The organism is Saccharothrix lopnurensis (assembly GCF_042658445.1).
Lineage (GTDB): Bacteria > Actinomycetota > Actinomycetes > Mycobacteriales > Pseudonocardiaceae > Actinosynnema > Actinosynnema lopnurensis.
Map to the genome: position 1 here is coordinate 1 of NZ_JBHSQO010000018.1, position 55,689 is coordinate 55,689.

The window sequence follows — 55,689 nt, forward strand, 5'->3', positions numbered from 1 at the left end:
AAGGCGGGGGTCGTGGTCAGCCACCTCAGGCGTGACGTGCTCGTGCCCGACCTCGCCGGACTGCGCAGGTTCGCGGGTATCTGAAGTGCAGTTCCGCAGGAGTGCGGTATTGGCGCCGGTGCCGTGCTCCACAGTGACCGTGCGCGCCCGACCGGGCCGCCGCGTCGTCCGCACCGCACGAAAGGCCGAGCCATGAGCCTCCAGCGCAGTCTGCTGGTCTGTTGTGACCTGAGGAGCTACGGGTCGGCCGACGACCGGCTCCAGCGCGAGTTGCAGGAACTGCTGGTGCGCAGCCTGGACCGGGCCGGTGAGGTGGCCGGCCTGGACCGGTCGACCTGGGCGCGCCAGCCCAAGGGCGACGAGGAGTGGGCCGTGCTGCCCGTGGGCACGCCGGACCACCTGGTGGTCGACCGGTACGTGCGGGCGCTGGACGCCGAGCTGGCGTCGGTCAACGCCTACCGGGTGCCGCGCGCCCACCTGCGGATGCGCATGGCCGTCCACTTCGGCGCCACCGCCGAGGGCGCCAACGGCTACCCCGGGCAGGACGCGGTGCTGGTCAGCAGGCTGATGGACAGCGCGGCGGCCCGCGCCGCCCTGGAGCAGACCGACGCCCACCTGGCCGTGGTGCTGTCCGAGGTGGTGTACGCGTCGGTGGTGGCGGCCGGGTACACGACGCTGCGGCCCGGGGACTTCCGCGAGGTCGAGGTGCGGGTGAAGGACTTCGTCGGTCGCGGCCGGTTGTGGATCCCCGGCGGTGACGCGCACGCCCTGCGGCTGGAGGACGCGTCGGCGGCCGGGTCCGGGTCCGGGTCCGCCGGGGTCGCCGGGTCCGCCGAGCCCGGTCCGTCGTCGGTGACCCAGCACGCCACGGCCTCCGGCGGCTCCACGGTCGTCCAGGCCGGGCGGGACGCGCACGTGCCCACGCAGCACGCCGAGGTCATCCAGAACTTCGAGCGCAACGACCAGCGCGGGTCGAGCTTCGGTCCGGTCGTCCGCGGGAGGGAGGAGGGGCGGTGACGGTGCGCGAGGAACCGCTGCGGCTGCTCGCGGGGGCGGCGGCGGGCGCGCTGGCCGAGGCCGCGGACACCGAGCTGTGGGCGCAGCTGCGGGTGCGGATGGCGACGGTCCTCGCACCCCAGCTGACCGAGCTGGTCAGCGACCGGATGGACGCGGCGCGGCAGCGGCTGGTGGCCGTGCCCCGGGTGCGGCTGGAGCTGGCGCGGGCCGAGTTCACCACCGAGTGGCGCGGTTCGATCCACGCCATGCTGTGGCAGCGCCCGGAGGCGGCCGGGCCGCTGCGCGCGGTGCTGCACGAGGTCGGCCCCGGCCTGCCGCGCGCGGTGGCCGACGTCGCCGGGGGGTGAACAACGAGGTCAGCGGCGTCGTGTCCGGTCCGGTGGTGCAGGCCGGGCACATCGGTGCCGTGCGCCTGGGATCGGCCGCGCCCGTGGCACTGGCGGGCCTGCCGCCGCCGGAACCGGCGTTCACCGGTCGCGAGGCGGACCTGGCGCGGCTCGCCCTGGCGCTGTCCGACGAGCTTCCGGTGCTGGTCACGGCCGTGGCCGGGTTGGCGGGCGTCGGCAAGACGGCGCTGGCGGTGCGGGCGGCGTCGCGTTTTCCGGGCGGGGTGCTGTTCCTCGACCTCCGGGGTTACTCGGAGACCCCGGTGCGACCCGCGGAGGCGCTGGCGGTGTTCCTGCACGCGCTGGGCGTGCCGGCCGAGCACGTGCCGGCGGACGAGGCGGCGCGGGCCAACCTCTACCGGTCGGTGCTGGCCAACCGGACCGCGCCGGTCCTGGTGCTGGCGGACAACGCCTCGTCGGCGGGCCAGGTCCGACCGCTGCTGCCCGGCGCCGGACCGCACCGGGTGCTGATCACCAGCCGGGACGTGCTGGGCGAGCTGAGCGCCCGGCAGGTGCGGGTGGACGTGCTGCCGCCGGACGAGGCGGCGGAGCTGGTGCGGACGGCCGTGCGGACCCGCGACCCGGGGCGCGAGCTGGACGGGCCGGTCGAGCGGCTGGCGGAGCTGTGCGGGCGGCTGCCGCTGGCGCTGGGCATCGCGGCGGCGCTGCTGGCCGAGGACGAGGACCTGTCGGCGGCCGACCTGGTCGAGCTGCTGCACGACGAGGTGGGACGCCTGGACGGGCTGGACTACGGCGGCGACCACGCCGTGCGGGCCGCCTTCGACCTGTCCTACCGGCGGCTGCCCGAACCGCAGCGGCGGCTGTTCCGGCTGCTGTCGCTCAACCCCGGTCCCAGGGTCGGTGCGGAGGCGGCGGCCGCCCTCGTCGACCTGCCGCTGTCGCGGGTGAAGCCGCTGCTGGCGGCCCTCAAGCGCGGGCACGTGCTGGAACCGGCCGGTCCGGGGCGCGTGCGCTTCCACGACCTGCTGCGCCTCTACGCCGTCGAGTGCCGGGTGCGCGACGAGCCGGACGCGGCGGCGGCGCTGGACCGGCTGCTCGACCACTACGTGGCGGCGGCGCGGGCGGCCACGCCGGAGTGGATCGGCCTGGAGCGGTCCAACCTGGTCGCGGCCGTGGAGGTGGCCGACGACGACCGCGCGGTCGACCTGGCACTGGCGGTGTCGAGGTCCGCCACCCCGCACACGCGCTGGGACGAGTGGGAGTCGACCTACCGGCTCGCCGCCGCCGCCGCCCGCCGCCGCGACCGGCCGCGCGACGAGGGCGTGCTGCTCAACCGGCTGGCGATGCTGGTGCTGGAGCAGCGCCGGTTCGACGAGGCGCGCGAGCTGTGCGACGCGGCGATGGCCCTGCACCGCGCCACCGGCGACGAGCACGGGGTGGCGGTGACCTGCAACAACCTGGGGGACCTGGCGCTCGACCTGCACGACTTCCGCCGCGCCGAACGCAGGTACCTCGCCGCCGCCGACATCTTCCACCGCCTCCGCGACGAGCGCTGGCAGGCCATCGTGTTCAACCACCTGGGCACGCTGCACTCCTGGCAGCGCTCGTTCGACGCCGCGCTGGTCCAATTCCGCGCGGCCCTGGAGACCTACGCGCGGTTGGGCGACCGGCACGGGCAGGCGCGGGCGCTGACCAACATGGGCACCCTGGCCCTCCAGACCGGCGACCTGTCCCGGGCGCGGCGGCTGGCGCTGGGGGCGCTGGAGGTCTTCCGCTCCGTCGGTGACCGGTCGGGGGCGGCGAAGGTGCTGGTCAACCTCGGGATCGTCCACGAACGCGTGGGCATGGCCGACTCGGCGCGGGTCTACTGGGCCGAGGCGCGGGAGCTGTTCCTCGGGTTCGGCGACGAGGAGTCCGCCGGCCGGGTGGCGCGTTGGCTCGCGGAACTCGACGACCCCGGGCCGCCGGCTCACCGGTAGCGGACCTGCCTCGCCTTGCCGGCGCGGGCCCCCTCGTGCGCGGCGGTGATCTCCGGGCGGTGCGCGACCCCGGGCACGCCCACCTCCCACCACGCGCCCGCCTCGGTCCACTTCGCCGGGTGGGTGCGGATCACCACCACGGCCGGGCGGTGTTCGGTCACCGCCGTCCGCCTGGCTTCGCGGTAGGCGCTTTCGAGGTCGGGGACGCTCTCCGCCCGGAACGTCGCGCAGCCCAGCGCGGCGGCGTGCGCGGCGAAGTCCACCCGGGGCGGGGTGGTGTGCCGGGTGGCCACGTCGTCGTAGAGGTTGTTGAAGCCCACGCCGCCGTGGGCGGTCTGGAGGCGGTGGATCACGGCGTAGCCGTCGTTGTCGCAGACGACCGCGACGAAGCCGTGACCGGCGAAGGCCGCCGAGAACAGCTCCGAGTTGAGCATCAGGTACGAGCCGTCACCCAGGAGGGTGGTCACCACCCCGGTCGGCCGGGCGATCGCCGCGCCCCACGCGCCGGCCAGCTCGTAGCCCATGCAGCTGAACCCGTACTCGACGTCCACGGTCGCCTCGCCGACCGCGCGCCAGCCGCCGACCAGCTCGCCGGGCAGGCCGCCGGACGCGGTCAGCACGTAGTCGGCCGGGTCGGACAGGTCGTTCACCACGCCCACCACCTGCGCGTACGTCGGCAGGTCGGCGGTGGGTGCGCGCAGCGCGTCGACGTACGCGTCCCACCTCAGCCGTTCGTGCGACGCCCTGGCCGCCCACGCCCCGTCCGCGCGCCAGTCGCCCAGCGCGTCGGTCAGCTCGCGCAGCCCCTCGTCGGCGTCCGCGACCAGCTCCAGGGCGCCGTGCTTGACCGCGTCGAAGCGGGCGGCGTTGAGCGAGACCAGGCGGGCGCCGGGCGCGAAGGCCGTCCACGAGCAGGTGGTGAAGTCCTGGAGCCGCGTGCCGACGGCCAGCACCACGTCGGCCTCGGCCGCCAGGGCGTTGGCGGAGGCCGAGCCGGTGACGCCGAGCGGACCGGCGTGCAGCGGGTGGTCGTGCGGGACGCAGGTGCGGCCGGCGGTCGTCTCCGCCACCGGGACCGCGTGCCGCTCGGCGAAGCGGAGCGCGCGCCCGGCGGCCCGCGAGTAGCGCACGCCGCCGCCGAGCACCAGCAGCGGCCGGCGGGCGGCGCGCAGGACGTCGGCGGCGTCGGCGAGCGCGCGGGTGTCGGGGCGGGGGCGGCGCGGGCGGTGCACGACCGGCGCGAACAGGGCGTCGGGGAAGTCGAAGGTCTCGGCCTGCACGTCCTGCGGGAGGGCGAGGGTGACCGGGCCGCAGTCGGCGGGGTCGGTGAGGACGCGGGCGACGTGCGGGAGGGTGCCGAGCAGCTGCTCGGGGCGGGTGAGGCGGTCGAACCAGCGGCTGACCGGGCGGAACGCGTCGTTGGCGGTGGTGCCCGGGTCGCCGGGGTGCTCGACCTGCTGGAGCACGGGGTCGGGGGCGCGGGAGGCGAACGCGTCGCCGGGCAGGAGCAGCAGCGGCAGGCGGTTGGCGTGGGCGACGCCGGCGGCGGTGACCATGTTGAGGGCGCCGGGGCCGATCGAGGAGGTGGCGACGCCGACCTGGCGGCGGTGGGTGGCCTTGGCGACGCCGACGGCGGCGAGGGCCATGCCCTGCTCGTGGTGGCCGCGCCAGACCGGGAGGTCGGACTCCTCCAGGGCGTTGCCGAGGCCGAGGACGTTGCCGTGGCCGAAGATCGCGAAGACGCCGGGGAAGAGCGGGGCCCCGGTGCCGTCGGCGAGTTCGGTGCGCTGGGCGGTGAGCCAGCGGACGAGGGCCTGCGCGGTGGTGAGCCTCATCGGACCGTTCCCTCCCGGGCGCTGGTGACGGGACAGCGGGGATCGGGTTCCCGCTCGGCCCAGGTGTCCCGGACCCAGGTGTGCGCGGGGTCGTCGCAGAACGCCATCGAGCGCCGCGCGCCGGACCCCGCCAGCACGTTCAGGTAGTACATCGGGTAGTCGGGCGCGGCCACGCACGGTCCGTGGTAGCCGCGCGGGACGAGGAAGACGTCACCGTCGCGCACCAGGACGTGCTCGTCGACCTCCCCGTCACCGGTGTAGGCGCGGTGGAACCCGAAGCCCTCGCGCGAGGGGGTGATCCCGTCCCGCCCGGCGATGCGGAAGTAGTAGACCTCCTCGTTGGCGACCTCGCAGGTGTGGTCGTGCCGGTGGGGCGGGTAGGAGGACCAGTTGCCGCCGGGCGTGATCAGCTCGCAGGCCATCAGGCGGTCGGCGCGGTCCCAGGCGCCGGGCACGCCGAAGCCGGTCACCTGGCGGGTGGCGTTGCCCGCGCCCCGGACCTCCACCGGGACGTCCTCGGCGGGCCCGTAGCCCGGCGGCAGGCGGCGCTCGCACCGGGCCATCGGCACCGCGACCTCGACCCCGTGCTCCGTGCTCACCCGGACGTGCGAATCCCGGGGCACGTAGGCGAAGTCCGTGACCCGGGTGAAGACCGACTCGCGCCCCACCAGCCCGAACCGCTCACCGCCCACCTCGACCACGCACCCGCCCGACAGGGGGAGCACGAACCCCTCGAACTCCCCCATGCGCAGGACCGCGGACCCGCCGGGGCGCAGGGACAGCACCCGCAACCCGACCCGCTCCCACCCGGCGTCCCCCGGCGTCAGCCGAACCGCGTCCTCCCCGACCGCGAGGGACCCCCGCGGACGGTGCCAACCGCTGCTCATGGCCCCACTCCCGTCACGTCGCCCGCCCGGTCCACAGCAGTGCCTCGATCTCGTCCGCCCCGGGCATCGCGTCCGCGCACGCCAGCCGCCCCGCCACCAGGGCGCCGGCCGCGTTGGCGTAGCGGGCGATCCGCACCGGCTCCCAGCCCGCCAGCAGGCCGTGGGCCAGGGCTCCGCCGAACGCGTCGCCCGCGCCCAGCCCGCACACCACCTCCACCGGGCACGCCGGCACGGTCCACGAGCCCCGGCCGGTCGCCAGGAGGACGCCCTCGCCGCCCATCTTCACCACCGCCAGCCCCACCCCGCGCGCCAGCAGCCGGTCCGCCGCCGCGGCGGGGTCGGCGGTCCCGACGGCCACCTCCACCTCGGTCCGGTTGCCCACCGCGACCGTCACGTGGTCGAGCAGCCGGCCGATCTCGCGCCGCGCCTCCCCGACCCCCGCCCAGAACGCGGGCCGGTAGTCCAGGTCGAGCACCGTGTGCGCGCGCCGGCCCCGCCGCTCCAGCAGCAGCCGCTGCGTGGTGCGCGCCGGCTCCGCGGCCACCCCCGTCCCGGTCACCCACAGCAGCGGCACGGCCTCGACCTCCGCCCACGGCACGTCGTCGGCCTCCAGCGCCAGGTCGGGCGCGAGCGGTTCCCGGTAGAACAGCAGCGGCGGGTCCTCCGGCGGGTCCAGCGCGCAGAACACGACCGGGGTGCGGAGGCCGGGGGCGGTGCCGACGAAGTCCGGCGACACCCCGAACCGCGACAGCGCCGAGCGGACGTAGGCGCCGAACCCGTCGGCCCCGACCTTGGTCAGCACCGCCGACCGCCGGCCGAGGCGGGCGGCGGCGACGGCCACGTTCGTCGCCGAGCCGCCGAGCGACCTGGCGAACGTGCGCACCTCCGCCAGCGGCACGCCGCTCTGCTCCGGGTAGAGGTCGACCCCGACCCGCCCGACGGTCAGCACCTCCGGGATCACCCGGTCACGCCCCGCAGCTCGTGGGCCAGCGCCTCCAGCTCCGTCCCACCCGCCATCTGCCGGGTCAGCTCCGCCGGCGTGATCTCCGCCTTGGCGTGCGCGCCGAGCACCCGGCCGCGCTTGAGCAGCAGGAACCGGTCGCCGACCGGGTAGGCGTGGTGGGGGTTGTGGGTGATGAGCACGACCCCGAGCCCCCGGTCGCGGGCGCGGGCCACGTGCCGCAGCACCACGCCGGCCTGCTTGACGCCGAGGGCGGCGGTCGGCTCGTCGAGGATCAGCACCCTGGCCCCGAAGTGGATGGCCCGCGCGATGGCCACGCACTGCCGCTCGCCGCCGGACAGGGTGCCGACCGGCCGGTCCACGTCGCGCAGCTCGATGCCCAGGTCGGCCAGCGCCGCCCGGGTCACCTCGCGGGCGCGCCGCCGGTCGAGGAACCGGAACGGGCCGGGGCCGACCGTGGGTTCGGCGCCGAGGAAGAAGTTGCGCCACACGCTCATCAGGGGCACGACCGCGAGGTCCTGGTGGACCGTCGCGATGCCGTGGTCCAGCGCTTCCCGCGGGGACGCGAACGCCACCGGCACGCCGTCCACGAGGTACTCGCCGGTGTCGTGCCGGTGCACGCCGGCCAGCACCTTGATCAGGGTCGACTTGCCCGCGCCGTTGTCGCCGAGCACGCAGGTGACCTCGCCGGCACCCACCACCGCCGACACGTCCCGCAGCGCGACCACGCTGCCGTACGCCTTGCCGATCCCGCGGACCTCCAGGAGGGGACTCACCGCCGCGCCCTTTCCGCCCGCCGCCGCAGGGCGTTGTTGACGAGCACGGCCGCGAGCAGCATCACGCCGAGGAACAGCTGGAACCAGTCGGAGTCCCAGTTGGCGTAGACGATGCCCTGCCGCGCCATGCCGAAGATGAGCGCGCCGAGCGCGGCGCCGACGGCGGAGCCGAACCCGCCGGTGAGCAGGCAGCCGCCGATGACCGCGGCGATGATGTACTGGAACTCCAGCCCGATGCCCTGGTTGGCCTGCACGCTGGTGAAGCGCAGGATGTTGATCGACCCGACGAGCCACGCGGCGAACGCGGTCGTCGTGAACAGCAGCACCTTCGTGCGGAGGACGGGCACGCCGACCGCGCGCGCCGCCGCGGCGGACCCGCCGACCGCGAACACCCGGTTGCCGAACCGGGTGCGCAGCAGCACCACCGAGGCGACCGCCGTGACCAGCAGCCACCACAGGATCGACACCGGGAACGCGGCGCCGCCGAGCCGGAACGTGGAGGCGAACAGGAAGCCGGCGGAGGCGTAACCGTCGGCCGAGCGCATCCCGGACACCTGCACGGTGCCGGTGACCAGCCGGGTGACGCCGAGGTTGAGGCCCTGGAGCGCCAGGAGCGTGCCGAGCGTGACGATGAAGCTGGGCAGGCCGGTGCGCGTCACCAGCCACCCGTTGAGCGCGCCGACGGCCAGCGCGAACACCAGCGACGCCAGCAGCGCGAGCCACGTGTGCCACCCGAGGCGGGTGGCGAGGACGGCGGTGACCAGGGCGGTCGACGCGGTGAGCACGCCGGCGGACAGGTCGAACTCGCCGCCGACCATGAGCAGCGCCACCGCGACGGCCATGATGCCGAGGGTGGAGGCGTCGTCCAGCCAGGTCGCCACGCCGGCGGTGCTGAGGAACCGCTCGGTCGCCACCGAGAAGAACGCGAAGACCAGCAGCGCGCCGAGCAGGGCGCCGACCTCGGGCCGCGCGACCACCCGGGCGGCCGGACCGGGCCGGTCGGCGAGGAGGGGTTCCCCGGTCGCGGCGGCCATCAGCGGGTGCCGCGCTCGGCGTACTCGGCGACGCGGTCCACGTTGGCCCCGTCGACGAACCCGGGTCCGGTGAGCACGGGCCGGCCGCCGCCGACGGTGTTGGCGTTGTCGCGGTAGAGCTTGAGCATCACGACCGGCAGGTAGCCCTGCTGGTACTGCTGCTGGTCCACGGCGAACAGCACGTCGCCGGCCTTGATCGCGCCGGTCACGTCGCCGTTGAGGTCGAACGTGGCGACGGCGGCCGTCGACGACGCGCCCCGGACGGCGTTCACCGACGACATGGCGACCTGCGGGTTGAGCGCGAGCACGGCGTCCACGGAGGGGTCGGTCTGGAGCGCGCCCTTGATGCGGGACTCGACGTCGGTGGGGTTGTTGATGTCGACCTGGAGGGTGGCGACGGCGCCGCCGAACCCGGTCCGCGCGCCGTCGCAGCGCTGGTTGAGGCCGATGTTGCCGGCCTCGTGGATCACGCACAGCAGCTTGGACTTCCCGGCCTCGCGCAGCCTGCGGCCCGCCTGCTCGCCCGCCACGTCCTCCTCCTGGCCGACGTGCGCGAGCGCGCCGAACCCGGCCGAGCGGGCGGAACCGGAGTTGATGGTGATGACCGGGATGCCCGCGGCGACCGCCCTCTCCACGGAGGTCTTGAGCGCGTCGGGGTTGGCCAGGGACACGACGATGCCGCCGACCCGCTGGGACACCGCGTTGTCGACGAGCGTGGCCTGCCGGCCGGGGTCGCCGTCGGAGTGGTAGTCGACCGCCACGCCGAGCTGCTCGCCGGCGGCGGTGGCGCCGTTCTTCACGACGTTCCAGAACGCGTCGCCCGCCGTGCCGTGGGAGATGACGGCGACGCGTAAGTCCCCGGTGGTGGGGGGTCGGGCGTCGGTCGGGGTGTCGTCGGTGGACGCGGTGGGGCCGCTGCACGCGGCCAGCAGGGCGAGGCCGGCGAGGGCGAGGGCCGTGCGGGCGGGCGTTCGGGAGGGCGTTCGGGTGGAGATCATCGTGCCTCTTCGGTCGGGGGTGGTTCGGCTGGGGGTGGTTCGGCTGGGGGTGGTCCGGCCGGGGGCGGTTCGGGTGCGGGTCCGGGGACCAGGCGGTCGAGGTGGGCGAGGCTGCGCGCGGTGTCGCGGGTCGGCGCGTCGGCCGGGACGTCGTCGCCGAGCGCGGTGTCCTGCTCCAGGACGCACCAGCCGCGGTAGTCGGCCGCCCGCAGGAGCGCCACCAGGGCCGCCACGTCCACGTCGCCCTCGCCCAGCGGCACGTACATGCCCTGCCGCACGGCGGCCGCGTAGCCCAGGTCGCCGGCGCGCACGGCGGCCGCGAGGTCGGCGCGCACGTCCTTGAGGTGCACGTGCCCGATCCGCCCCGGGAAGCGGCGGGCCAGGTCGACCGGGTCGGCGCCGCCGATGAGCAGGTGGCCGGTGTCCAGGCAGAGCGGCAGGTCCGAGTCGGCGAGGAACCGCTCGACCTCGTCGGCGCGCTCCACGTGCGTGCCGACGTGCGGGTGCAGGGCGGTGCGGACCCCGCGGGCGGCGGCCCGGTCCCGGATCGCGGCGGCGGTGTCGACGAGTTCGCGCCACTGCCCACCGGTGAGGGTCGGGCGTTCGTCGTAGCCGTCGAGGCCGGTGGCGGCGGCCAGCACCAGGACCTCCGCGCCCGCGTCGGCGAGCAGCGCCACCGCGTCGTCGGCGGCGGACCGGTCGCCGGCGTGCAGCGGCACGGCCAGGAACCCGCCCACGAGCGTCATCCCGTGCCCGGCCAGGAGGGCCGCGAGCCGCGCGGGATCGGTGGGCAGGTAGCCGGGCGGGCCGAGTTCGGTGGCGCGCAGGCCGAGCGCGGCCATCTCCGCCAGCACGGTCGCGGGGTCGGTGACGCGGCCCCAGCCGGGGACCTCGCACACCCCCCAGGAGATCGGCGCGCCGGCGATCCTCACCCGGCCACCCCCGTGCCGGCCCGCCGCGGCGCGGGCACCCCGACCCGGACGGGTTCGCCGCTGCGGCGCGACCGCTCGCACGCCTCGGCCAGCGCGAGGCTGACCAGGCTGTCCCGCACCGGCGACGGGTTCTCCGCCGCGCCCGCCACCACCCGCGCGAACACCGCCACCTCGGTCAGGTAGGCGCGGTGGAAGCGCTCCGGGAAGCCGGGGTAGGCGTCGGGCCCGGACCGGGGCCCGTCGGGTTCCAGGGAGGTCAGCGGGGTGCGCGGGTCGAGGCCGACGGCCAGGCAGTCGCGGCTGCCCAGCACCTCGATGCGGTGGTCGTAGCCGACCGGGTCGTGCCGGCCGCCGGCGAGCACGGCGTGCGCGCCGCCCGCGAACCTCAGCACCACCACGGCGTTGTCCACGTCGTCGGCGGCCGCGAACGCCTCGTCGACCAGCACCGAGCCCGACGCGTAGACCTCGTCCACGGGTTGGCCGACCAGCCACGGCACCGCGTCGAGGTCGTGGATGAGCAGGTCGCGGAAGATGCCGCCGGACCGGGGCAGGTAGGCGGGGTCGGGCGGGCGGGCGTCGTTGCCCAGGGCCCGGACCAGGTAGACGTCGCCGACGTCGCCGGAGCGGACGCGCCGGTGCAGCTCCGCGACGGCCGGGTCGAAGCGGCGCTGGAACCCGACCAGCACCTCCACCCCGGACGCCTCGACCTCGGCGACGAGCGCGAGCATCTCGTCCAGGCCGGCGGCGATCGGCTTCTCGCACAGCGCAGGCACGCCCGCCGCGACGGCCGCGCGCAGCAGCGCCGGGTGCGTGCTGGTGGGGGTGGCGATCAGCACACCGTCACCGAGGGTGAGCATCGTGTCGAGGTCGGCCACGCACCTCGTGCCGGGCAGGGCGGCCGACACCCGTTCCGCGCGGCCGGGCAGCGGGTCGAGCAGCAGGACCTCGTCCACCTCGTCGAGGGTGGTCAAGTTGGTGGCGTGCATGGTGCCGATCCGGCCCACTCCCACAACTCCGATGCGCATCCCGGTGCTCTCCGTCCTGGTGGCCGCGGCCCGCCGTTAGAGCGCTCTATTGGATGGAGCGCTCTAACGATGTAACGTGCGTCACACGGGTGTCAAGGCCGCGTCCCGCTCGTGACCGGGCCGAGGGGGGAACCCGTGCTCAGACCCACCATGGAGGACGTCGCCGTGCGGGCCGGCGTGTCCCGCGCGCTGGTGTCGCTGGTCATGCGTGGATCACCCAGGGTGAGCGAGCAGCGGCGCGCGGCCGTGCTGAAGGCGGCCGAGGAGCTGGGGTACTCGCCGCACGCCATGGCGCGGGCGCTGGCCAGCCGCACCTCGCACGTGCTCGGCGTGATGGTGTCGGACCTGCACAACGCGTTCTTCGCGGAGGTCGTGGACGGGCTCGACGAGGTGGCCCGCGACCGGGGCTTCGACCTGATCATCAACACCGGCGGGCGCAGGCCGGCGCGGGAGCGGCGGGCGCTGGCCGGCCTGCTGTCGTTCCGGCCGGCGGGCCTGGCGCTGCTGTCGCCGGTGGTGCCGTCGGCGGACATCGGGCGGGCGGCGGCCCAGGCCCCGGTGGTGCTGGTGGCGCGGTCCTCCCGGCTGGCCGCGGTGGACACGGTGAACGACGACGGGGAGCGCGGGATCACGCTGGCCGTGGAGCACCTGGTGTCGCTGGGGCACCGGCGGATCGCCCACCTCGACGGCGGGGAGGGCACGCAGGCCGCGCCGCGCCGGCGCGGCTACCTGGCCGCGATGGCCGCCTCCGGGCTGGCGCCGCGGGTGGTGGCCAGCGAGTACACCGACGTGGCCGGCGCGCGGGCGGTGCGGGAGCTGCTGGCCGACCCGCCGACCGCGATCGTGTCGTGCAACGACTTCAACGCGGTCGGGGCGATCTCCGCGCTGGAGGAGGCGGGGCTGCGGGTGCCGCGGGACGTGTCGGTGGTCGGCTACGACAACACGTCGCTGGCCGCGCTCCGGCACGTCTCGCTGACCACGGTGGACCAGCCGCGCAACGAGTTCGGCCGGCTCGCCGCCGAGGCCCTGCTCCAGCGGGTGCGCGGCGAGCGGGAGGAGCCGGTGCGGCACCTGCTGCGCCCGTCGCTGGTGGTCAGGAGCACCACCGCGCCGCCGGGGCGGTAGTGGTGGAGCGGCTGGGAGCCGGCCACCGGGAAGCGTCGCCGGGAAGGGCGGGGAGGGACGCGGCCGGGAAAGGGCGGCGAGCGGCAGCCGCCGAACGGTGGCGAGGAGCGGCTGGGAGCCGGCCACCGGGAAGGGGAGCGGCACGCCCGCCGAGCGCGGGCGGCGGGCGTGCCGCGGCAGGGGTTCCCCGGCTCGGTCAGGCGTCCACCTTCGGCCGCTCCGCCTGGGGTGAGGGCCCGGCCGGCGGCGCGGGCTTCCGGATCAGCCGCCGCACCAGCGGCCACGCCAGCAGCAGCGCCACCACCGCGTACACGGCGATCGAGAACGGCGTGTTCACCAGCCCGGTCAGCGAGCCGTCCGACAGCTGGAGCGCCCGCCGCATCTGCTGCTCGGCGGCCGGGCCGAGGATGACCGCGATGATCGCCGGCAGCACCGGCAGCCCGTAGCGGCGCATCACGAAGCCCAGCACGCCGATCACGAACATCACGAGCAGGTCGAAGATGTCGGCGTTGACCGCGTACGCGCCCACGCTGGCGAAGAACAGGATGCCCGCGTACAGGTAGGGCCGCGGGATGCGCAGCAGCTTCGCCCAGACCGGCGCGAGCGGCAGGTTCAGCACCAGCAGCAGGCACAGGCCGACGAACAGCGACGCGATCAGGCCCCACACCAGCGCGGGTTCCCGCTCGAACAGCAGCGGACCGGGCTGGATGCCGTACTGCTGGAACGCCGCCAGCATCACCGCGGCCACCGCCGTGGTGGGCAGGCCCAGCGTCAGCATCGACACCAGCGTGCCCGCCGCGGACGCGCTGGCCGTCGCCTCCGGGCCGGCCACGCCCTCGATCGCGCCCTTGCCGAACTGGTCGCGGTGCTTGGACAGCCGCTTCTCCGCCACGTAGGACAGGAAGGTGGGGATCTCCGCGCCGCCCGCGGGCACCGCGCCGAACGGGAACCCGATCAGCGGGCCCCGCAGCCACGGCTTCCACGAGCGCCGGAAGTCCTCGCGGCCCAGGAACGCGCGGCCGACCGGGATCGGCTGGTGCGGCTTGCGGCGCAGGTGCGCCGCGACCCACAGGGACTCGCCCACCGCGAACAGGGCGACCGCGACGACCACCACGTCCACGCCGTCGGCCAAGTGCAGCGAGCCGAACGTGAGCCGCTGCTGGCCGGTCGCCTCGTCCAGCCCGACCAGGCCGATGGCCAGGCCGATGAGCAGCGAGGCGAACCCGCGCACGCGGGACGCGCCGAGCACCGACGTGACCGCGATGAACGCCAGCACCATGATCGCGAAGAAGTCGGGCGCGCCGATGTCCACGGCCAGCTCGGCCACCGTCGGCGCGAGCAGCACCAGCAGCACCGTGCCGATGACGCCGCCGACGAAGTGGCCGATCGCGGCCGTCGCCAGCGCCTGCGACCCGCGGCCCGCGCGGGCCATCGGGTTGCCGTCGATCGCCGCGACCACCGCCGCGCTCTCGCCCGGCGTGTTGAGCAGGATCGACGTGGTCGAGCCGCCGAACATGCCGCCGTAGTAGATGCCCGCGAACATGATGAACGCGCCGGTCGGCTCCAGGCCGTAGGTCACCGGCAGCAGCAGCGCCACGGCCATGGCCGGGCCGATGCCCGGCAGCACGCCGATCGCGGTGCCCAGCAGCACGCCCAGCGCCGCGAGCAGCAGGTGCGTGGGCGTCAGGGCGGTGGCGAACCCGCCCATGAGGTTGGTGAGCGATTCCACGGCTACAGCACCCCCACCAGCGGCCCGCCGGGCAGGGGAACGCCGAGCAGGTTGTTGAACACCAGGTACGTGCCCACCGACAGCCCGGCGGCGATCAGCGGGTCACGGGTGAAGTGGCGGCTGCCCAGCGCGTAGGCGGCGCCCCAGAACAGGACGGCGCCGGAGATCGGGAAGCCCACCACGCCGATCAGCGCGGCGTTGGCCAGGAACGCCCCGCACAGCAGCAGCACGGTGCGCCAGTCGGCGGGCGCGTCCAGGTCGACGTCCTCGCCGCCCTCCGCCTCGCCGCGACCGCCGCGCAGCACGTCGCGCGCCAGCAGCGCGGCCACCACCAGCAGCCCGACGCCCACCGCGATCGGCACGGCCTTCGGCCCGACCGGTCCGCGCTGGGCGAAGTCGGTGTGGATCCGCGCCGCGTCGACCAGGACCAGCGCGCCCAGGCCCACCAGGACCGCGGACACCCCCAGTTCCGAGCGCTCCCGGAACCACGCCTTGCCCACCCCGACCTCCCTCATGCCAGCCCCAGCTCCTTCAGCACGGACGCCACCCGCTCGTTCTCCTCGCGCAGGAACGCGCCGAACTCCTCGCCGGGCGCGAACGCGTCGGTCCAGCCGTTGCGGGCCACCGCCTCGCGCCACTGCGCCGTGCCGTGCAGGTCGGTGAACAGGTCCACCAGCCGGGCCCGGTCGGTGTCCGCGATCCCCGGCGGCGCGACGACGCCGCGCCAGTTGGTGAACTCGACGTCCACACCGGACTCCCGCAGCGTGGGGGCGTCCACGCCGGGCAGCCGGTCGCCGCTGGTCACCGCCAGCACCCGCAGCTGCCCGGCCTCGATCTGGTCCCGGTACTCGCCGATGCCCGACACGCCGAACGCGACCTTGCCGCCCAGCACGGACGCCAGCAGCTCGCCGCCGCCGTCGAACGCCACGTAGTTGACCGACCGCGGGTCCAGGCCGACGGCCTTGGCCACCAGCATCGGCGCGAGGTGGTCCGGCCCGCCCGGCGACGAGCCGCCGCCGACCGTCACCGCGCCCGGCGCCGCCTTCCACGCCGCGACCAGCTCGGCCAGCGTCCGGTACGGCGAGTCCACGCCGACCACCACGATGTCCGGCTCCTCGATGAGCTTGGCGATCGGCGTGGTGTCCAGCAGCGAGGACGGCGCCTTGTTCGTGTAGACGCTGCCCACCACGCCCAGGCCCATCGACATGACCAGCTTGCCGTTGCCGCGCTCGCCGACCGTGCGGCCCAGGCCGACCGTGCCGCCCGCGCCCGGCAGGTTGAACACCTCGGCGTTGCGGATCAGGTCGGTGTCCTCCAGGGCCTTGGCCGCGGTGCGCGCGGTCACGTCGTAGCCGCCGCCCGGCGCGTTCGGCACCAGCACCCGCAGCCCGCGCAGCGACGCCGTGCCGCTCTCCGCGCCGGAGGTCAGCAGCGGCGGCACCAGGACGACGACCGCCAGGGCGCCGACGACCGCCGGCCAGTTCCTGATCCGCACTGTGATCCCCGCCTCTCTGCCGCGTGGTTGGACATGTTGCACTCGTGTAAACAGGGAAGTCCCGCTTGCGCCCCTAAGGGTTCTTTTGTTCTTTGTGGTCACGGAGGTTGGCGATGGGAGGCCGCGGATCGCTCGCCCGTCAGCTGCTCGTGTGGCAACTGGTGGTCGTCGTGGCGCTGCTGTGCGCGGTCGGTGTGCTGTCCGTCGTCCAGGCGGGGAACAACTTCCGCACGACCGAGGGACGCCGGATGCTCTCCGTAGCCGAGGACGTGGCCGCGACCGCCGGCGTGCGCGCGTCGCTGGCCGACCCGCTGCGGCACTACGCGCTGCCGCCGTTCGCGGAGAGCGCCCGCAGCCTGTCCGGGGCCAGCTACGTGATCATCACCGACCCGGCGCGCGAGGTCCTGACCTCCCCGGACCCCGGCCAGGTCGGCGAACCGCTCGACCTCGGCGGCAGCACCGCCCCCGCCGGCCGGTCGTGGGTGGGCGAGCTGGCCGGCGCGACCGTCGCGCACGTCCCGGTGATCGGCGACGACGGCCGGGTGATCGGGCTGGTCGCCGCCGGGCAGCGGGCGCCCGGGTTCTGGGAGGGTGTGCTGGACTCGCCCGACAACGCGCTGCGGCTGCTCGGCGTCGCGCTGGTCATCGGCGTGGCCGGGTCGCTGCTGCTCGCGCGCCGGGTGAAGAACCAGACGCTCGGGTTGGAACCGCACGAGATCACCGCGCTCGTGGAGTACCGGGAGGCACTGCTGCACGGCATCAAGGAAGGCGTCGTCGCGCTCGACCCGCAGCACCGGGTCACGCTGGTCAACGACCACGCGCGGACCCTGCTGGCGCTGCCCGCCGACGCGGTCGGCCGGGCCGTGGACGCGCTGGAGCTCGACGAGCGGCTGCGCGACGTGCTCACCGGGCGCGCCACCGGCCAGGACCAGCTCGCGCTGGCCGGCGGCCGGGTGCTGACGCTCAACCGGATGCCGCTGGACGTCCACGGCGCCGTCGTCACGCTGCGCGACCGCACCGAGCTGATGACGCTGCGCGACGAGCTCGACGCCACCCGGCACGCCACCGACACGCTGCGGGCACAGGCCCACGAGTTCAGCAACCGCCTGCACACCATCGCCGGCCTGGTCGAGCTGGGCGAGTACGACGAGGTGCGCGGGTTCATCAGCCGCGTCAACACCGCCCGGGGCGCGTGGCGGGCCGAGGTCGCCTCGAAGGTCGCCGACCCCGCCGTGGCGGCGCTGCTGGTCGCCAAGTCCAGCCTGGCCGCCGAACGCGGCACCGGGCTGCGGATGGACCCCGGGAGCGGGCTCGGCGTGGTCGACGAGGCGCTGTCCACGGATTTGGTGACGGTGATCGGCAACCTCGTCGACAACGCGCTGGACGCGCTGGGCGGGCAGGGGTGGGTGGAGGTGCTGGTGCGCTCGTCCGGGGCGGAGGTGCTCGTGGTGGTGCGCGACTCCGGGCCAGGGGTGGCGCCGGAGCTGGCCGAGGAGGTGTTCCGGCACGGGTTCACCACCAAGGCCGCGGCGCAGGGGCAGCGGGGGCTCGGGCTGGCCCTGACGCGGCAGGCGTGCCTGCGGCGCGGCGGGTCCGTGCGGGTGCGCAACGAGGAGGGGCCCGGGAGGAGCGGCGCGGTGTTCACCGCCCGGTTGCCGGTGGCGGTGGGGGCGTGAGCGGTGGGGGCGTGAGCGGTGCCGGGGTGGGCGGTGCCGGGGTGATCAGGGTCGTCGTGGTGGACGACGATTTCATGGTCGCGAAGGTCCACGGCGGGTACGTGGCGCGCACGCCAGGGTTCGAGGTGGTCGGCGTCGCGCACACCGGCGCGGACGCGCTGCGGCTGGTGCGCGAGCTGCGGCCGGACCTGGTGCTGCTGGACGTGTACCTGCCGGACCTCGACGGGCTGACCGTGCTGCGGGAGCTGCGCGGGTTGGCCGACGACGTGGACGTCATCGTGATCACCGCGGCCACGGACGTGGAGACGGTGCGACGCGCCATGCGCGGCGGGGTGCTGCACTACCTGATCAAGCCGTTCGAGTACGCGGCGCTGCGGGACCAGCTCGCGCACTTCGCCGCGCTCGACCGGAGGCTGGGCGGGCTGGCGTCGGCGGGGCAGGCGGACGTGGACGAGGTGTTCGGCGCGCGGCCGCGGCGGGCGCTGCCCAAGGGGTTGAGCACGCAGACCGCGGACCTGGTGGAGGGGGTGCTGCGGGAGCGGCCGGACGGGGTGTCCGCGAGCGAGTGCGCGGCGGTGACCGAGTTGGCGCGGGTGTCCGCCCGGCGCTACCTGGAGCACTTCGTGGGCACGGGGCGTGCGGAGGTGCGGCTGAAGTACGGGGGCGCCGGGCGGCCGGAGCGGCTCTACGTGTGGCGGGGTTGAGCTTCGGGGGTGGACCGGCGGTCCTCTCGGCCGCGCCGGGCGTCGTGGTCGGGCTGGGCGTCATGGTCGGGCCGGTCCTCTCGACCGCGCCGGGCGTCATGGTCGGGCCGGGCATCGTGGTCGGGCCTGGTGGCGGGGTTGGCCTTGCGCACGATCAGGTAGCCCTGCCGCGTCTTCTCCACCCCGACCGGCTCGCGGTCCAGGCGGGTGTGCGGCGCGAACCCGGCGGCGGCGAGCTGCTCCAGCACCTGCTCGGGCCGGAGCCGGTAGGCGTCCAGCTCGATGTCGTGCCCGTAGGCGTGCTCCAACCGCCGCACGGCGTCACCGACGTGGAAGGCGAGCAGCAGCAGACCGCCCGGCGCGAGGACGCGGTGGAACTCCGCGAACACGGCCGGGTGAGAGTCCCAGGGGACGTGGATCACCGAGTACCAGGCCAGCACGCCGCCGAGCGAGGCGTCCGGCAGGTCCAGGTCCAGCATCGAACCCACCTCGAACCGCAGGTCCGGGTGCTCGCGCCGGGCGACGGCCACCATCCCCGGCGACAGGTCCACGCCGAACGCGTCGACGCCGAGCGAGCGCAGGTGCCCGGTGATCCGCCCGGGACCGCAGCCGACGTCCGCCACCGGGCCGTCGACCAGGTCGGCGAACATGCGCAGGACCGCGCGGTCGGCCGTGCCGGCGGGGGTGACGAGGCTGTCGCGCAGGAGGTCGGCGTAGTCGGCGGCGACGGTGTCGTAGGCGGTGCGGGCCATGGTCAGGAAATCCGGCTCGGTCACGGAAGGTGAGGTTAGTGCCCGATCGGGGTCGTCGGATCGGGCCAGTGGAAGGCGATCGGCCCGAGGTGCGATGCCCCCGGGGCCGACCTACCGTGAGTGTTGACACCGGGCCGCCTTCGCCGAACAGGCGCCGAGCACGTGGCGAATCCCGCCCCGGTGGTTCCGCTCCGGGACGACGTGACGCCGTCCGCGCCCGGTGAGGGTGCGGAGCACGGCGCGCGGTCGGTCCCGGCCGGGTGCGGGATGTCGATTCCCGCGCCGAGGTGGCGTGCTCGCGGCACGCCGGCCGGTTTCCCACCTTCGGTGAGCGAGTGGCCGGCGAGGACCACGACACCCGATGTCACAACACCCGACGTTCGGAACCCGACGTTCGGAACCGGAGGACCCTCCGATGACCACCCACTCCACGACCGCCCACACCGCTGACGCCACCGCAGTCGCTCACCCCGTGACCGCTCATCCCGTGACCGCTCATCCCGTGACCGCCTTGCCGAGCCCCCCGGCCGGCACCGCCCACTTCCTCACCGCAGCCCTGCCGGAACCCCGCCTCGGCGGAACGCGACCGGGCCGGTTCTTCGCGGCCACCTACCCGCTGCACGGCATCCTCGGCGAGCACATGTACACGCGGCTCCACCCGGGCGGCGAGGTCGCCACCGAGGTCGCGCTGCTGGTGATGGCGATCCCCGACGACCTGGCCGGGACGGAGCCGACCGAGCTGTCGCTCGAACTGCTCAGGGCCCACTTCCCGGTATCGCCGGCGGGCGTGATCCCGGACGAGTTGATCCTGTACCCGTTGCCGCTCCCGAACCGGGCCGCCCCGCTGGTAGCGCTGGACCACGGCGAGGTGGTGGCACGCCGGTCCGCCGCCGCTTCGCCCCAGGTGCTGCGGGCTTGGCTCACCCCGCTGGCCCCGGCGGGCCCATTCACCCGGGAGGCATAGGCACGGGCCTGCTGCTCCCCTGCGCGATGCTGGCCAGCGCCGACGGCACCGGGTGGGATCAGGCGACACCAGTTGGCGGCGACAGCAGCGGCCAACAGCGGCCAGCACCGGGTGGCATCACGCGGCACCGGTCGGCACCGACAGCGTGGGCCTCAGTCCCACCCGCCGTCGCCGCGACGGCCCTGCTTCGTCCGGGCCCGGCGCTTCTTCTCCGCGATCCGGCGTTCCTGCGACCCCTTGGTCGGCTTGGTCGCGCGGCGAACCGGTGGCGGGGCCGCGGCGGCTTCGCGCAGGATCCGGGCCAGGCGCTCGCGGGCGGCCGCGCGGTTCTGCAACTGGGCCCGGTGCTCGCTCGCGGCGACCGTCAGCACGCCGTCCACCAGGCGCTTCTCCAGGCGCGCGATCATGCGGCCGCGCAACCACCCGGGCACCGACGGCGAGCCGACCAGGTCGAACGACAGCTCGACCCGGCTGTCCGCCGTGTTCACGCCCTGGCCGCCGGGACCCGAGGACCGCGAGAACCGCTCGCTCAACTCGGCCGCCGGCACCACCAGCGTCCGCGTCACGACCAGGTCCTCCGTCACCCTTACAGGTTAGAAGGTCAACCCCGGCAGTGTCGCGATCTTTGCCAGCTGCTCGGCGGTGAGCGGCGGGTTGGCGCCCGTGACGCCGGTCTTGCCGGGGTCGCCGTTCATGGCGGTCGCCTCGACCAGGGTCCCGTCCGACCTGCTCGTGCAGACCGCGACGAACGTGACGGGCCGGACGTCGTTGCTCGTCGTCACCCACACCACGATCGAGCGACCTTCCACCACCCGGTTCTCGCAGGTCGACCTGGGGGTGTTGAACGCGGGGTCGCACTTCGGCGCCTCGCCACCGCCGAGGCTGACCATCACCCGGCCGCGCCCCGCGGCGGTGGTCACGTCGGCGACGGCCTCGTACCCACCCTCGTCGACCGCGAATTCCCACGGCTCCGTCGGGTAACCCGGGTACGGCTGGAACTGCGCGCCCGCCGGGATCGCGCCGGACGAGGCCAGCAGCTGCGTCAGCTCGGACGCGCGCCGCGCGGTCGGTGGCACGGGGGGCACGGGCGCGGTGACCGACGTGCTGGTCGCGGAGCCCGGCGAACTGGTCACCCAGGTCGTGGACGGACCGGTGGACACCGGGGCGCCGGTGACGGTGGTGGCGGGGGACGCGCTCGCGGTCACCGACGTGCTCGGCGCCGTCGGCAGCGGCGCCCCGGAGGGCGGAACGCCCCCGACCTGCGCACTCCCGCCTCCCCCACCGGACCCGAGCACGGCCGGGACGCACACGACCGCGGCGGTGGCCAGCACGGTGACCGCGATGTAGCCGCGGCGGAAGGCCGCCCGGCGGCGACCGGTCCGCAGGATCGCCGCGCGGTCGATGGTCAGCGGCGGCTCCTCGTCGAACGCCGCGGCCAGGGCCTGCTTGATGTCGGTCATCGCTGCTCCTCCAGGACGTCGTGGCCGAGAAGGGTGCGCAGCGCGGCCAAGCCCTTGGCCGCCTGGCTCTTCACGGTGCCTTCGGTGCGCCCGAGGAGGCGGGCGGTCTCGGTGACGCTCAGGTCCTCCCAGTAGCGCAGCACCACGACGGCCCGCCGGCCCGGCGGGAGGGCCGCCAGGGCGCGGCGCACGTCGAGGTCCGCGGACCCGGTGGGCAGGGCGGGCGCGGACCAGGCGGACCCGGACTCGGGGGTCGGGCGGTCCGGGACGGTGTCGACCACCGTTTCACGGCGGCGGAAGGCGAGCCGGGACTCGTCGATCGCCGTGCGCACCAGCACCTTGCGCGCGTAGGCGTCCACCGCGCCGTCGCGCCGGAGCCTGGGCCAGGCGACGTAGAGCTTGGTCAACGCCGTCTGCACCAGGTCTTCGGCGCGGTGCCAGTCGCCGCACAGCAGGTAGGCGGTTCGCCGCATCACCAGTGCGCGGGCGTCGACGTACTCGCCGAACTCACTTTCCCGGTCCACCCGGTACCTCCTCGGTCGCCGCTTGGTACGGCGCGGCGACCTCGGGGGGTTGCTCCGGGACGAGGGTCGGGTTGAGGGGCTCCGATTTATTTTTTCAACCGATGACGGTAACGGTGTTTCCGTACGTCTTCGGGCTGGAGACCACCCGATCGGGTGGTCCGCCCTTTCGTCAGAACCTCGGGTGGTCACCCGCCAGGGTGGCGGTGGCGGTGGCGCCGTCGGCGGGGACGATCTCGCCCAGGACCCACGCCGGGACGTGGCGGGCGGTCAGCACGGCCAGCGACCGGTCGACGTCCTCGGGGGCGACCACGGCGACCATGCCGATGCCCATGTTGAACGTCTTCTCCATCTCCTCGCGCTCGACCCGGCCGCGCTGGGCGATCAGGGCGAACACGGGCGCCGGGGTCCAGGTGCCCCGGTTGAGGTCGGCGCGCACGCCCGGCGGCAGCACGCGGGCCAGGTTGGCGGTCAGGCCGCCGCCGGTGACGTGGGCGAACGTCCGGACCTCCGCTTCGGCCGCGAGGGCCAGGCAGTCCTTGGCGTAGATGCGGGTCGGCTCCAGCAGCTCCTCGCCGAGGGTGCGGCCGAACTCCTCGACGTGGCCCTCCAGCGGCATCCGGGCGATCTCCAGCAGCACGTGCCTGGCCAGCGAGTACCCGTTCGAGTGCAGGCCGGAGGAGCCCATGGCGATGACCACGTCGCCGGTGCGCACCCGGTCCGGCCCGAGCATGGCGGACGCCTCGACCACGCCGACGCCCGTGCCGGAGATGTCGTAGTCGTTCGCGCCCATCAGGCCGGGGTGCTCGGCGGTCTCGCCGCCCAGCAGCGCGCAGCCCGCCTGCACGCAGCCCTCCGAGATGCCCTTGACCAGGGCCGCGACCTTGTCCGGCACGACCTTGCCGATGGCGATGTAGTCCTGCATGAACAGCGGCTCGGCCCCGCACACCACCAGGTCGTCCACGACCATGGCGACCAGGTCGACGCCGATGGTGTCGTGCTTGTCCATCGCCTGCGCGACCGCGATCTTCGTGCCGACGCCGTCGGTCGAGGAGGCGAGCACCGGCTCCTTCCAGCGGTCCAGCTTGAGCTGGAACAGGCCCGCGAAGCCGCCGATGCCGCCGAGCACCTCGGGACGCTGCGCCTTCGCCGCCCACGGCTTGAGCTTCTCCACCGCCTCGTCGCCGGCTTCGATGCTTACCCCAGCTGCGGCGTAGGTCGCCTTGGCGCTGTCCGTCACGTCACTGTGCTCCATGGTCGGCGGGCATCCGGCTTTCTCCGAGGCCCGTGCTCCTGCTCGTCGTCCCCACCGGCCCGCGTGTCAGGGCCGTTGCAGGGCGTCCTCGGCACCGTACCCGTTCGGCAGCACGGGGGTGGCCGAGCCCGAAACGCCCCGGATGCCCTCCAGCAGGTGCTTGCCGATCAGCGCGTCCTCGGGCAGCGGGATCGGGTAGTCGCCGTCGAAGCACGCCGTGCACAGGCGGGTCTTCGGCTGCTCGCTGGCGGCGACGAGCTGCTCCAGCGACACGTAGCCCAGGCTGTCGGCGCCGACCGACCGGCGGATGCCGTCGTTGTCCAGGCCGTTGGCGATCAGCTCGGCGCGGGAGGCGAAGTCGATGCCGTAGAAGCACGGCCACTTCACCGGCGGCGACGCGATCCGCACGTGCACCTCGACCGCGCCGGCCTCGCGCAGCATCCGGACCAGGGCGCGCTGCGTGTTGCCGCGCACGATCGAGTCGTCCACGACCACCAGGCGCTTGCCGCGGATGACGTCGCGCAGCGGGTTCAGCTTCAGCCTGATGCCCAGCTGGCGGATCGTCTGCGACGGCTGGATGAAGGTGCGGCCGACGTAGGCGTTCTTGACCAGGCCCGATCCGTACGGGATGCCGCTGGCCTGGGCGTAGCCGATGGCGGCGGGCGTGCCGGACTCGGGCACGGGGATGACCAGGTCGGCCTCGACCGGGTGCTCCACCGCGAGCCGGCGGCCGATCTCGACGCGGGTGGCGTGCACGGAGCGGCCGGCGATGGTGGTGTCCGGGCGGGCCAGGTAGACGTACTCGAAGATGCAGCCCTTGGGCTCGGGGTTGGCGAACCGGCTGGACCGCAGGCCGTTCTCGTCGATCGCGATCAGCTCGCCCGGCTCGACCTCGCGCACGAACGACGCGCCCACGATGTCCAGCGCCGCCGTCTCGCTCGCCACGACCCAGCCGCGCTCCAGCCGGCCGAGCACCAGCGGGCGCACGCCCTGCGGGTCGCGGGCCGCGTACAGCGTCGACTCGTCGGAGAACACCAGGCAGAACGCGCCGCGCAGCGTCGGCAGCAGCTCCATGGCCGCCTGCTCGATGCCGATGTCGGCGGCGTGGGCGGCCAGCAGGCCGCACACCAGGTCGGAGTCGGTGGTCGCGCCGCGCTTGGTGTCGACGCCCGCGTCCCGGGCCTTCACCAGCAGCTCGGCGGTGTTCACCAGGTTGCCGTTGTGGCCGAGCGACAGGCCGGAGCCGGTGGCCGTGGTGCGGAACGTCGGCTGCGCGTTCTCCCACGTCGTGGAGCCCGTGGTCGAGTAGCGGCAGTGGCCGACGGCGACGTAGCCGTGCAGGCTGGACAGCACCTGCTCGTCGAACACCTGGCTGACCAGGCCGAGGTCCTTGAAGACCACCACCTGGCTGCCGTCGCCGACGGAGATGCCGGCCGCCTCCTGGCCGCGGTGCTGGAGGGCGTACAGGCCGTAGTAGGTCATCTTCGCGACCTCTTCGCCCGGGGCCCAGACACCGAACACACCGCATTCTTCGCGGGGTTCGCGTTCTTCCTGTTCTGCGTGGTCGGTTCGGCCGGTTGCGGACTGGTCGGTGACCACCGAGTGCTCCCTAGCGACGAGGTCGGGCTGCACCAACGAGTGTAAGGCTGTCGGGTGGTGGTACCAGCCCCTGGCAAATCCCGGGACGTGACGAAACGCACCCCTGGTCAGCGCGCTCAGTCGAGCTTCAGCGCGAACCAGACCCGCTCGTCGCCGGTGTGCTCGACCGGCAGCCGCCCCCACAGGCCGTAGTGGACGATCTGCGCCTCGCCGGTCACCAGGAGGTCGGCCTCCTCGCCGGGCCACGCCGCCCGCACCTCGGGGACCTGGCCGGGCGCGAAGGTCACGACCCGGGCCTCCGGCACGTCGGTGAGCTGGACGAGCGCGGTGCCCTCGGTGGTCGGGGGCACGTCGGTGGCGTACTTCGCGGCGAGCAGGGTGGTCAGCGCCTCGTCGATGCCGTCCACCGCGAAGTCGGCGTCGCCGACCACCAGCTCCCGCAGCGCGGCCTGGGCGTCCCAGCGGCGCAGGTCCAACTCGTGGGCGAGGCGGCGGTGCCACACCCACGCCAGGTCCGGCGCGGCGGGCGAGAACGTCCACGCGGCCCGGTTGCCCGGGACGGAGGGCAGGATCTCGGCGGCCTTGGCCAACTGGGTGTCGAGGTACTCGACCGGGGCGACCCCGGTGGGCGGCGGGGGCAGCCGGAGCCGGACGGTGCTGCCGGTGCGCAGGTACTCCAGCGACGTTTCGAGGAACCGCCCGACGTGCAGGGTCAGTTCGGTGAAGGTCCACCCCGGGCAGCTGGGCACCGGGGCCGCGGGATCGGCCTTGCCGACCGCCGCCCGGAACATCGCCGCCTGCTCGGTGAAGACCCCGGTCCACCGCTGGGTGGTCCACCCTCCTGGCACGTGCAGCCTCCCCGCTCGGTTCGCAAGTAGCGGTCATCGTGCCGCACCTGCCCGGGGGTTGGAGTGGGAGGAGCGACCGGAGGTTCCGGCCGGCCGGAGGGGAGGGCGAGGGAGAACGGGGGAGAGGAGAACGCGGGGAGGAGGGAAGAGCTGCGGAAGGCGGACGCGGGGAGCGGAAAGCCGGTGATGAGGTCATGAGCCCATGTTCGAACGCTTGTTCGAATCAGGCAAGATCACGTACGGGTGATCTCGCGGGGGCCGGGCACGCGCCGGGAGGAGACCCGCAGGTACCGCCACCCGACCCGTTCGCAACGCACGGGGAACCGGAGAAGATGACGATGCGTCGCACTCCCAGCGGCCCGGCGGCACGAAGGGTGGACAACCGTGTTCGGTGTGCAACCAGAGCAGTTGCGCGCGGCGTCCAAGCAGTTCCACGAGGGCTCGGACGCGGCGGCGGACGGCGCGGAGCTGATCTCCATGCTCAGGCTGGAGGCCGACGCGCTGGGCCAGGTCCCCGCGGCCGCCGAGTTCGTCGACGCCCTGACCAGGTGGTCCGGCGAGCAGTCCGACGACCTGCGACGCGGCAGCGCCTGGTACCGCGACGCCGGCGACGGGCTCAACGAGAACGCCGACGCCTACCAGCGCGCCGACGACGACTCGCACACCGCCTTCCGCGGCATCGAGGGGGGCCTGGCGTGAGCTACACCGACCCCGAGGCCCTGTACGCCCGGCTGGCCACGGGCGACGCGGGCCGCGTCGCCGCCGCGGCCGACCCCATCACCGGCGCCAGGAGCGCGGTGGGCCGCGCGGGCGAGTCGGTCACGGCCGGCGGCTCCACCGCGACCTCCACCTGGCGGGGCGACGCCGCCGCCGGCTTCCAGGGCCGCGCCGACCTGTCCGCCCGGTCCGCGACCGTCTCCGGTGAGCGCCTGGCCGCCGGCGCGGACGTCGTCCAGGCCGCCTCCCGCGCCTACGGTCGGATGCGCGGCAGCGCCGACCAGCTGATCGACTTCTGGCGCGGCCGCTCCCCCGCGCTGGACGAGGCCCAGACCCGCGACCTGGCCAACCGCGTCAACGAGCAGCTCACCAACGTCAAGAACAGCTACGAGCGCGTCCTGCGCAGCTACGCCCGCGCCCTCGGCCAGGTCCGCCCCGGCTTCGCCGAGACCGCGGCCCAGGACCCCGGCTGGAACGCCACCGCGACGGCCCTGCGCACCACCGCCGCCGTGCCCGCGCCGGGCACCGACCCGCGCCAGGTCGCCGCCTGGTGGAAGTCGCTGGGCAAGGAGCAGCAGGACGAGCTGGTGCGCACCCGGTTCCAGGAGCTGGGCCGGCTGCGCGGCCTGCCCTCGGGCGTCCTCGACCAGGCCAACCGGCTGCGCATCGACGACGACCTCCGGCGCTTCTCCGCCGAGCGCGACCAGCTCGACTCGCGGATGACCGAGCGGGCCCGCGAGCTGGGGCTGGACCCGAAGGACTCCGGCGACCTGACGCGGCTGCTCAACGACCCGCGGTACGCGCAGATGGTGGAGCAGCGGCAGGAGGCCGCGACCAAGGCGGAGAACGCCGCGAAGGTCCGGCAGAGCATCGCCGAGGCCGAGGTGTTCTCGCAGGACCAGGGCTGGCTGAACGCCGAGGGCAAGGCGGACGTCCGCGTGCTGGCGTGGGACCCGTACGGCCCGCGCGGCGACGGCGCGACGGCCCTCGCCTACGGCGACCCGGACACGGCCCGCAACCTCGCCGTGGCCGTCCCCGGCACCGGGTCGACGCTGGACGGCTTCTCGGTCAGCCAGGCGGGCAACCTGCGCCAGGCCATGGGCGCGGAGGGCAACGCCACCATCCAGTGGCTCGGCTACGACGCCCCGGGCTGGGCGATCGGCGAGGTGGACAACCCGGCGCAGGCCCGCGAGGGCGGCGCGAACCTGGTCGCCGACGTCAACGGCTACCGCGCGGCCGCCGAGGCCGCGGGCAACCGCCAGCACCTGACCGTGATCGGCCACTCCTACGGCTCCACGACCGTGGGCTACGCGGGCATGAACGGCCTGGCCGCCGACGACATCGCGTTCGTCGGCTCGCCCGGGGTGGGCGCCTCGCACGTAGGACAGCTGTCGGTGGGCGAGGGCCACGTGTACGTCGGCGCGACCGAGCACGACCCGGTCGTGCAAGGCACCAGCTCGACCTGGTTCACCGAGGACGGCTCGTCGACCGGCCCGTACGACGACGCGTTCGGCGCGCGGACGTTCGGCACCACCGACTCGACGATGATCCACGGCGCGCACTCCGAGTACTACACGCCGAACTCGGAGTCGGTGCGGAACCTGGCCCGCATCGCGACCGGCGAGGGCGCCTCGGTGACCGGGCAGGCGTGGTACGACGATCCGCTGGGTCCCTCGGGCCCGTACTCGAACGTCCCGGTGGTGGGCCCGGCGGTCGACCTCGTCACGGGCACCGCCGCGGGCGTCGCGGACCTGGGCATGGACGTCGGCACCGGCCTCTACGGCGCCGGCCGCGAGGCGTGGAACGGCAACTGGTCCGAGGCCGGCACCGGTCTGCTGAACACCGGCAAGGAGCTGGTCGGCGACACGGCGGACGTGGTGGTCGGCGGGGTCGGCGACGTGGTCGAGTTCGGCCGCGACGTCGTGGAGGGCGCGGGCGACGTGTGGGACCGGACCGTGGGGTCCTGGTTCTAGGCGGCTCGGCAGGGCCCGACGTCGTACTTCGGGTCGACGCCGTCCAGGCCGTTCTCGTCGGTCTTGGTGACGGTGCAGATCACCACGTCCCCGACGGCGACGCCCTCGGGCAGCTCGTCCAGGTCCGCGCCGTAGGTGCCGGTGTGGGGCGCGTCGGGCTGGTCCCCGTCCAGCTCCATGCCGACCCGCGTGGGTGCGTCGTCGTTCGTCTCGACGATGCGGACGACCTTGAGCCGCAGCTCCCCCGACCAGTCGCTGCCGCAACCGGCGAGCACGGCTCCGACCACGAGGACGGCGGCACACGCCTTGAGCGCCTTCACGCCGTCGAGCTTAGCTAGAAGCGCAGCACCGGGAGGGCGGTCGACAGGTCCGCCCGGCTGCCGGACGCGGTGACCCGACCGGCGGCCACGGCCTCGTCCCAGCCCAACCGGCCCACGGCCAGCTCCAGCCACGTGCGCGGGTCGGTCTCGACCACGTTGGGCGGTGTGCCGCGGGTGTGCCGGGGCCCGGCCACGCACTGCACGGCGGCGAACGGCGGCACCCGCACCTCGACGCTGCGGCCCGGCGCGGCCTGCTCCAGGGTCCGCAGGCTCAACCGGACGGCCGCCGCGAGCACCGGGCGCGCCGGCTGGTCGACGCCCTCGCCCGTCAGCCAGGGCAGCACGGCCTCGACCGCGGCGCGCGCCTCGCGCGGGTCGACGGGTTTCGACGGCACGGGCCGAGGTTAGCGCCCGACGCGCAGGCCGGCGGAGTGCACCGCCTCGGCCAGCAGCTCCTCCACGTGGTGGGTGAGCCGCCGGGCGTCGGTCGGGGTGAACGTGCTCCACGGCTCCGCCCCGTTGGACGCGCGCCGCTGCTGGAGGTAGCGCCCCTCCTCGGTGTCGAAGAACGCCACCACGCGGTCGGGCCGGCACCGCTTGCCGTACTTGTCGCGGGCCGCGGCGCCGAAGTTGCCGGTGTGCACGAGCCCGGTGAACATCTTGACCAGCGTGGTCGCGTCCTCCTGGCGCACGCCGTGCCCGCGCAGCGAGTTCTCCAGCGACCGGGGCGAGCCGTCGGACCGCTTCACCGCCGCCTCCAGGTCGGCGCTCGGCATGGTGACGGAGTGGCCGGTGCCGGCGGGGTGCGCGGGCAGCGCGCCCAGCACCGCCGAGGCCAGGCCGGAGCCCGCCGCGCGCCGGAACGCCAGCCGGTTGTCGTCGAGGGTGGCCACCGCGCCGTCGTCGCCGTTGGCCACGGCCAGCACGCGCACGCTGCGGCCGATCCAGACCCGGCCGTCGACCTCGCGCTCCGGCCGGGAGAACTGCCGCAGCAGGTGGTGCAGCTCCGGCGCCAGGCCGCTGGGCCCGCCGAGCCCGCGGGCGCCGATGCCGTGCCACGCGCGCCGCTCCACCTCGGCCCGCTCCCGGTGCGTCCGACCCGGCGAGGGCACCTTGATGACCAGCGGCACCTGCCCCAGGTCCAGGCGTTCCCACAGCACGTCGAACTCCTCGGCCGAGAGCGTGATGGGCTCCCGATCCGCCGGCCCCCCGAAATACGTCACGCCAACCCCCGGTCCTCGGAGCCGGGCACGGGCCCGCGCCGTCCGGGACGGCGCGGGCCCGTGCCCCGCATCACTGGCTACTGCTCACTTGCTACTGCGGCACTTCCCCGATCACGGGCGGTGCGACGAGCCGGTCGTCGCCGAACACGTCGTCGGTCTCGACCAGGTAGTCGGCCGGCTTGTGCTCCTGGTCCTCCTCGCCCTCGCCGCCGCGGGCGCCCGCGGCGCCACCGGCCAGGCCCGCGCCCGCGCCACCGGGACGACCCGGACCACCGGCGGCACCCGGTCCACCCGGACCGAAACCACCGGGACCGAACCCGCCCGGACCACCGGCCAGCGGGCCGCGCGGACCGGCACCGGCCGGGTTGGGGCCACCGGGAACACCACCGTGCGCACCCGGACCACCGTGCGCACCCGGACCACCGTGCGCACCCGGACCACTGGGCATCCCCGGACCACCGGGCACACCGGGCATCCCGCCGCGCGCACCGGGACCGCCGGGCACACCGGGGCCACCAGGGCCACCGGGCACCCGCGCGCCGGGCGGCGGGTTCGGCCGGGCGCCGGGACCACCCGGGCCACCGGGACCCCTCGGCGGGACCGGGCCGGTGCGCGGGGGCAGCGGCGGCGTCCACATCGGGGGCGGACCCACGGGCGGCCTGACCGCGACCGGCGGGGGCGGCACCGGCTGCGGGGTCGGCGTGGGGTTGACCGGCGGGGCCCACGACGGGTTCGTGGTGCCGTTGCCGCCGGGCAGCAGGCCGGCCTGCGGCACGGGCGAGCCGCTCGGCGGGGCCCACGACGGCGTGGTGGTGCCGCCACCGCCGCCGCCACCGGGCGTGGTCCAGGGCTGCCCGGCGCTCTGGGCCACGGTGTAGCTGTTGTACTGGCCGGCGCCGGCGGGCGGCGGGGTGTCGATGACGACCTGCGGCGGCGGCACGAACTCGCCCAGCGTGTTGCTGTTCCACTCGCTGCTGGACTGGTAGCTGTTCATCACCTCGACGGCCTTGGCCTCGGCGTTGTCCTGCGCCGCTTCCTGCCGCTCGTGGTCCTGCTGCTGCTGGATGACGTGCATCATCCCGACCGGTCCGGTCAGCGCGCCGAGGATCTTGTCACCGGTGGACGGCGCCTCGGTGGTCACCGGGACCGGCTCGGGCATCTCCTTGCGCGCGTCCACGATGTACTCGCCCTGGAGCTGCGCGGAGGACTTCATCACGTCCGAGGCGCGCTGCGCGTCGGAGGCCCACTCGCCCAGCGGCGAGAGCGCCGCCTGGGCCGCGTTCGCGCTGGAGCCCTCCCAGACCGCGCCGAGCTTCGCCAGTCCGTCGTGGATGGACGTGTCGATCTCGGCCAGGGTCTCGGACAGCGCCTTCCACTTGTCCTCGACGGGCCGGGAGGCCGCCACGCCGGGACCCTCGTTGATCATGCGGTACAGATCGGGGTGTGCGTAACCGCGCCAGCGGTGGTCACCCATGGTGCTCGCCCCCCTCGGGTGCGTTGGTCGTCATGTCAGTCGTTGCCGACGCGTCCCCAGGACGCGGCGTTGTCGCCCTCGACCCGGCGGTAGTCCGCCTCGATCGTGGTGAGCTGCTCCACCACGCCCCTGAGCTGCTCGCGGTAGGCGAGGATGGCGTTCAGCGCGGCCGAGTCGCCCGACTCGAAGGTGTCCTGGTTGAACTTCTCGGCGGTCTCCCGGCTGACCGGGTCGCCCGCCCAGTCGCGCGCGTGCAGCGCGCCCTGGGCGTCCCGCAGCTGGGCGTCCAGCGCCTCCAGCGCGTTGGCGAAGACCTGCCGGGCGCCGGGGATCGCGGACGGCTCGATGCTGAGCTTCTGCTGCGTCCCGCTGTAGTCCGGCGTGGTCTGCGCGGGACCACCACCGCCACCGCCGTCGATGAACACGAACACCCTCCTCGGCACCGCGCACACCCCACCGTGCGCATTCGGGATGACTTTAGCTCTGATGCGTCACACGGGTGAGTGGTTCCGCCTGCGAACCGACTACCGCTACCGGTTCCCCAGGGTCTCGACCACGGCCCCCGCGATCTGCGGTGCGAGCCGGCACAGCTCGTCCACGGGGGTGCCCTCGAAGCTCGACACCTGAACGTCGATCATCTGCCCGTCGGAGACGTCGACGCCCAGGAAGCACACCTGGTCGTCGCCGGGGGCGCGGCCGAGCACCGCCGGGAAGCCGCCGACCTCCAGGCGCTCCGGCTCCACGGCGAAGCCGCCGTCGGTGTACCAGGAGATGCCGGTGGTGGTCACGGTCGTCACGCGGAAGCCCCACGTGCGGTCCTCGCGGAAGAAGTCGCAGGTCGGGGAGTCGTAGACGGTGGCGGTGCCCGCGCGGGGCGGGCGGTCGGCGCCGAACCGCGCGCGCTGCGCGTCGGTCAGCGCGGTGCACGGGTCGACACCCCCGACGTCGATCGTCCTCGGGCGGGCCGGGGCCCGGGACGCGGAGGTCGGCTCGCTCGACGCGGCGCCCGAACGCCCGGGACCCCGGTCACCCGCGGTGGCGGACCCGCCGGTGGTCTCGGCGCAGCCCGTGAGCAGGGCCAGGGCGGCGAGGAGCGGCACGGCGCGGCGCGGGAGCCCAGGCATGGGCCCAACGTATCGGACGTGCCCGCGCCCGACGGCGCGAACGGGCCGGGTCAGCAGCGCTCCGCGTAGCGGCAGGCCACCACGGCGGGCCGCTCGACCGGCTCGCCCGCCTCGATCGACCACGCCAGGCGCACGTACTGGGCGTGCGTCCAGGCCAGCGGGGTGGCCGAGGTGGTGCCGCGGCCCAGCCACACCTGCTCGGGCAGCATCCGGCCCGGGTTGGCGGCGGACGCGATGTCGGCCAGGCGGCGGCGCGCGGCGCCCTGGTCGCCGGCCAGCAGCTCGTACTCGCCGCGCTCGCCGGCGAAGATCGGCCACGTGCGGCCGTAGGTGCGGCCGTGGCCGAGGTTCCAGGGGCCGCCGTCGGCGCGCTCGCCGTAGCCGTCGCCGTTGTAGCGGTGCCAGAACCGGCCGCGCTCGAGCTGCTCGTCGACCACCCGCACGGTGTCGCGCACCACCGGGTCGTCGTGCGACCGGACGCCCAGGCGCACCAGTTCGAGGAAGCTCGGGTCCACGGCGGCGCGCTGGTCGATCTCGGTCGGGTGGTTGTCGCCGGGGTTGTAGGTGGTGCCCCGGTCGGGCTGCCCGTCCTTGGTGAGCCGCAGGTAGTAGGGCCGGTCGGAGAACGGGCCGGTGCTGGTGACCGTCCACTCCTCGACCCGGGCCTCCCAGCCGTCGGCGATCCCGAGGTACCGGGCGGCGCGCGGGTCGCCCACCCGGCCGAGCAGGTCGGCCAGGCACACCAGGCCGGCGATCTCGGCGGCGATGGTGCCCGGCGAGTACCCGCTCTGGTTCTCCCAGCGCTCCTGCTGGGTGAACGGCGCGTCCGGCTGGGCGATCATGAACTCGGCGGCGCGCACGAGGCCGTCGAGGGTGTCCCGGTCGGTGCGGCCGAGCAGCCACGCCAGCAGCATCGGCGCGGCCTGCTCGTCCTGCTGGACGTTGGTCCAGTGCGGCTCGCCGGTGACGCGCGTGTTCTGCGGCAGGTGGCCGTCGGGCTGCTGCTGCACGTCGAGCATGAAGTCCAGGGCGCGGTGCGCGGCCCGGGTGTCGCCGGCCGCGAGCAGGGCACTGGCCACCTGGTACTGGTCGCGCGGCCACACCAGGGCGTAGGAGCCGAACTCGGGGGCGATCTCGCGGTCGGAGCCGAACGCCCACGGGAAGCTCGGCGAGGCGACGAACGCGCCCGGGTTGCGCTTGTCCTCGGTCGCGGCCAGCACCGCCATCGACGTCTCGTAGAGGTCGCGGTCGGCGGCGCGCGGGCGCTCCAGCGACCCCAGGTAGTCCTCCCAGCCCCGGTCGTAGCGGCGGGCGTGCCGGGGGAAGCCCTCGACCAGGGAGGAGCGCGCGGTGGTCAGGGCCTGCTCGGGGGTGCCGCCGAAGCCCAGGGCCAGCGTGGTGCGGCCGCCCCTCAACCGCAGCTCACCGGTCTGGACGACGTTGCCGGTGGTGGCGCTGACGGGCGTGATCCCGTGGTCGGCGACCAGGGCGCTCGCGGCCCGCTGGTCGCGCGCCACCAGCGCGTCCGGCTGGTCCACGGCGGTGTCGTCGTCGCCGTCGCGGGACAGGTTCGGGTCGAAGACCACCCGCACGTCGGCCGGCCGGCCCGAGAACTCCACGTCGACCAGGACGGTCGCCCGGGACGGGTCGGTGGTGTAGGTGAGGCGGGCCTGCCAGCCGGGACCGCGGAACACCTGGCGGTAGCGCAGCCTGCCGATCGGCTCGGTGCGGGCGTTCGCCGCGGCGCGGCCGTCGACCACGAGCGTGAGCTCCCGGGTCGCCGGGGTGCTCAGGTCGGGGTAGAAGACCTCGTTCAGCCCGTCGCGGCCGAGGGTGAACCACACCGGGCTCTCGGACTGGCGGGCCGTGCCGAACCCCTGCTTGTCGGCGGGCATGTAGGTCGCCGGGGGACCGGGGACGGTCAACGCGCTCGCCAGCAGCACCGCGACTAAGGGGGGCGTCATGCCCTGTTGGGTGCACCGCGGCGGGCCATGTCAAACAACAGTCCACACAGGACGATCAACCGCGACGGCGGTCAGCTGCGCCCGAGCAGCTCCTCGATCTCCTCGGGCTTCATCGGCTTGGCGAAGAACCAGCCCTGGCCCGTGTCGCAGCCGATCCGGTGCAGGCGCTTGGCCTGGGCCGGGGTCTCCACGCCCTCCGCGGTGACGCCGAGCCGGAGCGCGTGGGCCAGCTGGACCAGCGTGGAGACGATCTGGGCGTCCACCGCGTCCTCCTCGTCCGCCGCCCGCAGCCCTTCCATGAACGAACCCGCGATCTTCAGCTCGTGCACGGGCAGGTGCTTGAGGTACGCCAGGTTCGAGTACCCGGTGCCGAAGTCGTCGATCGCGATCCGCACGCCCATGTCCGACAGCGCCCGCAGCGCCTCCAGCGGCTCGTCCGCGGTGCCCATGATGGCGCTCTCGGTCAGCTCCAGCTGGAGGTGGTGCGGCGGCAGCGCGCACTCGTCGAGGATCCGCTTCACGTCCCGCACCAGCTCGGGGTCGCGCGACTGCCGCACCGCCAGGTTGACCGACACGAACGGCGCGGAGTCGCCGAACGCCTCGAACCAGCGGCGCGCCTGCTCGCACGCCTTGCGCAGCACCCACCGGCCCAGCGGCACGATCAGGCCGGTCTCCTCGGCCAGCTCGATGAACCGGTCCGGCGCCAGCCGCCCGAACTCCGGGTGCTGCCAGCGGACCAGCGCCTCCACGCCCACGATCGTGCTGTCCTCCAACCGCACCAGCGGCTGGTAGTCCACGTAGAACTCGTCGCGCTCCAGCGCCGCCGGCATGGTCGCGGACAGGGTGAAGCGGGCGACCTCCTTGGCGTTGCGCTCCGGGTCGTACAGCGCCCAGCGCGACTTGCCGTCCGCCTTCGCCCAGTACAGCGTGATGTCCGCGTCCCGCATCAGGTCGGCCGCGGTGGTGCCGGACAGGGCGCGCTCGACGATGCCGATCGACGCCGACACGGTCAGCTCGTGCCCGCCGATGCGGATCGGGGACTCCAGCTCCCGCAGCACGCGGTCGGCCACCGCGATGATGTCCTGGGTGTCCCGCGAGCCCTCGACCAGGATCACGAACTCGTCGCCGCCCATGCGCGCCACGAGCTTGCCCTCGCCGGACACCGACAGGTCCAGCCGGCGGCCCACCTCGACCAGCAGCCGGTCGCCGATGTCGTGGCCCAGGCTGTCGTTGATCACCTTGAACCCGTCCAGGTCCAGGTAGCACAGGCCGGCCCGGCGGCTGTGGCGGTTGTTGAACACCCGGCCCAGCCGCTCCAGGAACAGCGCCCGGTTGGGCAGGCCGGTCAGCGGGTCGTGCAGCGCCTGGTAGCGCAGCCGGTTCTGGAGCAGGTGGCGGTCGGTGACGTCCTCGATCATCGCCACCTGGTACTGCGGCTCGCCGTGGTCGTCGCGCACCAGCGACAGGGTCAGGTGCGTCCACACCTGCTCGCCGTCGGCCCGGCGGAACCGCTTCTCGGCCCGGTAGTGGTCGCACTCGCCCGCGGTGAGCTGGTCGTACAGCCGCCAGACCGTGCCGCCGTCCTCCGGGTGCATCAGGTCGCGGATGTTGTACTGCCGCATCTCCTCGACGCTGAACCCGAGCATGTCCTGCAACGCCTGGTTCACGTCCAGGATGCGGCCCTCGATGTCGGCGATGCCGATGCCGATCGCGGCGTCGGTGAACATCGCCCGGAACCGCGCCTCCGACGCCCGCAGCGCGGCCTCGGCCTGGTCGCGGGCGTCCAGCACGGCCGCGCGGATCGCCTCCTGCTCGGCCAGCGTCCGCTCGCGCAGCGCGCGGGCGTACCCGGCGGACAGCGCGCCCTGGAGCGCCGCCAGCCGGGAGCGCATCAGCTCGTCGCGCGGCACGCCCAGCTCGGCGAGCAGGTCGTCGCCGAGCAGCTGCACGGTGCGGCCGAGCGTGTCGGTGCCGGTGAAGTGGGCCTCGACCAGGCGCGCGCCGATCTCGTAGCCGGGCGCGGTGCGGAACGGGCTGGCGTGCAGCGCGTGCACCAGCACCTCGGTGAGCGCCTGGAGGTGTTCGGCGACCTCGGCCCGGGTCATCGGCACGTAGCTGCTGCCGATGACCGCGGTGGCCCAGGTCCGGGCGAACGACTCGGCCCCCGCCTGGACGGCGGGGTCGAGGTTCGATCGGCCTGGTGCCGCCACCCGATGGTCAACCTGTTCCGTCATGTCCGCCGGCCTGCCGCCACAACGCAGAGGATACGGCCGCTCGCGGTGCGCGGTCGACAGATCCGCCGGCGCACCTCCCCCGGGCGGGCCCCCTCCCCCGCCGCCATCAGGACTTCCGCCCCACCGCGCCGAAGCTGACGAACCTGGCGGCGTCCTCGCCCACGTCGTCCGGCGACTCCGGGTGCCACAGCGGCAGCCGCGCCACCCCCGGCTCCACCAGGTCGAACCCCTTGAACAGGGCCTCCACCTCGTGCCCGCGCCGCCACACCAGCTGGGTGACGCCCCGGTTGTAGGTGCCGGTGGCCCGGTCCCACGCCGGGTCCCAGTCGCCCTCCTCGTACCCGACGTGCGAGATCGCCAGGTAGCTGCCGGCCGGGATCGCGTCCCGGTAGGCGGCCACGATGCCCTGCGGGTCCTCGTCGTCCGGCACGAAGTGCAGCAGCGCGACCATCAGCACGCCGATCGGCCGGTCGAAGTCGAGCAGGCCCCGCACCTCGGGCGCGCCGAGCACCGACTCCGCGTTGCGCACGTCCCGCTGGAGCACGGTGACCAGGTCGTTCCCGGTGAGGATGGCCCGGCTGTGCGCGACCGCGACCGGGTCCACGTCCACGTACACCACGCGCGCGGTCGGGTCGGTGGCCTGGGCGATCTCGTGCACGTTGCCCACGGTCGGGATGCCCGAGCCCAGGTCGAGGAACTGGCGGACGCCCTGGTCGAGCAGGTAGCGCACGGCCCGGCGCAGGAAGGCGCGGTGGTTGAGCACCACCTCCTTGATCACCGGCGCGTCGGCCAGGGTCTTGTCGGCCACGGCCCGGTCGACCGCGAAGTTGTGGGCGCCGCCCAGCCAGTAGTCGTAGACCCGCGCGATGCTGGGTCTGCTCAGGTCGATGTCGCCCGGCGCCCAGGTCGGCCGTTCCACGCTGTCCACACGCACTCCTAGACGCTGTCGGTTCCCCACCGTTGTGGTGACCCCCACATCATGGGCCAATCCGGTGGGTTGTCACACCGTCCTGCCGCACTCGTCCCCGGATCTCGTCCCACCGAGCCCGTTCACCGGGAAGAATGACGTCCTCGTGGGGTACCTGTGGATCGCGGGCGCGGCCGTGTCGGTGGCGGCGGTGGTGCTGCTCGTGGTGCAGCACCGGCGGCGCAGGAGCTTCCTGCCGCCCACGCTGGTGGGCTCGATCGGGGCGTTCGCGCTGGTCGCCGGGTGGATGTTCGCGGTGGACGCGACCGCGCCGAAGCACGAGGCGATCAAGACCGGCGGGCTCGCGGGCGGCGCGGTGATCGCCCTGTACGCGCTGTGGCTCAACGACCGCCGGCGGCGGACCGACGAGGCGCGGCACGAACTGGACAGCGAGCGGCAGGTCCTGGAGAACGCCCGCGCCGAGCACGACCGGTCGCGGGTCGCCGACGAGCGGTTCGCCCGATCGGTGGAACTGCTCGGCCACGAGGCGGAGCAGGTGCGGGTGGGCGCGATGCACGCCCTGGCCGGCCTGGCGCGGTCCCGCCCGGAGTACGCCCAGACCGTGCTCGACGTGCTGTGCGCCTACCTGCGGCGGCCGTTCCTCGCCGGGGACGAGGCGAAGGACGAGCGCGAGTTCGAGGTCCGGCTCACCGCCCAGCGGCTGATCACCGAGCTGCTGCCCCACGACGCCGCCGCCGACGCGCCGCGCTACGACCTCGACCTGACCCGGGCCTACCTGGAGTACTTCGACATCTCGCACCGCCAGGTCAACAACCTCGTGCTGCGCGCCGCGCGCCTGCACCGGTCGAACTCGTTCCACCACACGACCGTCCACGGCAGCGCGTGGTTCACCGACTCGTGCAGCACCGGGCGCCTGTACCTGCACGACATGGCCTTCCACGGCAAGGCGTGGTTCAGCCGCTTCCTGGTGCCGGCCGGGGAGCGGGTCGACTTCTCGCGCACGAGGTTCCTCGGGCCCACCAAGTTCGCCGGGGCGCGGTTCGACGGGCCGGTCGACTTCGGGGGTGCGACGTTCACCCGGTCGATAGATTTCGAGGGGACCAGGTTCACCCGGTCGCTCGACCTGCGCCCGGTCGAACCGCCGGTCGCCCGCACGATCGGCATGTACGTGTCCACCGGGCACGAGAACCACCTGCCCGACGGCTGGGTGGTCGAGGCGGGCACGGGCCTGGTGAGGAGCTGATGGGGCGCGGGCGGTGGTTGCTGGCGGTGAGCGTGCTCGCCGCGGTGCTGGTCACGGTCGCCACCACGGCGACCCTGCTGCTGGTCGACCCGAGGCAGCCGAAGGCCGAGGCGATCAAGACCGGGGCGCTGGCGGGCGGCGCGGTGGTGGCGCTGTACGCGCTGTGGCTCAACGACCGGCGGCGGCGCGTCGAGGAGGCCCGGCACGAGCTGGAGAGCGAGAAGACCGCCGACGAGCGGTTCGCCAAGGCCGTGGAGCTGCTGGGCAACGAGGCCGACCAGGTCCGGGTGGGCGCGATGCACGTGCTGGCCAACCTGGCGACGACCAACCAGCGCTACAAGCAGACCGTGCTGGACGTGCTGTGCGCCTACCTGCGGCGGCCCTTCGAGCACCCGGCGCTGGCCAGGAAGCCCGAGGACCCCGACCAGGCGTACTTCCGCGAGCCGGCGGAGGACCGGCCGGCGGAGGACCGGGAGGTCACCGCCGAGCAGGAGCGGGAGATGACCGTCCGGCGGACCGCGCAGCGGCTGATCACCGACCTGCTCCCGTGGGGCTCGAACCCGGACGAGACCCGCTACCAGCTGGACCTGAGCGGGGCCAGGCTCGTGCACTTCCGGCTGGAGGGCCGCCGGTTCGGCCGGCTCGTGGCCCGGCGCGCCCAGTTCTACGGCATCACCGCGTTCCGGGGGGTCACCCTCGCCCAGCCGGCCCTGTTCTCCGGCGGCACCTTCCACGGACGGGTGGACTTCGAGGACGGGCGGTTCCACGGCGGCATCTCGTTCCAGGACGCCGACTTCAAGCGGGGCCTCACGCTCACCGGCGCGACCGCGGGCACGTTCCTGCACTTCCCCGAGCTGCCGCCGGAGGGCCTGGTCGGCAGCCTCGACGTGCGGGAGGGCACCGCGTTCCGCAACACCCCCGCCGGGTGGCCGCTAACCGGCGACGGGAAGCCCGCCGCCGTCGAGGACCATGTCCAGCAGGACTGACGCGGCCGCGCCGACCGCCGACGGGGTGACCACCGCGGTCTCGGCCACCGGCGCGTCCACCACCTCCACGAACCGGGCCCTGGTCTTCTTCGCCGCGAACGAGCGGGGCACCAGCGCCACGCCGAGGCCGAAGCCGACGAAGTCGAGCAGCGAGTGCACGTCGTTGACCTCGACCGCGACCCGGCGGTCCACCCCGGCGGTGGCCAGGGCGCGGTCCACCTGGTCCCGCGTCCCCCAGTCCGGGTTGAAATCCACGAACGGCTGACCCGCCAGCTCGGCCAGCTGCACCGACTCGCGCTCCGCGAACGGCAGCTCGGGCGCGCACGCCAACACCAGCGGTTCGGTGGACAGGGTCGACACCTCCAGGTCATCCGCGACGTGACCGGCCGTGACGAACGCGACGTCCAGCCGGCCCGCGCGCACCAGCTCCACCAGCTCGCCCGACCCGGCCTGCCGCAACCGCAGCTCCACACCGGGGTGCAGCTCGTGGAACCGCGCCAGCACGGCCGGCAGGTGCACGCCGTGCAGGCACTGGACGCCGCCCACGGACAGCTCGCCGCGCAGCAGCCCCTGGACGGCCGCCACCGCGTCCCGCGCCGCGTCGATCGTGCCCAGCGCCCGGCGCGCCTCGGCCAGCAGCGCCCGCCCGGCCTGGGTCAGCTCCACCTGCCGCGTGCTGCGCACGAACAGCGGCGCGCCCAGCTCGACCTCCAGCGCCCGGATGGACGCGGACAGACCTGATTGGGCGACGTGCATCCGCCGGGCCGCGCGGGTGAAGTGGCACTCCTCGGCCACGGCCACGAAGTACTCCAGCTGCCGCAGTTCCACGATTCATCACCCGTACTGCTGAATGGCATCAGGTCCTTCTGTTGGACAGCTTAATGCCGTCGGCCCAAGCTGGGTGGGAGGGGAACCAACAGGGAGGTACGTCACGATGCTCACTCGCCGCATCGGCGGGGTCGAGGTCAGCGCCATCGGCCTGGGCGGGATGCCCATGTCGCTGGCCGGCCGGCCCGATCGGGCCCGCGCCGTCGAGACCATCCGCACGGCCGTCGACCGGGGCGTGACCCTGATCGACACGGCGGACGCCTACTCCGCCGACGACAGCGACTTCGGGCACAACGAGGAGCTGATCGCCGAGGCGCTCAAGGGCGTGGACGGGGTCCTGGTCGCCACCAAGGGCGGCCACACCCGCACCGCCGACGGCGACTGGGCCCTCAACGGGAGGCCCGAGTACCTGAAGGCCGCCTGCGAGGCGTCGCTGCGGCGGCTCGGGGTGGACGCCATCGACCTCTACCAGTTCCACCGGCCCGACCCGGACGTGCCGACCGCCGAGTCCGTCGGCGCGCTGGCCGAGCTGCTGGACGAGGGCAAGATCCGGCTCGCGGGCGTGTCCAACTTCGACCCGGCGCAGATCCGCGAGGCCGTCGAGGTGCTGGGTGGGCGGCTGGCGAGCGTGCAGAACCAGTTCTCGCCCGCGTTCCGCTCCAGCGAGCCGGAACTGGAGCTGTGCGCGGAGCTGGACGTCGCGTTCCTGCCGTGGAGCCCGCTGGGCGGCATCAGCGCGGCCGGGCGGCTGGGCCAGGAGTTCTCGGCGTTCGCGGAGGTCGGCGCGGCGCACGGGGTGAGCCCGCAGCAGGTGTGCCTGGCGTGGATGCTCGCCAAGGCGCCGCAGGTGGTGCCGATCCCGGGCGCGTCGCGGCCCGCGAGCATCGCCGACTCGGCCGACGCGGTGCACCTGGAGCTGAGCGAGGAGGAGCTGCGCCGGCTCGACGGGTGATCCCCGGCGGGAACTCCCGGAGGGGTGCTCCCCGGCGGGTGCTCCCGGCGGGGCGATCACCACCGGGTGACCTCCGAATGGCGGGATCGGGCGATCGGGACGACGATCTGAGCCACCCCGGACGCACCAGAGCCGTCCGGGTCCGGCGGCCGCGCCACGCGGCCCGGACCCGGACTGCTCCGTTTTCGTGACCGATTAACGAGAACCCTGGTGATCCGGTTGGCCGTGCCTCACACTGCCCAACGAGTCAACCCCCTGCACTGGCTCCAGGAGTCCCGATGAACACCTTCGCACGCTCCGCCACAGCACTGCTGACCTGCGTGGGGCTGGTGCTGTCCGGTTCGGCCGCCACCGCCTGGGCCGCCCCCGCCACCGAGGACCGCACCACCGGGGACCACGCCATGGGCTCGCAGATCCGCAAGCACGAGGGAGGTTCGGCACGCGTCGTGATCCCCACCGACCCCGGCACCGAGGCCGTCGTGTACGGCATCGACGTGAGCGGCCACCAGGGCAACGTCGACTGGAACCACTGGTGGGGCCTCGGCAAGCGGTTCGCCTACGTCAAGGCGACCGAGAGCACCGGCTACCGCAACCCCTACTTCGCCCAGCAGTACAACGGCTCGTACAACGTCGGCATGATCCGCGGCGCGTACCACTTCGCGCTGCCCGACCGCTCCACCGGCGCCGCCCAGGCCGACTACTTCGTCAACAACGGCGGCGGCTGGTCCCCCGACGGCCGGACCCTGCCCGGCGCGCTGGACATGGAGTACAACCCGTACGGCGCGACCTGCTACGGGCTGTCCAGGGCGAGCATGACCGCGTGGGTCAAGTCGTTCAGCGACCGCTACCACGCCCGCACCGGCCGCTGGCCCGTCATCTACACGTCCACCAGCTGGTGGGACCAGTGCGTGAGCGGGGACTTCAGCTCCACCAACCCGCTGTGGGTGGCGCGCTACTCGTCGGCGGTCGGCACGCTGCCGTTCGCCTGGCCGGTCCACACGATCTGGCAGTACTCGTCCACGCCGATCGACCAGAACCAGTTCAACGGCGCCTACGACCGGTTGCAGGCGCTGGCCACCGGCTGAACGACCCGGTCGGCCGGGTGCGCGAGGCACCCGGCCGACCCCGGTCCTCAGTCGAACAGCGCCGGGAGGGTGCCCTCCCACGCCTCGCGCAGCTCCGCCAGCGGCAGGCGGCCCAGGTCCTGGACCTCCAGCGCGTCGGACTCCGGGTCCACCACGCCGACCTTGCGCCACGGCAGGCCGCGCGCGGTGCACATGTCGGTGAACCGCAGTTCCTCCGTGCGCGGCACGGCCACCAGCACGCGGGCGGTGGACTCGCTGAACAGCTCGGTGAACAGGTCGCCCTCCAGGAACACCCGGGCGCCCACCTCGCCGATCAGGCAGGTTTCCACCAGCGCCTGCGCCAGGCCGCCGTCGGACAGGTCGTGCGCGGCGGACAGCATCCCGTCGCGCGAACCCGCCACCAGCACCTCGCCCAGCAGCTTCTCGCGGGCCAGGTCCACCCTCGGCGGCAGGCCGCCCAGGTGGCCGTGGATCACGTGCGCCCACTCCGAGCCGCCGAACTCCTCGCGCGTCTCGCCCAGCAGCAGCAGCGTCTCGCCCGCCTCCGCGCCGATCCCGGTCGGGATGCGGCGGCGGACGTCGTCGATCACGCCCAGCACGCCCACCACCGGCGTCGGCAGGATCGCCGTGGCGCCGGTCTGGTTGTAGAAGCTGACGTTTCCGCCGGTCACCGGGATGCCCAGCTCGACGCAGCCGTCCGCGAGGCCCTTCACCGCCTGCTCGAACTGCCACATCACCGCCGGGTCCTCCGGCGAGCCGAAGTTCAGGCAGTTGGTCACCGCGACCGGTGTGGCGCCCGAGGTGGCGACGTTCCGGTACGCCTCGGCCAGCGCCAGCCGCGCGCCCGCGTACGGGTCGAGCCTGGTGTAGCGGCCGTTGCAGTCGGTGGCCAGGGCCACGCCCCGGTGCGTCGACTCGTCGATGCGGATCATGCCCGCGTCGGACGGCTGGGCGAGCACCGTGCCGCCGCGCACGTACCGGTCGTACTGCTGGGTGACCCACCGCCTCGACGCCAGGTTCGGCGACGCGGCCATGGTCTTGACCAGCTCCAGCAGCTCGTCCCGGGCGGGCCTGGCCAGCCGGTCCGGCGTGTCGGCCTGGAGTGCGTCCTGGTCGGCCGGGCGCTCGATCGGCCGGTGGTACACCGGGCCCTCGTGCGCGACCGTGCGCGGCGGGACGTCCAGCACGACCTCGTCGTGCCAGGTGATGACGAGCCGGTCGCCCTCGGTGACCTCGCCGATCTCGGTGGCGATGACGTCCCACTTCGCGCAGACCGCCATGAACGCGTCCATGTCCTCGGGCCGCACGACCGCGCACATGCGCTCCTGCGACTCGCTGGACAGGATCTCCGCCGGCGTCATGCCGGTGGCGCGCAGCGGCACCCGCTCCAGGTGGACGCGCATACCGCCGTCACCGGCGCTGGCCAGCTCCGAGGTCGCGCACGCCAGCCCCGCGCCGCCGAGGTCCTGGATGCCGACCACGATGCGCTGGGCGAACAGCTCCAGGCAGCACTCGATGAGCACCTTCTCGGTGAACGGGTCGCCGACCTGGACGCTGGGCAGCTTCTTGCGCTTGCCCGCGGTGTCGTCGAAGGTCTCGCTGGCCAGCACGGACACGCCGCCGATGCCGTCGAGGCCGGTGCGCGCGCCGAACAGGACCACCTTGTTGCCGGTGCCCGAGGCGTGCGCCAGGTGCAGGTCCTCGACCCGCATCGCACCCACGCACAGGGCGTTGACCAGCGGGTTGCCCGCGTAGGTCGCGTCGAACACGACCTCGCCGCCGATGTTCGGCAGGCCCAGGCAGTTGCCGTAGCCGCCGACGCCGGCCACGATCCCGGGCAGCACGCGGCGCGTGTCCGGCGCGTCGGCCGGGCCGAACCGCAGCGGGTCCATCACGGCCAGCGGGCGGGCGCCCATCGCGAGGATGTCGCGCACGATGCCGCCGACGCCCGTGGCCGCGCCCTGGTAGGGCTCGACGTAGGACGGGTGGTTGTGGCTCTCGGCCTTGAACGTGACCGCCCAGCCGTCGCCGACGTCCACCACGCCCGCGTTCTCGCCGATGCCCGCGAGCATCTTGGCGCGCATCTCGTCGGTGGTGGTGTCGGAGAAGTACTTCAGGTGCACCTTGGACGACTTGTAGGAGCAGTGCTCGCTCCACATCACCGAGTACACGGCCAGCTCGGCGTCCGTGGGCCGGCGGCCCAGGATCTCCTTGATGCGGGCGTACTCGTCGTCCTTCAGGCCCAGCTCCTTGTAGGGCTGCTCCTGGTCGGGCGTGTTCTCGGCGTTGGCGACGGTGTCGACGGTCATCAGGCGGTCACCACCGAGTCCACCAGGGACAGGAACATGCCCAGGCCGTCGTCGGTCGGGCCGGTGAGCGCGTCGATCGCGTGCTCGGGGTGCGGCATGAGGCCGACCACCCGGCCGTTGGCGCTGGTGATGCCCGCGATGTCGTTGCGCGAGCCGTTCGGGTTCTCGCCGACGTAGCGGTTGCGATCCCCACCGGCCGCGTCCGGCCGGTGCTGGTCGACGACGTAGCGGAACACCACGCGGCCCTCGCCCTCCAGCTCGTCGAGGGTCCGCTGGTCGGCCTGGTAGCCGCCCTCGCCGGACTTGAGCGGTACGAGGATCTCGGCGCCCTCCTCGTACCGGGTGGACCAGGCGGTCCGGTTGTTCTCGACCCGAAGCCACTGGTCGCGGCACACGAAGTGCAGCTTGGCGTTGCGGACCAGCGCGCCGGGCAGCAGGTGGGCCTCGCACAGGATCTGGAAGCCGTTGCAGATGCCGAGCACCGGCATGCCCTTGTTCGCCGCGTCGACGACCTCCTGCATCACCGGGGCGAACCGGGCGATGGCGCCGCAGCGCAGGTAGTCGCCGTAGGAGAAGCCGCCGGGCACGATGACCGCGTCGACGCCCCCGAGGTCGCGGTCGGCGTGCCAGAGGGGGACCGCCTCCCCGCCCGCGTAGCGGACCGCGCGCGCCGCGTCGACGTCGTCCAGCGTGCCGGGGAAGGTGATGACGCCGACCCTCATGCCTCGACCCGCCTCACGACCCAGTCCTCGATCACGGGGTTGGCGAGGAACGTCTCGGCGATCTTGGCGAGCGTGGCGTCGTCGACGTCGTCGGCGACCTCCAGCTCGAAGTGCTTGCCCTGGCGGACACTGGTGATTCCGTCGAACCCGAGGCGGGGCAGCGCGTTGGCCACCGCCTGTCCCTGGGGGTCGAGGATTTCGGGCTTCGGCATGACGTCGACGACGACTCGGGCCACGACAGGCTGCTCCAAGGTCGGAGGGGTGGCGGTACGCGGGAAGGGTACCTGAGCTGGGTGTTCATCAAGTTGGCGCGTGGTGGGGGGCACACGTTCAGCCAGGTTCACCCGATCGTGACCAGGCGGTTCGAAAGGGGTTCCTGGTAATCTGGTGTCAGCCGAGGCCCGTAAGCCGAGGAAGTGAGCACGGTCCGCATCCGGACGGATGTCGGCCGTGTTCGCGCCTTTTCAGGGGTTAATCGAGGCGCTGGACCGATCCGATCATGGGCGCGGTCCGACGCGCCCAATCGCCGCCCAGGCCGTAGCACCCCACGACCATGTCCGCGATCCACAACAACGGCTCCCACGCGCTGTCGGCGTGCTCGTAGAGCAGGTGGGAGTCGCGTGCGCGCTTGCCGAGCGCGGTGCGGATGGTCAGCAGGTCGTGCTTGTTCCGCTCGTCGCGGGTGTCGAGGACCAGCCTCCTCCCCTCGACGTCCAGCAGATCGTCGACCAGGCGGATCAGGCACTTCTGCCTGGCGCGTTCCTCGTTCGCACGGCAGTCGGTGCGGTAGATGTCCACCCGCGCGCCGAACTCCGCCAACCGGGCCAGGACGAACTTGCGGCGCGCCGTGTTCTCCCTCCTGAAGTGCACTTCCCGCTGACCGGGCAGCAGCAGTCCGCGCACCCGCGTTCGCAGGCGGCTCAGGTTCGGCAGCTCGACCACGGCGGCGGCGAGCAGGTAGGTGTCCCCTCGGCGGGATTCGTCGACAAAAGCTTGCACGGCCACGGCCGTGCATCGGCACCCGAAAGGCCGACCTGCACCAAGTCCACCCGAACGTGTGTTCGCCCTGTTCGCCATCGGCGTACCCGCGGATCCCGGCCGTTCCCGGCCCTACTGTGGGGATCATGCGCATCCTGGTGCTGGGCGGCACGGTCTTCCTCGGCAGGGCGACGGCGGCCGAGGCGGTGCGGCGCGGCCACGAGGTGGTGTGCGCGGCGCGCGGCGAGTCCGGCTCCGCACCCGACGGCGCCGTCCACGTGCCGGTCGACCGCGACGCGGGCCTGGGCCCCCTGGCCGGCGAGCACTTCGACGCCGTGGTCGACGTGGCGACCATGTCCGTCACCTGGGTCCGCGACGCCCTGCGGTCCGTCGGCGCGGACCACTGGACGTTCATCTCCAGCTGCTCCGTCTACGCCGACCACACCACCCCCGGCGGCACCCGCACGCTCGACCCGCTGGAGGACGACGCCGGGGCGCCCCGGTCGCCCGACCGCTACGGCGCTATCAAGGTGGCCAGCGAGAACGCCGTCCGCGACGCGCGCGGCGACCGGGCGTTCATCGTCCGCGCGGGCCTGATCACCGGCCCCGGCGACCGGAGCGACCGCTTCGGCTACTGGCCCAACCGCCTGTCCCGGGGCGGTCGCGTGGCGGTCCCGGACGCGACCGACCAGCCCGCCCAGCACGTCGACGTCCGCGACCTGGCCGCCTGGGTGGTGGACGCGGCCGAGCAGCGCGTCACCGGCACCTACGACGCCATCGGCCCGGCCGTCCCGCTCGCGCTGGTCCTCGGCGAGATCGCGGGCGCGGTCGCGCCGCCGGGCACCGAGCTGGCGCGCGTGCCCGAGGAGGTCCTGCGGCGGCACGAGGTCGCGCCGTGGGCGGGCCCGCGCTCGCTGCCCCTGTGGCTGCCCGCCACCCACCGGGCGCTGATGTTCCGCGACGCGGGTCCGGCACTGGCCGCCGGGCTGCGCACCCGGCCCACCTCGGAGACCGCGCGCGACACCCTCGCCCACGAGCGCGAGCTGGGCCTCGACCGCGAGCGGCGGGCCGGGCTGCCCCCGCGGGTCGAGGAGGAGCTGCTGCGCGCGGTCGGCTGAGCCGGTGTAGAACGGTGGGGCGAGAGGAGCACCCGCCATGCACATCGTCCACTTCGGACATTCCTGCCTGCTCGTCGGCACCGGCGGCGCGCGGCTGCTGTTCGACCCGGGCACCTTCTCCAGCGGTTTCGAGCAGGTCACCGGGCTCGACGCGATCCTGGTCACGCACGAGCACCTCGACCACCTGGACGCCGACCGGCTGCCCGGCCTGCGCGCGGCCAACCCGGGCGCCCCGCTGTTCGCGCCGTTCGACCTCGACGGCGCCACCCGGGTCGCGCCCGGCGACGTGCTGGAGGTCGCCGGCTCGACCGTCCACGTCCTGGACGCGCCGCACGAGGTGATCCACCGGGACCTGCCGGTGCCCGCGAACGTCGGCTACCTGGTCGACCACGGCGCGTTCTACCACCCGGGCGACTCGCTGACCGTGCCCGCGCAGCGCGTGGACGTGCTGGCGCTGCCGACCGCCGCGCCGTGGATGAAGGTGTCCGACGCGGCGGACTTCCTGGCCGCGGTGTCGCCGCGCAGGGCCGTGCCGGTGCACGAGGCGCTCCTGGCCCGGACCGAGGTCTACTACCGGGTCCTGACCGGCACCGCGCCGGCGGGCGTCGAGGTGGTCGTGCCCACCCGGGGCGAGGGGATCGAGCTGTAGGTGACGGGCGCGGCGCCGTGGCTCAGGACCAGGTCCACGGCCGCCAGCAGCGCCGGTCCCAGCCGGTCGAGCGACGCCGCGTCCACGCCCAGCCGCACCAGCCCGCCGCGCCGCGCCGCCCGGCCGGCGCCGAGCGGCTGGCCCCGGTGCCCGCCGACCATGCGCACCCGACCGGGCCGCACGTCGCCGGTGCGCAGGTCGTGCACGCCCGCCAGGTCCGCGCACACCGCGAACCGGTGCCTGCCCAGCGCGACCAGCGTGCCGGGCGAGGCGAGCCAGTCCGGCGGCGCGAACAGGTCCGTGCGCAGGCCGAGCCGGGCCAGCGCGGTCCGGGCGGCCACCAGCCGCAGGCCCGCCTCGTGGGCGGACAGCGCGGCGAACTCGGCGCGCCTGCGCCCCACCCCGGCCCGGTGCGCCGGGTCGGGCGCGTGGTCGAAGCCGTGCAGCAGGAGCGCGTCACCGGCGGCGACGCGGTCGCGGACCCAGGTCAGGGCCGGTCCGGGCGCCCGGCCGGGCGCCAGCAGCAGCGACAGCGGCACGTGCCGCCGGTCGAGCCGGTCGGCCAGGTCGGCGCACCGGGCGAGCGTGCTGGGCCCGATGCCGGACAGCGAGACCACGAGGTGGGTGCGCACGGGGACCAGTGCGCCGCACCGGCGTGTCGTCCGCCCGTCCGCGAGGTGACGCCCCGGTGCGGATCCGGCGAACTGTGCCCGGTGGCCGCCCGGGTCACCGCCCCGGTCACCTCCCGGGCGACGGCCAGTCCGCGAACGACAGCCCGGTGATCCGCTCGTACGCCTCGACGTAGCGGGCTCGGGTGGCGGCGACCACGTCGTCGGGCAGCGGGGGCGGCGGGGTGTCGGACGCGCGGTCCCACCCGGACTCCGGCGAGGTCAGCCAGTCCCGGACGTACTGCTTGTCGAACGACGGCTGCACGCGCCCCGGCTCGTAGGTGTCCGCGGGCCAGTAGCGCGACGAGTCGGGGGTCAGCACCTCGTCCCCGAGCACCAGCGCGCCCGAGGCGTCCAGGCCGAACTCGAACTTCGTGTCCGCCAGGACCACCCCGCGCGTCCGCGCGAACTCCCGCGCCGCGCCGTACACGGCCAGCGTCGCGTCCCGCAGCCGACCGGCGAGCCCCGCCCCGACGCGCGCCTCCACCTCGGCGAACGACACGTTCTCGTCGTGCTCCCCGACCTGCGCCTTCGTCGCCGGGGTGAAGATCGGCGGCACCAGCTCGGACGCCTCGACCAGCCCGGCGGGCAGCTCCACGCCGCACACCGAGCCGCCCTGCCGGTACTCGGCCATGCCCGACCCGGTCAGGTAGCCGCGCGCGACGCACTCCACCTGCACCATGTCCAGCCTGCGCACCAGCAGCGCCCGGCCGCGCACCTCGTCGGGGATGCGCGGGTCGTCCCACGCCACGAGGTGGTTCGGCGCCAGGTCCGCGAACCGCTCGAACCAGAACACGCTCATCGCGGTCAGCACCCTCCCCTTGTCGGGGATCTCGGTGACGAGCACGTGGTCGTAGGCGGAGATCCGGTCCGACGCCACGAACAGCAGCAGGTCGTCGTCCACCTGGTGGACCTGGCGGACCTTGCCGGTGGCGACCAACCGGTAGTCGTCGAGCTTGGGCACGGCCGAAGCCTACTTGTCCCGCTCCGTGGGCCCCCCTTCCCGCCTGCGGCAAGATGCCCCCCATGCGCGCACCCGGACTGATGCTCAGCGTGATCGCCGCCCTCGCCGTCGCCTGCGCCCCCGCCGACGAGACCACGCAGCCCTCCAACCAGGTCGACGGCGTGGACTGCACGAAGGAGAACCTGGCGACGCTGACCGCGGGCAAGATCACGTTCGGCACGGACCAGCCCGTGTACGAGCCGTGGTTCGTGGACGACGACCCCACCAACGGCAAGGGCTTCGAGTCCGCGACCGCCTACGCCCTGGCCGAGGAGCTCGGCTACGCCCGCGAGGACGTGGTGTGGACGCGGGTGCCGTTCAACGCCGCCATCCAGCCGGGCAGGAAGACCTACGACGCGAACCTCACCGAGTTCTCCATCACCGAGGAGCGCAAGCAGGCCGTCGACTTCTCCGCGCCGTACTACGACGTGGACCAGGCCGTGATCACGCTGGAGTCGTCGAAGGCGGCGTCGGTGACGACGCTCGCGGAGCTGAAGTCGGTGAAGATCGGCGCGCAGGTCGGCACCACCAGCCTCGACGCGGCGCAGCGGCTCCAGCCCGAGCAGGACGTGGCGGTCTACAACACCAACGACGACGCCAAGGCCGCCCTGCGCGCCGGGCAGGTCGACGCGCTGGTGGTGGACCTGCCGACGGCGTTCTTCATCACCTCCGCGGAGCTGGAGGACGGGGTGATCGTCGGCCAGGTCCCGCCCGGCGACGGCAAGCCCGAGCAGTTCGGCATCGTGCTGGACAAGGGCAGCCCGCTGACCGCGTGCGTGTCCACGGCGGTGGAGAACCTGCGGGCCGACGGCACGCTGGCCGAGATCGAGCGGGAGTGGCTGGCGTCCGCGGGCACGGCGCCCGAGCTGAGGTGATCAGCGAGCTCCAGCGGGAACGCCTCGCCTACCGGCGTTCCCGCGCCCGGCGCTCCACCCTGGTCGCGCTGCTGTCGACGGCGGTGTTCGCGGGGGTCGCGTGGGTGACCGTGACGGGGGCGCCGGGCTGGCCGCGCGTGCAGCGGTCGTTCTTCGACCCGGGGACCGCGTGGCGGTCGCTGCCCGCGATCCTGGAGGGGCTGTGGCTCAACCTCCGGGTGCTGGTGGTGTGCGGCGCGGCGATCCTGGTGCTGGCACTGGTCGTGGCGGCGCTGCGCACGCTGCGCGGCCCCGTGTGGTTCCCGCTGCGGGTGCTGGCCACGGTGTACGTGGACCTGTTCCGCGGCCTGCCGCTGATCATCCTGCTGTACCTGGTCGGGTTCGGGCTGCCCGCGCTGCGGCTGACCGGCGTGCCCAACGACCACGTGGTGCTCGGCGGGGTGGCCCTGGTGCTCGCCTACACCGCCTACGTGGCCGAGGTGTTCCGCGCCGGGATCGAGTCGGTCCACCCGTCGCAGGTGGCGGCGGCCCGGTCGCTGGGCCTGGGCCCGCGCAAGACGCTGCGGCTGGTGGTGCTGCCGCAGGCGGTGCGGCGGGTCATGCCGGCGCTGCTGAACGACTTCGTGGCGTTGCAGAAGGACTGCGGGCTGATCTCCGTGCTGGGCGCGGTGGACGCGGTGCGGGCGGCGCAGATCGAGCAGTCGCGGGCGTTCAACTTCACCCCGTACGTGGTGGCGGGGCTGCTGTTCGTGCTGCTCGCGGTGCCCACGGCGCGGTTCGCCGACGCCGTCGGCAGGCGGGTGGACCGCCGCCGGGGCGACCGGTGACCCCCGGGGCGCCGACGCCCGGCCCGGTGCTCTCCGTGCGCGGGCTGGTCAAGCGCTACGGGGACCGCGCGGTGCTCGACGGGATCGACCTCGACGTGCACGAGCACGAGGTGGTCGCCCTGATCGGGTCGTCGGGTTCGGGCAAGTCGACCCTGCTGCGGTGCGTGAACCTGCTGGAGGAGCTGGACGACGGCCAGGTGCTGCTCGACGGCGTGGACGTGTCCGACCCGAGGGTGGACGCCGACGTGGCCCGGCGCGGCATGGGCGTCGTGTTCCAGGCGTTCAACCTGTTCCCGCACATGAGCGTGCTGGACAACGTCACCCTGGCGCCGCGCGTGGTGCACGGCGTGCCGCGGGCCGACGCCGAGCGGCGGGGCCGCGAGCTGCTGGCGCGGGTCGGGCTGGCCGACCGGGCGGGCAGCTACCCCGAGCGGCTGTCCGGCGGGCAGCAGCAGCGGGTCGCGATCGCGCGGGCGCTGGCGTACTCGCCCCGGTTGCTGCTGCTGGACGAGATCACCAGCGCGCTGGACCCAGAGCTGGTGGGCGAGGTGTTGCAGCTGGTCAGGGAGCTGGCGGCGCAGGGGCGGACCATCCTGATGGCCACCCACGAGATGGGTTTCGCGCGCCAGGTCGCCGACCGGGTGGTGTTCCTGGACGCCGGCGGGGTGGTGGAGTCCGGGCCGCCCGAGCAGGTGTTGGGGGAGCCTCGGCACCCGCGCACGCGGCAGTTCCTGAAGCGGATCATCGACGCGGGCAGGCTGTAGGGGCACCGGGGGTGCGCGTCGTCGGGACCGCCGGAGGGTGCGTCGTCGGGACCACCGCGGGTGTGCGTCGTCAGGACCACCAGGGGTGCGCGTCGTCGGGACCGCCGCGCGTGTGCGTCGTCGGGACCACCAAGGGTGCGCGTCGTCGGGACCGCCGCGCGTGTGCGTCGTCAGGACCACAGGGGGTGTGCGTCGTCGGGCCGATCGAGAGAGGCCACTTGGGCTACCGGCCGAGAGCCGCCTACCCTGCTCGACGTGGTTCACCGGAAGGCCCTCACCGCCCCCGCCGCGGCGACCGGCGCGCTCGCCCTGCTGCTCACGGGGGCGTGCGGCAAGCCGACGGCGGCGCCGGAGCCGGTCGTCGTGCCGACGACCGCCAGCTCCGCGCCCGCGACCTCCGTGCCGGCGGTAGCGAGCATCTCCGTCCGGCCGCGGGTCACGACGCCGCCGACCACGGTCGCGGCCACGACCGAGCCGCCACCCCCGCCACCGCCCGCTCCCGCGCCGATCCAGCCGGCGCCGCCGCCCGAGCCGACGACCGTGCCGACCACGGCACCGCCGGAGCTCGACGAGGTGGCGTTCGAGGGCTTCCCCTGCGACGAGCGGGGGGCCGCCGCGGTGGACCCCACCGGAAAGCCGCTGGTGTGCCAGCACGGGCGCCGCGGTTGGCTGCGGTGGGAGAGGGCGGACTGACCAGGGGGTTCGTCGGCTTCCGCCCGGGAACCGCGGGTCAGAGGATCGGCTCCGGCGCGTAGCCCACCGCGGTCGGGTACGCGGTCAGCACGTCCTCCACCTGCCGCACCACCTCGGCGACCTGCTGCTCCGCCACCCCGGTGAACGACAGCCGGTCGGCCAGCAGGCCGTCCAGGGCCGCCCGGTCCAGCGGCAGGCGCGGGTCGGCGGCCAGCCGGTCCAGCAGGTCGTTCCCGGCCTTCCCCTCCTCGCGCATCGCCAGCGCCACGGCCACCGCGTGCTCCTTGATCGCCTCGTGCGCGGTCTCCCGGCCCACGCCCGCCCGCACCGCCGCCATCAGCACCTTCGTCGTGGCCAGGAACGGCAGGTAGCGGTCCAGTTCGCGCGCCACCACCGCCGGGTAGGCGCCGAACTCGTCGAGCACGGTGAGGAACGTCTCCAGCAGCCCGTCCAGCGCGAAGAACGCGTCCGGCAGCGCGACCCGGCGCACCACCGAGCACGACACGTCGCCCTCGTTCCACTGGTCGCCGGCCAGTTCGCCGACCATCGACAGGTGGCCGCGCAGGATGACCGCGAAGCCGTTGACCCGCTCGCACGACCGGGTGTTCATCTTGTGCGGCATCGCGCTGGAGCCCACCTGGCCGGGCTTGAAGCCCTCGGTGACCAGCTCGTGGCCCGCCATCAGCCGGATGGTCCTGGCCAGCGAGGACGGGCCCGCCGCCAGCTGCACCAGGCACGACACCACGTCGAAGTCGAGCGAGCGCGGGTAGACCTGGCCGACGCTGGTCAGCACCCGCTCGAAGCCCAGGTGCCCGGCGACGGCGCGCTCCAGCCCGACGAGCTTGTCCCGGTCGCCGCCGAGCAGGTCGAGCATGTCCTGGGCGGTGCCGACCGGGCCCTTGACGCCGCGCAGCGGGTAGCGCGCGATCAGCTCGTCCAGCCGCCGGAAGGCCACCAGCACCTCGTCGGCGGCGGTGGCGAAGCGCTTGCCGAGGGTGGTGGCCTGGGCGGCGACGTTGTGCGAGCGGCCCGCCACGACCAGGTCGGCGTGCTCGGCGGCGCGGCGCGCGAGCCGGGCGAGGACGGCGGCGGTCTTGCCGCGCACGTACTCCAGGGAGCGCAGCACCTGGAGCTGCTCGACGTTCTCGGTCAGGTCGCGCGAGGTCATGCCCTTGTGCACGTGCTCGTGGCCGGCGAGGGCGTTGAACTCCTCGATGCGCGCCTTCACGTCGTGCCGGGTGACGCGCTCGCGCTCGGCGATGGACGCCAGGTCGACCTGGTCGATCACCCGCTCGTAGTCCGCCACGGCCTGCGCGGGCACGTCGACGCCCAGCTCGGCCTGCGCCCGCAGCACCGCGAGCCACAGCTGCCGCTCCAGCACGATCTTGTGCTCGGCGGACCACAGGGTGACCAGCTCGGTGGAGGCGTAGCGACCGGCGAGGACATTGGCGATGCGGGGCTTGACCGTCACGTGACCAGCATATTTCGCGGCCGGGGGCGACCGGTCGGCGGGCCGGGCACCCCGCCGTCACCGCCCCGCCCCCGCCCTCACCACCCGCTGAAACCCGGGTCGGTGGCGAGCTTCGCGAGCTGGTCGCCGTTCAGCGACACCGTTCCACGCACCCGGCTGCCGTCCACGGGGTCGTTGTTGTAGGCGCTCATCTGCACCACCGAGCCATCGGTGCGGAAGTGTGCGACCGAGTAGGTGAGCCGCCTGCCGTCCGGCTCGACCAGCGTGGCGAACTCCAGGTGGCTGCCGTCCGTCAGCGTGCGCGCCTCCGCGCACTCGAAGTCGGCGCAGAACCGCTTCCGCGTCACCAGCAGCGGCGGCGCGCTGAGCTGGGCGGTCACCCTGCTCACCCCCTGCTCGTCGACGAACTGCACGTACCCGGTCACGTACCCGGGCCGCTCCTGGTCACGGGGCCCGGCGAACTCGGCCCGCAGGACCTTCGCGGTCGGCACCACCCCGACGACCCGCTGGGACGCGTAGTCCGCCAGCAGTCTCAGGTCCGCGGGTGACGCGGCGGCCAGGTGGGTGACCGGGGGCGGGGCCTGCAACGCGGACAGCGGCGCGGACAGCGGCGCGGACAGCGGCGCGGGCAGCGGCGCGGGC

Annotated in this window: 54 protein-coding genes and 1 pseudogene (1 of these 55 only partly in view); 19 read left to right on the plus strand and 36 right to left on the minus strand. The window is 74.2% G+C overall.

Annotation, left to right across the window (positions count from 1 at the left end):
* Window positions 1-192: 192 nt before the first annotated feature.
* From ACFP3R_RS18865 to ACFP3R_RS18875, 3 genes are read left to right on the plus strand one after another with little or no spacing between them, the layout of a single operon-like run.
* Window positions 193-1,017: a nucleotidyl cyclase domain-containing protein gene (locus ACFP3R_RS18865; protein WP_380637545.1), complete on the plus strand. Its 825-nt coding sequence runs from the start codon at window positions 193-195 to the stop codon at window positions 1,015-1,017.
* Entirely contained in the window at window positions 1,014-1,364 is a 351-nt protein-coding gene (locus ACFP3R_RS18870) for a hypothetical protein (protein ID WP_380637546.1), read from the plus strand. The genes ACFP3R_RS18865 and ACFP3R_RS18870 overlap by 4 nt, the downstream gene beginning before the upstream one ends.
* Window positions 1,361-3,343 (plus strand): tetratricopeptide repeat protein, encoded by a 1,983-nt coding sequence (locus ACFP3R_RS18875; RefSeq protein WP_380637547.1) that lies wholly within the window; start codon window positions 1,361-1,363, stop codon window positions 3,341-3,343. Before ACFP3R_RS18870 ends, ACFP3R_RS18875 begins: the two co-directional genes overlap by 4 nt.
* Here ACFP3R_RS18875 and iolD read toward each other — a convergent pair.
* Genes iolD through ACFP3R_RS18915 form a run of 8 tightly spaced genes read right to left on the minus strand, consistent with a single transcriptional unit; the run spans window position 3,334 to window position 11,791 of the window.
* Entirely contained in the window at window positions 3,334-5,178 is a 1,845-nt protein-coding gene (gene iolD, locus ACFP3R_RS18880) for a 3D-(3,5/4)-trihydroxycyclohexane-1,2-dione acylhydrolase (decyclizing) (protein ID WP_380637548.1), read from the minus strand. The two genes, ACFP3R_RS18875 and iolD, sit on opposite strands and share 10 nt — an antisense overlap.
* Window positions 5,175-6,065 (minus strand): 5-deoxy-glucuronate isomerase, encoded by an 891-nt coding sequence (iolB, locus tag ACFP3R_RS18885; protein ID WP_380637549.1) that lies wholly within the window; start codon window positions 6,063-6,065, stop codon window positions 5,175-5,177. Before iolB ends, iolD begins: the two co-directional genes overlap by 4 nt.
* Window positions 6,066-6,078: 13 nt before the next feature.
* Entirely contained in the window at window positions 6,079-7,026 is a 948-nt protein-coding gene (iolC, locus tag ACFP3R_RS18890; protein WP_380637550.1) for a 5-dehydro-2-deoxygluconokinase, read from the minus strand.
* Window positions 7,023-7,802 carry an ATP-binding cassette domain-containing protein gene (locus ACFP3R_RS18895; RefSeq protein ID WP_380637551.1) on the minus strand — a complete coding sequence of 260 codons (780 nt, stop codon included), beginning with the start codon at window positions 7,800-7,802 and terminating at the stop codon, window positions 7,023-7,025. The genes iolC and ACFP3R_RS18895 overlap by 4 nt, the downstream gene beginning before the upstream one ends.
* Window positions 7,799-8,836, minus strand: coding sequence for an ABC transporter permease (locus ACFP3R_RS18900; protein ID WP_380637552.1), 1,038 nt, complete (start codon window positions 8,834-8,836; stop codon window positions 7,799-7,801). Before ACFP3R_RS18900 ends, ACFP3R_RS18895 begins: the two co-directional genes overlap by 4 nt.
* Window positions 8,836-9,834 carry a sugar ABC transporter substrate-binding protein gene (locus tag ACFP3R_RS18905; protein ID WP_380637553.1) on the minus strand — a complete coding sequence of 333 codons (999 nt, stop codon included), beginning with the start codon at window positions 9,832-9,834 and terminating at the stop codon, window positions 8,836-8,838. The genes ACFP3R_RS18900 and ACFP3R_RS18905 overlap by 1 nt, the downstream gene beginning before the upstream one ends.
* Window positions 9,831-10,766 (minus strand): TIM barrel protein, encoded by a 936-nt coding sequence (locus ACFP3R_RS18910; protein ID WP_380637554.1) that lies wholly within the window; start codon window positions 10,764-10,766, stop codon window positions 9,831-9,833. Before ACFP3R_RS18910 ends, ACFP3R_RS18905 begins: the two co-directional genes overlap by 4 nt.
* Window positions 10,763-11,791, minus strand: a complete 1,029-nt coding sequence (locus ACFP3R_RS18915; protein ID WP_380637555.1) for a Gfo/Idh/MocA family protein — start codon at window positions 11,789-11,791, stop codon at window positions 10,763-10,765. The genes ACFP3R_RS18910 and ACFP3R_RS18915 overlap by 4 nt, the downstream gene beginning before the upstream one ends.
* A 135-nt stretch (window positions 11,792-11,926) precedes the next feature.
* On the opposite strand from ACFP3R_RS18915, the gene ACFP3R_RS18920 reads away from it, so the two are divergent.
* Window positions 11,927-12,916, plus strand: a complete 990-nt coding sequence (locus ACFP3R_RS18920) for a LacI family DNA-binding transcriptional regulator (RefSeq protein WP_380637556.1) — start codon at window positions 11,927-11,929, stop codon at window positions 12,914-12,916.
* 196 nt (window positions 12,917-13,112) lie between these two features.
* Here the strand turns inward: ACFP3R_RS18920 and ACFP3R_RS18925 are convergent, their stop codons facing one another.
* The 3 genes from ACFP3R_RS18925 to ACFP3R_RS18935 are packed head-to-tail and all read right to left on the minus strand — an operon-like array spanning window position 13,113 to window position 16,140.
* Complete coding sequence (locus ACFP3R_RS18925) at window positions 13,113-14,624, minus strand: tripartite tricarboxylate transporter permease (RefSeq protein ID WP_380637685.1); 1,512 nt, start codon at window positions 14,622-14,624, stop codon at window positions 13,113-13,115.
* Window positions 14,625-14,647: 23 nt separating this feature from the next.
* Complete coding sequence (locus tag ACFP3R_RS18930) at window positions 14,648-15,160, minus strand: tripartite tricarboxylate transporter TctB family protein (RefSeq protein ID WP_380637557.1); 513 nt, start codon at window positions 15,158-15,160, stop codon at window positions 14,648-14,650.
* Complete coding sequence (locus tag ACFP3R_RS18935) at window positions 15,157-16,140, minus strand: Bug family tripartite tricarboxylate transporter substrate binding protein (protein ID WP_380637558.1); 984 nt, start codon at window positions 16,138-16,140, stop codon at window positions 15,157-15,159. Before ACFP3R_RS18935 ends, ACFP3R_RS18930 begins: the two co-directional genes overlap by 4 nt.
* Window positions 16,141-16,253: 113 nt before the next feature.
* Here ACFP3R_RS18935 and ACFP3R_RS18940 point away from each other — a divergent pair, with 113 nt between their 5' ends.
* Entirely contained in the window at window positions 16,254-17,816 is a 1,563-nt protein-coding gene (locus tag ACFP3R_RS18940) for a sensor histidine kinase (RefSeq protein WP_380637559.1), read from the plus strand.
* A gap of 41 nt (window positions 17,817-17,857) precedes the next feature.
* Window positions 17,858-18,520 carry a response regulator gene (locus tag ACFP3R_RS18945; protein WP_380637686.1) on the plus strand — a complete coding sequence of 221 codons (663 nt, stop codon included), beginning with the start codon at window positions 17,858-17,860 and terminating at the stop codon, window positions 18,518-18,520.
* A gap of 143 nt (window positions 18,521-18,663) precedes the next feature.
* On the opposite strand, the pseudogene ACFP3R_RS18950 reads toward ACFP3R_RS18945, so the two are convergent.
* Window positions 18,664-19,272: pseudogene (locus ACFP3R_RS18950) on the minus strand (class I SAM-dependent methyltransferase); the annotation flags it as partial.
* A 502-nt stretch (window positions 19,273-19,774) separates the two neighbouring features.
* Between ACFP3R_RS18950 and ACFP3R_RS18955 the strand changes: the two are divergent.
* Window positions 19,775-20,236, plus strand: a complete 462-nt coding sequence (locus tag ACFP3R_RS18955; protein ID WP_380637560.1) for a hypothetical protein — start codon at window positions 19,775-19,777, stop codon at window positions 20,234-20,236.
* 152 nt (window positions 20,237-20,388) lie between these two features.
* Here ACFP3R_RS18955 and arfB read toward each other — a convergent pair whose 3' ends face one another.
* The 6 genes from arfB to ACFP3R_RS18985 form a co-directional block, all read right to left on the minus strand.
* Window positions 20,389-20,820 (minus strand): alternative ribosome rescue aminoacyl-tRNA hydrolase ArfB, encoded by a 432-nt coding sequence (arfB, locus tag ACFP3R_RS18960; protein WP_380637561.1) that lies wholly within the window; start codon window positions 20,818-20,820, stop codon window positions 20,389-20,391.
* 9 nt (window positions 20,821-20,829) lie between these two features.
* Window positions 20,830-21,696: a hypothetical protein gene (locus tag ACFP3R_RS18965; RefSeq protein ID WP_380637562.1), complete on the minus strand. Its 867-nt coding sequence runs from the start codon at window positions 21,694-21,696 to the stop codon at window positions 20,830-20,832.
* A complete protein-coding gene (locus ACFP3R_RS18970) occupies window positions 21,693-22,169 on the minus strand; it encodes a SigE family RNA polymerase sigma factor (RefSeq protein WP_380637687.1) in 477 nt (158 codons plus the stop codon). Before ACFP3R_RS18970 ends, ACFP3R_RS18965 begins: the two co-directional genes overlap by 4 nt.
* 220 nt (window positions 22,170-22,389) lie before the next feature.
* Complete coding sequence (gene purM / locus ACFP3R_RS18975) at window positions 22,390-23,472, minus strand: phosphoribosylformylglycinamidine cyclo-ligase (RefSeq protein ID WP_380637563.1); 1,083 nt, start codon at window positions 23,470-23,472, stop codon at window positions 22,390-22,392.
* Window positions 23,473-23,538: 66 nt separating this feature from the next.
* The gene (purF, locus tag ACFP3R_RS18980) at window positions 23,539-25,071 is read right to left on the minus strand and encodes an amidophosphoribosyltransferase (RefSeq protein WP_380637564.1); all 1,533 of its coding nucleotides are present in this window, start codon (window positions 25,069-25,071) and stop codon (window positions 23,539-23,541) included.
* A 116-nt stretch (window positions 25,072-25,187) separates the two neighbouring features.
* On the minus strand, window positions 25,188-25,919 hold the full coding sequence (locus ACFP3R_RS18985; RefSeq protein ID WP_380637565.1) for a maleylpyruvate isomerase N-terminal domain-containing protein: 732 nt from the start codon (window positions 25,917-25,919) through the stop codon (window positions 25,188-25,190).
* Window positions 25,920-26,303: 384 nt separating this feature from the next.
* Here ACFP3R_RS18985 and ACFP3R_RS18990 point away from each other — a divergent pair, with 384 nt between their 5' ends.
* Window positions 26,304-26,618: a hypothetical protein gene (locus tag ACFP3R_RS18990; RefSeq protein WP_380637566.1), complete on the plus strand. Its 315-nt coding sequence runs from the start codon at window positions 26,304-26,306 to the stop codon at window positions 26,616-26,618.
* Window positions 26,615-28,609, plus strand: a complete 1,995-nt coding sequence (locus tag ACFP3R_RS18995) for an alpha/beta hydrolase (RefSeq protein ID WP_380637567.1) — start codon at window positions 26,615-26,617, stop codon at window positions 28,607-28,609. Before ACFP3R_RS18990 ends, ACFP3R_RS18995 begins: the two co-directional genes overlap by 4 nt.
* On the opposite strand, the gene ACFP3R_RS19000 is transcribed toward ACFP3R_RS18995, so the two are convergent.
* From ACFP3R_RS19000 to ACFP3R_RS19040, 9 genes are all read right to left on the minus strand, one after another.
* Window positions 28,606-28,929, minus strand: coding sequence for a hypothetical protein (locus ACFP3R_RS19000; protein WP_380637568.1), 324 nt, complete (start codon window positions 28,927-28,929; stop codon window positions 28,606-28,608). The genes ACFP3R_RS18995 and ACFP3R_RS19000 overlap by 4 nt on opposite strands.
* Before the next feature lie 14 nt (window positions 28,930-28,943).
* Window positions 28,944-29,324, minus strand: coding sequence for a sterol carrier family protein (locus ACFP3R_RS19005; RefSeq protein ID WP_380637569.1), 381 nt, complete (start codon window positions 29,322-29,324; stop codon window positions 28,944-28,946).
* 9 nt (window positions 29,325-29,333) lie between these two features.
* The gene (locus ACFP3R_RS19010) at window positions 29,334-30,152 is read right to left on the minus strand and encodes an ESX secretion-associated protein EspG (RefSeq protein WP_380637570.1); all 819 of its coding nucleotides are present in this window, start codon (window positions 30,150-30,152) and stop codon (window positions 29,334-29,336) included.
* 91 nt (window positions 30,153-30,243) lie between these two features.
* A complete protein-coding gene (locus ACFP3R_RS19015) occupies window positions 30,244-31,626 on the minus strand; it encodes a PPE domain-containing protein (protein WP_380637571.1) in 1,383 nt (460 codons plus the stop codon).
* A gap of 35 nt (window positions 31,627-31,661) precedes the next feature.
* Complete coding sequence (locus ACFP3R_RS19020; protein WP_380637572.1) at window positions 31,662-32,069, minus strand: transcriptional regulator; 408 nt, start codon at window positions 32,067-32,069, stop codon at window positions 31,662-31,664.
* 87 nt (window positions 32,070-32,156) lie between these two features.
* Window positions 32,157-32,750: a DUF3558 domain-containing protein gene (locus tag ACFP3R_RS19025; RefSeq protein WP_380637573.1), complete on the minus strand. Its 594-nt coding sequence runs from the start codon at window positions 32,748-32,750 to the stop codon at window positions 32,157-32,159.
* Window positions 32,751-32,800: 50 nt separating this feature from the next.
* Window positions 32,801-34,714 carry a glycoside hydrolase family 15 protein gene (locus ACFP3R_RS19030; RefSeq protein ID WP_380637574.1) on the minus strand — a complete coding sequence of 638 codons (1,914 nt, stop codon included), beginning with the start codon at window positions 34,712-34,714 and terminating at the stop codon, window positions 32,801-32,803.
* A 71-nt stretch (window positions 34,715-34,785) separates the two neighbouring features.
* Entirely contained in the window at window positions 34,786-36,948 is a 2,163-nt protein-coding gene (locus ACFP3R_RS19035; protein ID WP_380637575.1) for a putative bifunctional diguanylate cyclase/phosphodiesterase, read from the minus strand.
* Window positions 36,949-37,054: 106 nt separating this feature from the next.
* Window positions 37,055-37,876: an SAM-dependent methyltransferase gene (locus ACFP3R_RS19040; protein ID WP_380637576.1), complete on the minus strand. Its 822-nt coding sequence runs from the start codon at window positions 37,874-37,876 to the stop codon at window positions 37,055-37,057.
* 145 nt (window positions 37,877-38,021) lie between these two features.
* On the opposite strand from ACFP3R_RS19040, the gene ACFP3R_RS19045 reads away from it, so the two are divergent.
* Both ACFP3R_RS19045 and ACFP3R_RS19050 read left to right on the plus strand, forming a co-directional pair.
* On the plus strand, window positions 38,022-39,119 hold the full coding sequence (locus ACFP3R_RS19045) for a pentapeptide repeat-containing protein (protein ID WP_380637577.1): 1,098 nt from the start codon (window positions 38,022-38,024) through the stop codon (window positions 39,117-39,119).
* Window positions 39,119-40,105, plus strand: a complete 987-nt coding sequence (locus ACFP3R_RS19050) for a pentapeptide repeat-containing protein (protein WP_380637578.1) — start codon at window positions 39,119-39,121, stop codon at window positions 40,103-40,105. The genes ACFP3R_RS19045 and ACFP3R_RS19050 overlap by 1 nt, the downstream gene beginning before the upstream one ends.
* On the opposite strand, the gene ACFP3R_RS19055 is transcribed toward ACFP3R_RS19050, so the two are convergent.
* Window positions 40,052-40,933 (minus strand): LysR family transcriptional regulator, encoded by an 882-nt coding sequence (locus ACFP3R_RS19055; RefSeq protein WP_380637579.1) that lies wholly within the window; start codon window positions 40,931-40,933, stop codon window positions 40,052-40,054. The genes ACFP3R_RS19050 and ACFP3R_RS19055 overlap by 54 nt on opposite strands.
* A 106-nt stretch (window positions 40,934-41,039) precedes the next feature.
* Between ACFP3R_RS19055 and ACFP3R_RS19060 the strand changes: the two genes are divergently transcribed.
* Together ACFP3R_RS19060 and ACFP3R_RS19065 are read left to right on the plus strand one after the other, a co-directional pair.
* A complete protein-coding gene (locus tag ACFP3R_RS19060) occupies window positions 41,040-41,885 on the plus strand; it encodes an aldo/keto reductase (protein WP_380637580.1) in 846 nt (281 codons plus the stop codon).
* Window positions 41,886-42,163: 278 nt separating this feature from the next.
* On the plus strand, window positions 42,164-42,970 hold the full coding sequence (locus tag ACFP3R_RS19065; RefSeq protein WP_380637581.1) for a lysozyme: 807 nt from the start codon (window positions 42,164-42,166) through the stop codon (window positions 42,968-42,970).
* A gap of 47 nt (window positions 42,971-43,017) precedes the next feature.
* Here ACFP3R_RS19065 and purL read toward each other — a convergent pair whose 3' ends face one another.
* The 4 genes from purL to ACFP3R_RS19085 all read right to left on the minus strand — a co-directional run bounded on the left by purL (window position 43,018) and on the right by ACFP3R_RS19085 (window position 47,000).
* Window positions 43,018-45,279, minus strand: coding sequence for a phosphoribosylformylglycinamidine synthase subunit PurL (gene purL, locus ACFP3R_RS19070; RefSeq protein WP_380637582.1), 2,262 nt, complete (start codon window positions 45,277-45,279; stop codon window positions 43,018-43,020).
* Window positions 45,279-46,001, minus strand: a complete 723-nt coding sequence (purQ, locus tag ACFP3R_RS19075; RefSeq protein ID WP_380637583.1) for a phosphoribosylformylglycinamidine synthase subunit PurQ — start codon at window positions 45,999-46,001, stop codon at window positions 45,279-45,281. Before purQ ends, purL begins: the two co-directional genes overlap by 1 nt.
* Window positions 45,998-46,237: a phosphoribosylformylglycinamidine synthase subunit PurS gene (purS, locus tag ACFP3R_RS19080; RefSeq protein WP_033428368.1), complete on the minus strand. Its 240-nt coding sequence runs from the start codon at window positions 46,235-46,237 to the stop codon at window positions 45,998-46,000. The genes purQ and purS overlap by 4 nt, the downstream gene beginning before the upstream one ends.
* A gap of 235 nt (window positions 46,238-46,472) precedes the next feature.
* Entirely contained in the window at window positions 46,473-47,000 is a 528-nt protein-coding gene (locus ACFP3R_RS19085) for a hypothetical protein (protein WP_380637584.1), read from the minus strand.
* Window positions 47,001-47,125: 125 nt separating this feature from the next.
* On the opposite strand from ACFP3R_RS19085, the gene ACFP3R_RS19090 reads away from it, so the two are divergent.
* Both ACFP3R_RS19090 and ACFP3R_RS19095 read left to right on the plus strand, forming a co-directional pair.
* Window positions 47,126-48,097 (plus strand): NAD-dependent epimerase/dehydratase family protein, encoded by a 972-nt coding sequence (locus ACFP3R_RS19090; protein WP_380637585.1) that lies wholly within the window; start codon window positions 47,126-47,128, stop codon window positions 48,095-48,097.
* Between the two features lie 37 nt (window positions 48,098-48,134).
* Window positions 48,135-48,746: an MBL fold metallo-hydrolase gene (locus tag ACFP3R_RS19095; RefSeq protein WP_380637586.1), complete on the plus strand. Its 612-nt coding sequence runs from the start codon at window positions 48,135-48,137 to the stop codon at window positions 48,744-48,746.
* Here ACFP3R_RS19095 and ACFP3R_RS19100 read toward each other — a convergent pair.
* A complete protein-coding gene (locus ACFP3R_RS19100) occupies window positions 48,668-49,378 on the minus strand; it encodes a DUF2334 domain-containing protein (RefSeq protein ID WP_380637587.1) in 711 nt (236 codons plus the stop codon). The two genes, ACFP3R_RS19095 and ACFP3R_RS19100, sit on opposite strands and share 79 nt — an antisense overlap.
* A gap of 106 nt (window positions 49,379-49,484) precedes the next feature.
* Window positions 49,485-50,378, minus strand: a complete 894-nt coding sequence (locus tag ACFP3R_RS19105; protein WP_380637588.1) for a phosphoribosylaminoimidazolesuccinocarboxamide synthase — start codon at window positions 50,376-50,378, stop codon at window positions 49,485-49,487.
* A 62-nt stretch (window positions 50,379-50,440) separates the two neighbouring features.
* On the opposite strand from ACFP3R_RS19105, the gene ACFP3R_RS19110 reads away from it, so the two are divergent.
* The 4 genes from ACFP3R_RS19110 to ACFP3R_RS19125 all read left to right on the plus strand — a co-directional run bounded on the left by ACFP3R_RS19110 (window position 50,441) and on the right by ACFP3R_RS19125 (window position 53,576).
* Entirely contained in the window at window positions 50,441-51,292 is an 852-nt protein-coding gene (locus tag ACFP3R_RS19110; RefSeq protein WP_380637589.1) for an ABC transporter substrate-binding protein, read from the plus strand.
* The gene (locus ACFP3R_RS19115; RefSeq protein WP_380637590.1) at window positions 51,289-52,119 is read left to right on the plus strand and encodes an amino acid ABC transporter permease; all 831 of its coding nucleotides are present in this window, start codon (window positions 51,289-51,291) and stop codon (window positions 52,117-52,119) included. Before ACFP3R_RS19110 ends, ACFP3R_RS19115 begins: the two co-directional genes overlap by 4 nt.
* A gap of 26 nt (window positions 52,120-52,145) precedes the next feature.
* A complete protein-coding gene (locus ACFP3R_RS19120) occupies window positions 52,146-52,883 on the plus strand; it encodes an amino acid ABC transporter ATP-binding protein (protein WP_380637591.1) in 738 nt (245 codons plus the stop codon).
* Between the two features lie 255 nt (window positions 52,884-53,138).
* Window positions 53,139-53,576 (plus strand): hypothetical protein, encoded by a 438-nt coding sequence (locus tag ACFP3R_RS19125; RefSeq protein WP_380637592.1) that lies wholly within the window; start codon window positions 53,139-53,141, stop codon window positions 53,574-53,576.
* Window positions 53,577-53,613: 37 nt separating this feature from the next.
* Here ACFP3R_RS19125 and purB read toward each other — a convergent pair whose 3' ends face one another.
* On the minus strand, window positions 53,614-55,047 hold the full coding sequence (purB, locus tag ACFP3R_RS19130; RefSeq protein ID WP_380637593.1) for an adenylosuccinate lyase: 1,434 nt from the start codon (window positions 55,045-55,047) through the stop codon (window positions 53,614-53,616).
* Between the two features lie 77 nt (window positions 55,048-55,124).
* Window positions 55,125-55,689 carry the 3' portion of a hypothetical protein gene (locus ACFP3R_RS19135; protein ID WP_380637594.1) on the minus strand. Its footprint extends 278 nt past the window's final position, so 565 of the gene's 843 nt are visible here — the last part of the coding sequence; the start codon falls outside the window, past its right edge; the stop codon is at window positions 55,125-55,127.

Bases quoted from the DNA above. Each gene is read 5' to 3' on its own strand.
- ACFP3R_RS18915 (WP_380637555.1), bottom strand. From the start codon at position 11,791: ATGCGCATCGGAGTTGTGGGAGTGGGCCGGATCGGCACCATGCACGCC.
- ACFP3R_RS18965 (WP_380637562.1), bottom strand. From the start codon at position 21,696: ATGACCGACATCAAGCAGGCCCTGGCCGCGGCGTTCGACGAGGAGCCG.
- ACFP3R_RS18970 (WP_380637687.1), bottom strand. From the start codon at position 22,169: ATGCGGCGAACCGCCTACCTGCTGTGCGGCGACTGGCACCGCGCCGAA.
- ACFP3R_RS18865 (WP_380637545.1), top strand. From the start codon at position 193: ATGAGCCTCCAGCGCAGTCTGCTGGTCTGTTGTGACCTGAGGAGCTAC.
- ACFP3R_RS19065 (WP_380637581.1), top strand. From the start codon at position 42,164: ATGAACACCTTCGCACGCTCCGCCACAGCACTGCTGACCTGCGTGGGG.
- ACFP3R_RS18905 (WP_380637553.1), bottom strand. From the start codon at position 9,834: ATGATCTCCACCCGAACGCCCTCCCGAACGCCCGCCCGCACGGCCCTC.
- purL (WP_380637582.1), bottom strand. From the start codon at position 45,279: ATGACCGTCGACACCGTCGCCAACGCCGAGAACACGCCCGACCAGGAG.
- ACFP3R_RS19030 (WP_380637574.1), bottom strand. From the start codon at position 34,714: ATGACGCCCCCCTTAGTCGCGGTGCTGCTGGCGAGCGCGTTGACCGTC.
- purQ (WP_380637583.1), bottom strand. From the start codon at position 46,001: ATGAGGGTCGGCGTCATCACCTTCCCCGGCACGCTGGACGACGTCGAC.
- ACFP3R_RS18925 (WP_380637685.1), bottom strand. From the start codon at position 14,624: ATGGGCGGGTTCGCCACCGCCCTGACGCCCACGCACCTGCTGCTCGCG.
- ACFP3R_RS19025 (WP_380637573.1), bottom strand. From the start codon at position 32,750: ATGCCTGGGCTCCCGCGCCGCGCCGTGCCGCTCCTCGCCGCCCTGGCC.
- ACFP3R_RS19095 (WP_380637586.1), top strand. From the start codon at position 48,135: ATGCACATCGTCCACTTCGGACATTCCTGCCTGCTCGTCGGCACCGGC.
- ACFP3R_RS19090 (WP_380637585.1), top strand. From the start codon at position 47,126: ATGCGCATCCTGGTGCTGGGCGGCACGGTCTTCCTCGGCAGGGCGACG.
- purM (WP_380637563.1), bottom strand. From the start codon at position 23,472: ATGGAGCACAGTGACGTGACGGACAGCGCCAAGGCGACCTACGCCGCA.
- ACFP3R_RS19050 (WP_380637578.1), top strand. From the start codon at position 39,119: ATGGGGCGCGGGCGGTGGTTGCTGGCGGTGAGCGTGCTCGCCGCGGTG.
- ACFP3R_RS18900 (WP_380637552.1), bottom strand. From the start codon at position 8,836: ATGGCCGCCGCGACCGGGGAACCCCTCCTCGCCGACCGGCCCGGTCCG.
- ACFP3R_RS18930 (WP_380637557.1), bottom strand. From the start codon at position 15,160: ATGAGGGAGGTCGGGGTGGGCAAGGCGTGGTTCCGGGAGCGCTCGGAA.
- ACFP3R_RS19060 (WP_380637580.1), top strand. From the start codon at position 41,040: ATGCTCACTCGCCGCATCGGCGGGGTCGAGGTCAGCGCCATCGGCCTG.
- ACFP3R_RS19015 (WP_380637571.1), bottom strand. From the start codon at position 31,626: ATGGGTGACCACCGCTGGCGCGGTTACGCACACCCCGATCTGTACCGC.
- ACFP3R_RS19035 (WP_380637575.1), bottom strand. From the start codon at position 36,948: ATGACGGAACAGGTTGACCATCGGGTGGCGGCACCAGGCCGATCGAAC.
- ACFP3R_RS19110 (WP_380637589.1), top strand. From the start codon at position 50,441: ATGCGCGCACCCGGACTGATGCTCAGCGTGATCGCCGCCCTCGCCGTC.
- ACFP3R_RS18940 (WP_380637559.1), top strand. From the start codon at position 16,254: ATGGGAGGCCGCGGATCGCTCGCCCGTCAGCTGCTCGTGTGGCAACTG.
- iolD (WP_380637548.1), bottom strand. From the start codon at position 5,178: ATGAGGCTCACCACCGCGCAGGCCCTCGTCCGCTGGCTCACCGCCCAG.
- iolB (WP_380637549.1), bottom strand. From the start codon at position 6,065: ATGAGCAGCGGTTGGCACCGTCCGCGGGGGTCCCTCGCGGTCGGGGAG.